The organism is Rhodospirillaceae bacterium (assembly GCA_040219235.1).
Lineage (GTDB): Bacteria > Pseudomonadota > Alphaproteobacteria > Rhodospirillales > Rhodospirillaceae > WLXB01.
This window is the reverse complement of the sequence record JAVJSV010000003.1, coordinates 1-44,975: the sequence shown is the minus strand read 5'-3', so window position 1 is coordinate 44,975 and position 44,975 is coordinate 1. Positions and strand designations below refer to the sequence as shown.

Sequence of the window (44,975 nt, the reverse complement as noted above, 5' to 3'; positions counted from 1 at the left end):
GATTTGACCGTCTCAATCGGGATTGCGCAGGCGATCTCGTTAAGCAGGGCATTATGTGCCCGGCGGAACAGGTCTGGGCGTTGGGTGACAAGAACAAGCTCCGGGCAGAGGTCTAAAGCTTCTGGGACGCGCATGACATTTGTGCAGCCGGCCGCTTTGGCTTCCTTCGAGCAGGCAATCACAGAGGTTGAATAGGCCGCCGACGTTTCAAACGGAATGATGCCGACAGGCCGCCCCCGCAGTTCAGGCATGGCTTGCTGCATGACGGAGGCAAAGAACCCGTCAAAGTCGAGATAAAGTTTTTCGATGGTCTCGGCGCGGCGCATGTGTGTTTACTTTCGTGTTTACTTTGAATGGCCAAGCAATGAGTCGAGATAAGAACAATACAAGAACATTTGTGTCAAGCAGGTTTCTATTTTTCCATGATTTCTGTAATAAAGTGAATAATATCAATGAATTATGAGAGAGTGCAGATTCAATCCGAGGGCGAGCCACTAGATAGTTTGTGACGTGGGGTGGACTCCTTTTGCGTTCGGCGCACCGCTTCATCGTTGCCGGAAAATTGTAGGGCTATTCACCCCTTTCCCGAGTGTGGTGTTAAACAGCCGGGTCTGATCCAGCGGCTTGGGCGGGGCGTAAGCAGTGCGTTACCCAACAGCGTTCTGTCACACCATTGAACAGATCGCCCCCTATCCCCTCAAGGTACCTTGGAGACCTTCATGACCTATAAGACCGTTCTTGCGTCCGTAGCTGTTGCTGCCAGCTTGGCCTTATCCGCTGGTGCAGCCAAAGCCGCTAACATTGTTGAAACCGCAGTTGCCGCGGGTTCGTTCAATACATTGGTTGCGGCTGTTCAAGCCGCTGGCTTGGTGGAAACTCTGTCCAGCCCAGGTCCGTTCACCGTATTCGCACCAACCGATGATGCGTTCGCGAAACTGCCTGCTGGCACCGTTGAAAACCTGTTGAAGCCAGAAAACAAAGATCAGCTTGTTGCTGTTCTGACTTACCACGTCCTCTCTGGCAAAGTGATGTCAGCAGATATCGCGGGCCAGACGCTCGAAGCCGAAACCGTGCAAGGCCAGTCCTTATCAATCGATGCCACCGATGGCGTCATGGTTGATAACGCCATGGTCATCACCGCTGACATTGAAGCCGATAACGGCGTCATTCACGTCATCGATACGGTCGTTCTCCCCGAGTAAGGCGAAACGATCCCATCTGGAAAACCCCGTCGTGCAAAATTGTGCGGCGGGGTTTTTTAGTGCGCTGAAATTGGCGTGATTACTACGCCGGTACCCGGCTTGTTGTTTATGCCGGGATCCGGCTTTTCGATTATGCCGGGATCCGGCTGCCATCCCAGGCAAACACATGGCCGGAGTCTTCGGCTGTTAAGCCGTTCAGAACATTCAACAGGTAGCCCGCTGACTGCGCGGGCGAAAACAGTTTGTCGTCGGCCACCCCTTTCTGAAACGGTTCAGACAGCGCCGTATCCACGGTGCCGGGGTGCAGCCCCACACACAGCGCCTGGGGCGAGCGAAACGCCAACTCAATCGACAGGGTTTTAATCATCATGTTCAGCGCGGCTTTCGATGCCCGGTAAGCGTGCCAGCCGCCCAGCCGGTTATCTTCAATGCTGCCGACCCGGGCAGACAACGCCGCAAACACAGATTTTCTGTCTTTGTCCAACAGGGGCAGAAAATGTTTGGCGGCCAGCGCTGGTCCGATGGTGTTGATCTTGAACAGCGTTTCCAAGGTGGGGGCCGACAACGCGCGCCAGGATTTTTCCGGCGAGATATCATCACCCTGATGTAAAATACCGGTGGCAACCATCACCAGGTGCACCGGGCCACCGTCCTCGATGATTGTCTTTGCCGCCTGAGCCAAGGTGTCTTCTTGCGTCAGGTCTGCTTCAATCCACGACAGTTTATCCGCAGAGCTTTCACCGCGGGTGCGCGACAGGCCATACACTTGCGCCACCGCTGCTTCTGCCTCAAGCGCAGTGGTTAGCGCCCGCCCAATGCCGCCCGAGGCGCCCATCACCACGGCGCGGAGGTTTGATCCGAAAGACGCCAAACTGGGTGCGTGTTTGCTGGGCGCGGTCACGCCTGTAACCGGTCTGCCAGGGCCTGACCCATCGCCTGACCGCTTTCAAAAGCGTATTCAACGGAGTTGCCCAAAGCCCAATCGCCGCCCAAGAACAGAGTCATGCCGGTATCGCACGCGAACGGCTTGCCCAGCGGCGTTCTGGTATGGGCGTAGCGCCAGCGGTGCGCGGTGGCAAATTCAACGTCTGGGATGGGGTGTCCAAGAATGTCAGCCAGCAGGGCCAGAATTTTCTTACTGACCTCATCCTCATCCAATTCAATATGGGTTTCGCTCCATGCCGAGTCCATCTGGATCACCCAACTGGTTCTGTCCCCACTTGCTTTATTCTGAGTGCGCCCTGGTTTACTCGTATTGCAGGCGACCCAGCCAATCTCTCCCTGGTCTGATCGCCAGGCGTCAAAACGGTCTGTCAGTGGGGAGGCGAGGCCCAGCATTAACGTCCAGCAAGGGGCCATGGTCACGTGCTTCAACTGTTGGGCCGTTTGCGAGTCCCGGTTCAGCATGACCCGCGCTTGCGGGGCCGGAACGGTGCAGACCGCGTAATCAAAAAGTTCGCCCTTGGGATCGAAAGATGTTTGTAAGCGCCAGCCGTTGGCACCCCGCTCCAGGGCCATAACCCGTGTTGAAAACTGCACGGCCAGCTTGCCCGCCAAAGCCTTAGCCAAGGCGTTCATGCCAGGGGTGCCGACATACCAGGGCCGTTCTGCACTGGGCGGGGGCGCTTTAACGCCCGACCGGTCATCCAGCACCGTTGGCACCCAAGGCACCAGAGTGCCGACCGCATGGGCTTTCTCTAGCACAGCTCTAAACGCAGCGGTGCGGGCCGTCACGAATTGGGCGCCGTGATCAAAGGTCAGATCATCGCTGATGCGACGGGTGGCCATGCGCCCGCCTGTGCCACGGCTTTTTTCAAACACGATGGGTCTATGGCCGTGCTGCGTTAAAACCTGCGCACAACTCAGTCCGGCGACACCCGCGCCGATGATCGCAATTTTTGGAGGAGCAGAAGAGGTCAAGAGAAAAGAGTATCCAGAACGAGTGTGTTTCAAGTCTTGTACGCGCGTTTGCTAAAGCCGGTTTACCTGCGCATGACGCAAAAACGTAGCCGCACCTTAACGTAAAACCGGGGCAGTCTTACATCTGCCCCGGCTCTATTTTGGGTCGCAGGTGAAAGCGCGGCGAAGCTGAACTTACGCAATCGTGCTTTTAAACAAGTCCATCAGTGTGCTCCAGGCCCGCTCGGCTTGCACTTCGTTGTAGCTGGAACTGTCCGGAACGCACCAGCCATGCAACGCGCCTTCATACACTTCGATGGTTGCCGGCACGCCAGCGTCATCGAAGGCTGCGCGCAGCACGTTCTTGGCGTCTGGTTCTTTGCTGTCATCATCGGCGGCAATAGCCACGTGATAGCTGACCTGCATTTTGGGAATCATCAAATGCGGGCTGCTGGGACGGTCGGTCACCAATCCGCCGCCATGGAACGAGCCTGCGGCCCCAATGCGGTTTGGCACATGCGCTGCCGTGCGCATGGTCAATGGTCCGCCCATGCAGTAGCCCGTCGTGCCCATCTTCTTGGCTGTGTCGACGGCGTCTTGCTTATCGATCCAGTTGACGAAGGCCGTGGCATCGCGCTCTGCGGCACCCTCGGCGACCAGATTGCCCATCAGCCCCATCACCATTTGCCGGTCTGTGGCGAAGTTGAAGTCCGGGCCGGGCAGGGGCGCAGGGCCATCGCGGTAAAATGGGTTGGGCACCAGCACGGCGTAGCCTTCACCGGCCAGTCGGCGGCCCATGTCGCGGAAGGCGTCCCGCAGGCCCCGAATGTCGGGCCACTTCAATACGCCAGGATGTTTGCCTTCGGTCGGATGAAAGAACACCGCATCACAAGTGCCGTCGGGCGTTTCAATCATCACATCGGTTTCGGTCACGGGCAGTGCGGCAGACGTCGTGCCGGCACCGCTGACCAATCCGGCGGCGGCGACGGTGCCGATGCCAAAGGTGCGCCGGGTGATAGGCTTCGTGCTGAAACACTGTTCATCGCAGTCTAGGTCAATAAGCTCGTCAGACATGTGGCGGTCTCCCTGTTTCGTGATGTTTGTTAAACTGTCGATGCCGAACTATAGCCTTCTTTGCCGCCCTCCCGTAAGACCCCACCGCACAGCAGGTGTCTGCGTCGCCCGAATCTTCGCCGCCCGAATCCAAGAAACACCACAAGAACAAGGGCCATGGCGGTAATTTTCTCTATTCCTCCTATATTCACGGCGTTTTGATCCCAATCTGACCACTCGGTGCACGCGCAACGCCTAAAAATGTTGCTTGTTTGGGCCGCGCCGACTACCGATATGCTCTATAGTAGATGCATATGACTTGGCCTGTATCACGGCCACGCTTTGAACGGGGAACTACCCATGAAACTCACACGTCGCAGCCTCATTGTTTCTGGTCTCGCAGCCGGTGGCGGTCTTGCCGTTGCCTATGGTCTCGACAGTCTCAAAGACGGCGATGCCAAGCCCAAGTTTGCCAAGTCCACGCCGGGCTCCTTCGTGCTGCACGCCTATGTGAAAATTGCCCCCAGCGGCAAAATCACTGTCGCTGTGCCACAAGCTGAATTGGGCCAGGGCGTCACCACCGCCATCCCCATGCTGGTCGCCGACGACCTGGATGCCAATTGGGACGATGTGGAATACGAACTCGCGCCGTTGGATAAAGACTACGGCTCCTACGTGGTCGGCGAAGCCATTCCCGTGATGTTTATGGAGCCCGGCACTGCTGCCGACATCACCCGCGACTTGATGTACAAAGTCACGCCGCTGATCGGCCTGACCATCACCGGGGGGTCCAGCAGCATTCTCGGCAACTATAATTATCTCCGCACCGTTGGCGCGGCCACCCGCGCCATGCTCGTGCAGGCCGCTGCCGCGCAGTTGGATGTGCCCGAAAGCGAATTGACCACGGCAAAGAGCAAAGTCATTCATGCCGCCTCCGGGCGTTCTCTCAGCTATGGCGAGTTGGCCGAAGCCGCTGCTGCCTTCACGCCACCGGGCGACGCAAAAGTCAAAGACCCGTCTCAGTTCACCCTGCTCAACACGCCGGTCAAGCGCCTCGATACACCAGAAAAAAGCGACGGCTCCGCCATCTTCGGTGTCGATGTTAAACTGCCCGGCATGCTGTATGCCGCCGTCCGTCACAGCCCGGTGTTTGGTGGCACGGTCGATACCTTTGATGCGGACTCCGTCATGGCCCGTCCGGGTGTGATTGCCGTCATGCCTGTGTTGGGCAACGCCGTCGCCGTGGTTGCCGAAAGCACTTGGGTCGCCCAAAAGGCCGTCACCGAAATGGATGTGTCGTGGACCCTGCCCGAAGGGGAACGGTTCAGCACCAAGGCGGCATTGAAAGAATATGCGTCACTGTTTGATGATGCCAACGCCAACGTGCTCAAAGAAGACGAAACCTTCACCGCCGATTGGGACCGCGCCACCAAAACCGTCGAAGCGGTTTACGAAACCCCGTATCTTGCCCACGTCTGCATGGAGCCCATGGGGGCCACCGCGTTGTACGAAGAGTCAGAAACCGACAATCCGGAAGACGCCCACATCACCGTGTGGTCGCCCAGCCAGTCCATGAGCCAGACCGCCACCCAGGCCGCGCGCATTACCGGTGTTAAAAAAGAAAACGTCGAAGTGCATGCCACCCTGATGGGCGGTGGCTTTGGTCGTCGCGCCGATATGGACTTTGTCCGTCAGGCTGCTGCCATCGCCAAGGAACTTCCTGGCACGCCCGTTAAAATGACGTGGAGCCGTGAAGAAGACGTCCAGCAGGATACCTACCGTCCGGCCACCGCCGCCCGCTTCCGCGCCGGTTTGGATGATGACGGCAACATGACCGCGCTGGACTTTGTCATCGTCGGCAAGCCGGTCAGTGCCGACTTCAACACCCGCAACGGCAGCTTCGTGATGTTCGAAGCCAAAGACGACATCAGCATGATCATGCCCATGAGCAGCTCGCCCTATCAGTTCCCCTCCGTGCGCCTGGCCCTCAACGCCCAGGAAAACCCTGTGCCCAACGGCAACTGGCGCAGTGTGACCATGTCGCACAACGGCTTCTATCAGGAAGCCTTCATTGATGAAGTGGCCGAAGCTGCGGGCAAAGATCCTATTGAATTCCGCCGGGGTCTGCTCAGTCATAAGCCAGACATGGTCGCCGTGCTCGATGCGGTCGCCGAAAAAGGCGATTGGGGCAAACCGCTCGCGCCCGGCCCCGCAGGCTCGCGGCGCGGGCGCGGCGTCGCCTTTGTCGAGGCATTCCGTTCGTCCGTTGGTCAGGTGGTTGAAGTCACCGTGTCCGCCGAAGGCGCGTTGACGGTTGATCGCGTGGTCACTGTGGTGGATCCACACACCGTGGTGAACCCCAACATTATTGAAGCGCAAGTTGAAAGCGCGGTCATTGAAGCCCTGTCAGCTGCGTTGTGGGGGCAGATCGATGTGGAAGACGGTAAGGTCGTGCAAAGCAACTTTGACGGCTACCGCCTCATGACCATGGCCGAAGTGCCGAAGAAAATCGAAACCCACATCATGGCCCAGGGTGGACATCCAGGCGGTATGGGCGAGGTCGGCGTGCCCGCCGTGGCCCCGGCACTCACCAGCGCCATCTATAACGCGACCGGCCAGCGCCTGCGCTCCCTGCCAGTTGCGGTGTCGGGGTTGGTCAGCGTTTAAGAGTTTAGGTCTAACGCTGACGGTCTAACGCACTCCGTCGTCCTCGCATTTATTGCGGGGACCCAGGGTTACATGCACTCCAGGGTGCCCTTAATCCTCACACGAAAATTTGGCACTCAACGTTTGCGCCAGCACCAGACTGGCGGGAAAATGCAACACGGCGGTTTGGGTCATGGCCGCGTCAATCAGGGCGGTGCGCACCGCATCCGGTTCCAGTACGCCTGCGTCGCACCAGTTATACCCCATGTGGCTCCAGCGTGGCAGCGGTTGCCCGTCGATCGACATCTGCGCCCCGGCGATGAAGCCATCAATAAACGCAGCGCAGCGCACGGCGGCCTCGCCTTCGGTCAGGCGGCACTCCCGCGCGAGGGCGATGCCCTGATAGGCGTGGGCGTCTTTTTCAAATACAGTAATGCTCAGACTTAAGGTTAGTATAAACTTTGTGAAGCGCAGAATTAGTGTGGGAATCTTTATGGCGGTCATAAGTATTTGCAAACAGTAGTAATGTATATATCAATATACATGCTAAAGTTGGGCGTGAAATTCCTATTTATCATGCGAGTTCCTTTAGGTGTTTCGTGACGCATACACCCATAAAGCGAGTTTGTGATGCTTGTAGATTCAATTCAACTTAGTGAAGCATACCTCAATACAAGGCGACTATTTTTAAAACCTGAGGACTCTGATGAAGTCTTCAACAAGTCTCTGCAGACGTGTAAGCAAAAAGCTAAAGAAGTGTATAAAAATAATTTTACGCTTCTTATTCGGGTCAGTTCTTACAGTCCTACAATATGGGCAAATATCAGTACGCCTAACTTGAATATCTCTGCAAGATCAACACAAACATACTATGGCGGTGTTTCTGACCTCTTACGCAAGGCCAAAGAGTTTTCTGGCGGTGTACTAAACGAGATTTCAGTTACACACTGGCTAAGTCCAGAAAATGTCTACAGACAAGAGCGCCGCCTCAAAGCGCCTGGTAAGATTTTTAGAATTATGGAACAAGCAGGTATCGGCGCGACAATAGCTCAGGCTATGACTCAGAGCTACCGTGCATCTGAGAAAGCTATATTGAACCGCGAAGTTGCTGCCTTAAGAAGGTATGTACATGATGACGACCAGTTCTGGAAAATTATAAGGCAACTTCGAAAGGCGGGGATGCAATTTTTACCGACCAAAAAAGCCGACATAGTTAGATATGAAAGAATGTTGGTTGCGATGCCAACACCGTTCTCGCGTCTAAAAAAAGTCGAGAGGCGACCATCTTTCTTGAATAACAATAAGTACGATAGGCCTTCCTGGGAGCTAGCTGCACTTTTGAAGTTTGATGAGAGAGGCCAACAGGACTCTTTAACTTATTATAAAGCGTAATCAATACCAGTGTATTGAAGAAGTCTATCTTAATTGGACGCTCCGAGAGCAAGCAATCTTTGTTTAAACCATCACTTCGGTCGCTGGGCGGCGCAGAGACTGCGGCATCGCCGGGCCGTAGCCGAAACGCACCACCAGATTCGGGCGGCGCTCGCCAAGACCCAGTAAATCTTGAAGCGGCCGGCGCATCTCGGGCACTTCTATGGTTTGATTGACGAAGGCATTTTGCAGCCCGTCCGCTGTGGCTTGCAACGCGAAGCGTTGATACGCCCGCCCTGCGTTAAACCAGCCTTCTTTGTCGTCGGTGGCTGCGACAAAAACCACGAGGCCGGAAGACGACCTGATTTGCTCGGCATACTTTTTATTCTCAGCCTCTGTGGTGAAAAACATATCGAAGGTGAAAGAGCCCAGCCAATCCGGCAGGGTGGGGTTGCCTGAACACGCGCTGTAGAGACCATCGTTGGTCCTCATGGCGGCGGTTGGGTTAAACCGTAGCCAGTCTTTTAGTTCAGACACAAAGGCTGGGTCTTCAACCTGGCGGCTGTTGCCATCCAGAATCAGCGCCAGAATATCTTCCGTCATCGCCGTTTCGGTTATGATCATCGCCTCAACGCCATAGCTGTTGGCGGCCAGGGCGAGGCGCGCCACTACATCCATCGGGGCCAGGCGTGCTTCATAGACGGCGCGGCTACACTGACGCGCTGGAATGGCCCCAAATAGGTCACTGTTCTTTGTTGCGCTTGACCGTAAGTCGATACGGGCAGCACCGTCTTCTGAAGAGTCGAACACAACCTCGCCAGCTTGACCACTCGCTTGCGCGGCAAGGTGAAGGTTCTCTGTGGCACAGCCGAGGCTCGCAAACAGATGATGATCATCCGGATCGACGACTGGTGTACGGCGTGTGAAATCGGGCAGAATATCAATACCCAAATCTGTTGGCTGAAATATCCAGGGCTGCGTGTTGTGGCTATTGGCTGCTATGGTGGCATATCGCACCAACTCTTGCAGGCTTGGGTCGCCTGAGAGCGGGCGTCTCAAATCAGCTGCAGCTTGGTCATAAACATCCGCGTCGCCGGAGCAGCCACTGAGTGCCACGCCCGCTAACCCGGCTGCGGACGTGCTTATCGCTGCCCGTCGGCTGAGTTGCAGAGTCATCACCGACCTCCTTCCAATTTTTATGAAGGTGAGGTGAACACAATATATCAACCTTGCACAGGTGAAGTTGATCAAGATCACGATATATCGTCAGCATTGACTAGGGTTCCACGGTCCATCGCATCCCGCTAAGCTCTGGTCATGATTCAAGACCTCTCCACCTGGGCGCCGCGTGCGCGGCCTGGCTCGGTCACCCTCACAGGTGAGACCGTGCGGCTGGAGCCCCTCGACTGGACGCAACATGAGGCCGGTCTGTATGCCGCAGTTGGTGGGGACGAGAATGCGGCGCTATGGGCGTACATGCCTATCGGGCCATTTCTCAACGCCGATACGTTTCCCCCAGAGTTCGAGCGTCAGCGCGTGAGCAGCGGGTGGGAAACGATGGTGATTATCGATGCCGCGACAGACACCATCGCTGGCATGTTCAGTTTTATGCGCCTGCGTGAAGCCCATGGCAGCGTCGAGATTGGCTGTGTGGTGTTTGGGCCACGCTTGCAACGCACGCGCCAAGCCACCGAGGCGTTGTACCTTATGGCGCGTCATGTGTTCGATGACCTCGGCTATCGCCGCTACGAATGGAAATGCGATGATCAAAACGCCGCTTCCGCCCGCGCCGCGCGTCGCTTTGGCTTTGTCTATGAAGGCACCTTCCGCAACGATATGGTTGTGAAAGGCCGCAGCCGTGACACCGCGTGGTTCTCCATCACCGATGGCGAGTGGGCGCAGGTGAAGGCCGGGCTTGAGGCGTGGCTGTCGCCGAATAATTTTGATGCCAACGGCACCCAGTTCAAAACTTTGGAAGAGTGCCAGGGCCACTAACCGGCAGAAACACTAGCCTTTTAGGGGGGTAGAAATTTTCGGACTCAACCGCGCAACACTGTTGTGCATGGGCTCGTTTCGCTCCACCCTAAGTCTTTGATTTTATTGAAAAGTGGTTGTCGTGCATGGGCTCGTTCCAAGGTTGGGGCCACCAGAAACAAGATTCTTCGCTCCGAAAGCCCTTATCAAAATTTTTCTAGGCTCTAAGACAGCCGGTGTTGTGCAGGCGTAGGTGCTCGCAGATGAGGGCTGGTTTACAGAAACCGCGCGATAGAACATTTCCCGTCACCCTCGGGCTTAGTCCCGAGGGTCCAGGGTAAATTACAAAATCGGCAGGTTGTTTCTCTGGGTCTTCGGATCAAGTCCGAAGACGACAAGAATTCTATTTTACAAGAGGCATTTTAAAGGCCCGGCTTTCTTAGGCGCTGGCGACTTGTTTTTCTTTCATCAGGTCTTCCAGTTCGCCGTTCATCGCCATTTCACGCACGATGTCGGCACCACCAACAAATTCACCCTTTACGTACAGCTGAGGCACAGTTGGCCACTGGGTGAAGTCTTTGATGCCCTGGCGCAGTTCGTCGCTTTCCAGCACGTTGACGCCCTTAAACTTGACTTCCAACTGGCTCAGAATCTGCACCACAGAGGCGGAAAATCCACATTGCGGAAACATCGGGGTGCCCTTCATGAACAGCACCACATCGTTGTTTTCGACGTCGTCTTTGATTTGGGCAATGGCCGGGTTGTCTGACATAGGAGAATACTCCGAAAAAAACTGAAGATGGGCTGGGTTCAGCAGCCTTCATAGGCCCAGGGATATAGGGCTTGCTGCCGGTTTGGCAAGGGAAACCGGAAAATAGCGTGTGGAACGACGCTTTTCAGTCTTAAGCGTCTGGAGTCGAGGTCTGAAGGGCCAGGGCGTGCAACTGCCCGCCCATCTTGCCCTGCAGCGCCGCATACACCATCTGATGCTGCTGCACCCGGCTTTTGCCTTCAAAGGCTTTTGACACCACCCGCGCGGCATAGTGATCGCCATCGCCGCGCAGGTCATCAATCACCACCTCTGCGTCTGGCAGGGCAGCTTTGATCATCTCTTGGATTTCGGCAGCGGTCATCGCCATGGTCGTGCTCCTCTGTGTGTGGTGTCTGCGGGCTTCGCCCTTAAGCAGCCATATAGGACGGGAACCAGCCCTCATGCAAATCGCGCAGGGTTTTGACTGGCACAGAGGCTCCACCTGCGACGCCCACAGCATCGCCGCCCGTGATGCCGATCTGCCGCGCCGTCAGGCCCGCGTCTGTGAGACCTGTGAGGAGTGTTGCAGCGTGGTCTGCGTTGCAGGTGATGAGGTATCGTCCTTGATCTTCGCCAAACAGCCAGGGGGCTGAGACATCAGATCCGGTATCGATTGTGACGCCGATATCGCCCGCCAAGGCCATTTCCGCCAGGGCAATACACACGCCACCATCAGACACATCGTGGCAGGCTGTGGCTTTGCCCGAGGTGATGAGATCGCGGACCGCATCGCCTGTGGCACGCTCTTGGGCCAAATCAACCGGCGGCGGCGCACCGTTTTCCAGGCCGTGCAGATCACGCAGGTAGATCGACTGCCCGAGCCAGCCGTCTGTCACCGAGTCCGGTCCACCAATCAGCAATACGGCCTCGCTTTCGGCCTTAAAGCCTGCGGTGGCGGCGTGGTCCAGGTTGTCAATAATGCCAATTGCGCCGATGGCCGGGGTCGGCAAAATCGGCTGGCCATCGGTCTCGTTGTACAGCGACACATTGCCCGAGACGACCGGGGCATCCAGCGCCGTACAGGCCGCGCCAATGCCCTGAATCGCACCCACCAGCTGCCCCATAATCGGGGGTTTCTCAGGGTTGCCGAAGTTCAAATTGTCAGTCACCGCCAGCGGTCTTGCGCCGGTCGCGGTCAGGTTGCGCCAGGCTTCCGCGACCGCCTGCTTGCCGCCCTCAAAGGGATTGGCTTTGACATACCGTGGAGTGCAATCGGTGGTGATCGCCAGACCGCGCTCGGAGTCATGAATGCGCACCACCGCCGCATCGCCGCCCGGACGTTGCACCGTGTCGCCCATGACCATGTGATCGTACTGCTCCCACACCCAGCGGCGGCTGGCGAGGTCAGGGGCCGCGATCAGCTTTTTCAGGCTGTCGGTCCAGTCGCCATGGTGCACAACGTCCGACGCCACAACTTCGGCATCCGGGGTCGGTACCCAGGGGCGGTCGTATTCCGGCGATGCTTCCGCCAGCGGATCAATCGGCAGATCGGCCACTTGCTGTCCGTCTTTCATCAGGATCATGCGCCCGGTGTCGGTCAGGTGCCCCACCACGGCGAAATCCAGTTCCCATTTCTCGAAGATTGCCTGGGCGATGTGTTCCTTGCCCGGCTCCAGCACCATCAGCATGCGCTCTTGGCTTTCCGACAGCATAATTTCGTAAGGTGTCATGTCGGCTTCACGGATGGGCACTGCGTTCAGGTTCATCTCAATGCCGGTGCCGCCCTTGGAGCACATTTCAAAGGTCGAGCAGGTCAAGCCCGCTGCACCCATATCCTGAATGGCCACAATCGTATCGGTGGCCATCAATTCCAGGCAGGCTTCGATCAGCAGTTTTTCCGTGAATGGGTCGCCAACCTGCACTGTGGGCCGTTTTTCTTCTGTGTCTTCGTCAAACTCGGCTGAGGCCATCGTCGCGCCGTGAATGCCGTCTTTGCCGGTTTTAGAACCGACATAGATCACCGGATTGCCTGGCCCAGAGGCGGCGGAATAGAAAATACGATCCTTTTCGGCCAGTCCCACGGTCATGGCGTTGACCAGGATATTGCCGTTGTAAGCCGGGTGGAAATTCACCTCGCCGCCCACTGTCGGCACGCCCACGCAGTTGCCGTAACCGCCGATGCCGCTGACCACGCCGGCCACCAGATGCTTGGTTTTGGGGTGGTTGATGTCGCCAAAGCGCAACGCGTTCATATTCGCGACCGGTCGTGCACCCATAGTGAAGACGTCGCGCAATATCCCGCCGACCCCGGTTGCCGCGCCCTGAAACGGCTCAATGAACGACGGATGATTGTGGCTTTCCATCTTGAAGATCGCCGCCAGGCCATCGCCGATATCAACCACGCCCGCGTTTTCACCCGGTCCACAGATCACCCAGGGGGCTTTTGTGGGCAGGGTTTTGAGCCACTTCTTCGAGGATTTGTAGGAGCAATGTTCGGACCACATGACCGAGAAAATACCCAATTCAATCAGGTTGGGTTCCCGGCCATCCAGAATGTCCAGAACACGAAGGTATTCTTCTTCGGTCAGGCCGTGGGCGGTGATGTCTTCTTTAGAGATTTTTGTATTCGGCAGCGTCATGACAGGCGCTCCAACAGGCTTTCAAACATCGGTTTCCCGTCAACACCACCTAACCGCGCGTCCGAAAGACGTTCTGGATGGGGCATCAAGCCGAGGACGGTTCGCTTTTCATTGAATACACCGGCGATATTTCGCGCCGACCCATTTGGGTTGGCGGCTTCAGAGGCGTGCCCCTGTTCATCGCTGTAGCGAAAGGCCACGCGGCCATCGTCTTCGAGGTGTTGCAGGGTGTCTTCATCAGCGACGTAGTTGCCATCGTGATGCGCCACCGGGATGCGAATGATCTGGCCTTTTTTGTAGCGCGATGTGAAGGGACTGTCTGGCTGCTCAACCGATAACAGAACGTCACGGCAGACGAATTTGAGGTTCCGGTTGCGGATCAAGGCCCCGGGGAGCAGTCCGCATTCCGTCAGCACCTGAAAGCCGTTGCAGATGCCCAGCGTGAGCACGCCAGCGTCTGCTTTCTTTTTAACATCCGCAATAATCGGGGAGTTGGCGGCCATAGCGCCACAGCGCAAATAATCGCCGTAGGAAAAGCCACCCGGCACAGCGATGAGATCAAGGCCGTCAGGCAACGCGGTGTCGCGATGCCAAACCATCTCGGGTTTTTGACCCGTGACCTTGGTGAGGGTCACAGCAATGTCTCTGTCGCAGTTAGAGCCGGGGAAAACGATGACAGCGGATCTCATGTCTTAATCGCTCACCTCAACCCGATAGGATTCAATGACCGTGTTGGCCAGCAGCTTCTGGCACATACTTTCAACATCGGTTTTGGCTTTTGCCGTATTTGTTTCTGTCAGGTCCAGTTCAATGAACTTTCCCTGCCGGACGCCTTCAATGCCAGAAAACCCAAGGTTTTCGAGGGCGTGTTGAATAGCTTTTCCTTGAGGGTCGAGAACCCCGGATTTCAGGGTTACATGCACGGTCGCTTTGGCCATAGAGCTAACAGGTTCTCTCAGTTAGGGGGAGTGATTACGTCAATCATAACATCGCTACTGCAGGGTGTCGGTTCCTTGAATATCGCCTGGGCCGCTCTCTGGCAAAATACCAAGGCGTCGTGCAACTTCTTGATAGGCTTGCTCGATTTTACCCATGTCGCGGCGGAAACGGTCTTTATCCATCTTCTCGTCCGTGTGCACGTCCCACAGACGGCAGTTGTCCGGTGACAGTTCATCCGCCAAAACCAACTGAATATCTCCACCATCATGATACAGGCGGCCATATTCCAGCTTGAAGTCGACTAGCTTGATGCCAATGCCGAGGAACAGGCCCATCAGGAAGTCATTGATCCTGAGGGACATGTTCAGCATCTCATCAATTTCCTGGATGGTCGCCCAGCCAAAACCGGTGATGTGTTCTTCAGAGATCGGCGGGTCGTTCAGTTCGTCGTTTTTGTAATAGTACTCAACGATTGACCGCGGCAGGCGTGTGCCTTCCGGGATCGCGAATTTCTCTGAAATTGAACCTGCCGCAACGTTGCGCACGACAACTTCGATGGGAATGATCTCAACTTCTTTGACCAATTGTTCCCGCATGTTCAGGCGGCGCACGAAATGGGTCGCGATGCCAATGTCTTCTAGGCGCTGCATCAGATATTCTGAAATGCGGTTGTTCAGCACGCCCTTACCGGTGATCGTGCCTTTTTTCTTATTATTAAAGGCGGTCGCATCGTCCTTAAAATATTGAACAATCGTGCCTGGCTCTGGTCCTTGATAGAGGATCTTAGCCTTGCCTTCGAAAATCTGTTTGCGCTTGGGCATGGTGTGAGGTGCACCGGAATTTGCCTTCGCAAACCCAATGCAGCGAAGGAACCTGAGGAGAGGGGGATATAGCAGGACCGGCGGTCCCTCTCAAACACTCATATCTAGGCCCGGAAACGGCGGGTTTTCTGATCAATGAGACAGATCGACTGGCGCAAAAGCAGCCGAATCGGGCGGCCCGGGGGCAAAAAGCCACTTCATCTGTTGCGGGACCGGGGCATGTGCGGCCTCAACCGAGGGCAAAGCCACCAAGCTGCTTGAGGATGTGCCGAATCCAGAGCTTGTGCGAAAACACATGGCGACGTCAGGCTCATCTGCGTCTGGCCCGGCGGCCAAGAGATGTTGCCAGTCCGCCCAGATTCCTTCCTCTGGCTCTGGAACGGTAGCCTCTCCAAATTGCGGCAGAAAGCGTGCAATCCGTGGCGTATTCTGATCGTTCAATTCGCCCGCTGTGAGCATCGACAGTCCAAGCGGAATTTCCTGAACAGAGACATGATCAGAGCCGGAGGAATCGAGTTTTAGCCAAAAAGCGTCTCTATTATCAGCGATCAGCAAGTTGAAATCCCGAAATGCCCGGCCATCCAGTTGGACCAAGGCTTCTGCGGCTGGCACTGCGTCAGGATGATCCAGCGCATCCAGGACGATTTCGCCCCGGCTGCGTTTGCCGTCTTGCGGTCCGAGCGTGCCGCGTCGGTTGAGAATACAGGCCACAACACCTGTATCATTCAGTCCCATCCACGTACCGCCGCCCAGTTCATCGAGTCCGGCCACAACATCGGGCCGGTCTTGCCAGTGGCGCGCCGGGGCTTTCCAGGGGCGGTTGACCTGCTCATCGCGGTTGGCCCCGATAAGCACAGGCCAGGGATGATCGGGCCTGCGAAGAATAACCACTGTGCACATGATGGATGTGTCGCAGAATCGTATTGTTTTGGCAATTGCGCCGCGCGGCTTGGCCCATTATATCACTCTCAGGAATGAAACGAGGCGTGAGCCCCGGCCATCAAGTCAGCGAAGGTACGAAATATCATGAATGATTCGTTTAAAGATCGCGAAAAGGGTTTCGAGCGGAAGTTTGAAATGGACCAAGATCAGCAGTTTCGGGTCCAGGCGCGCCGCGATAAGCTTTTAGGGCATTGGTTGGCCGCGAAATTTGGCATGACCGGCGCTGAAGAAGCGGCCTACGTGATTGAAGTGGTTGATTCTAACTTCGAAAAGCCCGGCGACGACGACATGCTCGATAAAGTCAAAGCCGACATCGCAGCGAAAGGTCTCTCTATCGACGACGCCGAGTTGAATGCCAAGTTGTCAGAATGCATGGCTGAAGCCCATAAGCAGATCGTCGAAGGCGCCTAACCAAACACTCACCTAGCCAAACACGCGTGCGAAAATCGTATCCACGTGTTTGGTGTGATACTCCATGGCGAACAACTCACTTAGGGAATCAGCTGATATCTTGTCCGTGACGTTGCTGTCTGCTTTCAGGCGTGACAGCAGGTCGCCTTTGCCGTCCCACACTTCCATCGCATTGCGCTGAACCAAACGGTACGAGTCTTCGCGGCTGACTCCCGCCTGCGTGAGCGCCAGCAACACCCGCTGAGAGAAGACTAAGCCGCCCATGCCATTGAGGTTTTTGTCGATGGCGTCAGGGTAAAGCACCAGTTTGTCGATGACGCCTGTCAGGCGGGCGAGGGCGAAGTCGAGAGTGATCGTTGCATCCGGCCCGATGTATCTTTCCACAGACGAGTGCGAGATATCGCGCTCATGCCACAACGCCACATTTTCCATGGCCGGGATGGCAAAGCCGCGCACAATTCTGGCCAGTCCGGTGAGGTTTTCTGTCAGCACCGGATTGCGTTTGTGCGGCATGGCCGATGAGCCTTTTTGTCCAGGCGAGAAGTACTCTTCCACTTCCCGGACTTCCGTGCGCTGGAGGTGCCGAATTTCTGTGGCGATCCGCTCAACCGAGCTGGCAATGACGGCCAATGTAGCAAAATAGGCGGCATGCCGATCCCGTGGAATCACTTGCGTGGAAATAGGCTCAACCTCAAGCCCAAGCGCTTTGGCGACATGGACTTCGACGCTAGGGTCGATGTTGGCGAAGGTGCCGACCGCCCCCGAAATCGCGCAGGTGGCGATCCCGGCGCGGGCTGCCTGAAGACGGGTGCGGTTGCGATCAAACTCCGCATACATGCCCGCAAATTTTAGGCCCATCGTGGTTGGCTCGGCGTGGATGCCATGGCTACGGCCCATACATACGGTCATTTTATGCTCGTAAGCGCGGCGCTTGATGGCTTCCAGCAGCAACTCAATATCAGCCAGTAGAATATCAGTGGCTTGGACCAACTGGACGGACAAGCATGTGTCCAAGACGTCAGAAGAGGTCATGCCCTGGTGCACAAAGCGGGCCTCATCCCCAACATGCTCGGCCAGATTGGTTAGAAACGCGATGACGTCATGCTTTACTTCGCGCTCAATCTCATCAATCCGGTCGACTTCGAATTTGCCGTGTTTCCACACCGCTTCCGCAGCGCTTTTGGGAATAACACCAAGTTCAGCTTGGGCGTCACAGGCATGCGCTTCAATCTCGAACCAGATGCGGAACTTGTTTTCGGGTTCCCAGATTTTGACCATCTCTGGTCGCGCATACCGCGGAATCATTGGCGTAATCCTGATCAGATGAGTGTCTGAGGTGGGTATAAAGAGTTCTGCGCCAGACTTCCAGATGGTGGGTCCTATTTCTACCTGGAAAGAGCCCAGATTTAGGCGGAAACCCTAGAGCAGACGTTCTTGCTTGAAGGAGATATGGCGGCCCCGGCCCAGCACAAGATGGTCGTGCAGAATGAGTCCGACAGCCTCAAGCGCCTCAACGATCTTCTTCGTCATGGCGATGTCAGCTTGAGACGGGGTTGGATCCCCTGACGGGTGGTTGTGGACCATAATGATCGCGCTGGCATTCAATTCCAGCGCCCGTTTGACCACTTCCCGTGGGTACACCGGCGTATGATCCACCGTGCCGCGCTGCTGCGCTTCGTCGCCAATCAGCTTGTTCTTCTTGTCGAGAAACAGAATGCGGAACTGCTCGACATCTTCAAACGTCATCTGAGCGGTGCAGTAGTCGATCAATGCCTGCCAGGACGAGATGACTGGACGGTCCATGACATGTGCGCGCAGCATACGGGTCGCACCAGCTTGCACGGCCTTTAGCGAGACAACTGCACTTTCGCCCAGTCCGTCTACTGCTAGCAGTTTATCTGAGTCAGCGGTGATGACATCTGCGAAGGAGCCGAACGTTTCAATGAGGGCCTTGGCGATTGGCTTGGTGTCTTTCCGGGGAAGGGCAGAAAACAGAAGCAGTTCAAGCAGTTCATAATCGGCTAGGGCCTGAGGGCCAGCATCCAAGAAACGAGCCCGGAGTCGAGCCCGGTGCCCGTGATAGCCGGCCTTAGATGGGGGAGTTGCTTTCTCGAGGAATAAGTCCTGATGTGCTTCGCCAAGCGCGCGATCTTCTTTCGAAGTTGGGCGCTTTTTGGCCATCGGCGGTTAGCCGACGAAAGGCGGGCAGGTGTACCCTTTGGGAGACAGGGTGAAAATCTCAAAACCATCAGCCGTCACACCGATGGTGTGCTCGAACTGTGCTGAGAGTGATTTGTCGCGGGTGACCGCCGTCCATCCATCGTCCAAAATCTTCGTATCATAGCGCCCTGCATTGATCATCGGCTCAATGGTGAAGAACATGCCTTCTTCAAGCGTGACCCCTGTTCCGGGTCGGCCAACGTGCATCACGTTGGGGGCTGAGTGAAACACCTGACCGATGCCGTGCCCACAGAAATCGCGGACAACTGAGAATCTCTCACCTTCTGCGTAGGTTTGAATCGCGTGCCCGATGTCGCCGAGTTTTGCTCCCGGTTTGACGACTTCAATTCCTTTCATCATCGCCGTGTAAGTGACTTCAACAAGTCGCTTGGCTTTAATTTTCACATCGCCAACGAAGAACATTCTGCTGGTGTCGCCGAACCAAGTGTCGATAATCGGAGACACATCAATGTTAACGATATCTCCGTCCTTTAAAGGCCGGTCGCCCGGTATGCCATGACACACCACATGATTGATGGAGGTGCAGATGGATTTTGGAAAACCGCGATAGCCGAGTGGGCCCGGAACGGCGTCATGCTCTACGTGAAAATCGTAGCAAAGTTTATCAAGCTCGCCGGTCGTCACACCCGGTACGACGTGGGGTGTGATGAAATCAAGTATCTCAGCTGCGAAACGCCCTGATTTGCGCATAGCCTCAAACGCTTCTGGCCCGTGCAGTGGGATTTCGTTCGGGCGCGGTCTTGGTTCTGTTTCCAGAGCTAGGTTCATCAGGCAGCCAATTCTATCAAATCAGGGTAGAGAGTAGCTTCACATATAGGGGTTTCAGCTTGGTAAATCCATGGGCAAGGGCGCGGAAATGCTGATTTCCTTAGGTGTCACATGGCACTGATAGCAGATAACCTCCACGCCAGCTTTCATTGCGGCGATTAATCCGGCCTCATAATCTGGGTCGATATCACCGGCTACTGAAAAGGCAAAACAGTCTCCGCGCTGGACCAGATAGAACATCACGGCGCGATGACCTTCAGCCACCATATCAGCGAGTTCAACCAAATGTTTGGCACCTCGCGAGGTTACGGAATCAGGAAATTCTGCTTTGCCTGAGGGCGTCAAATCCCGCTTCATGGTGACGTTTTTGACTTCTACATAGCAGGATGGCTTGCCTTCAGCTTCGAGCAACGCATCAATGCGGGAGTTTTGGCCGTATTTGACTTCACGCCGCAGAGAGTCATAGCCCGCCAGTTCAGGAATCTCTCCTGCCTCAATGGCTTCTGATACAATGAGATTAGGATGAGCTGTATTGATTCCGACTTTGTGGCCTTCAATCTCAACAATTTCCCAAGTGTATTGAAGTTTCCGCTTCGGGTTGTTTGCGGGTGATATCCAAACTGGCGCGCCCTCGGGCTTAACAGAAAGCATTGAGCCGGAATTGGCGCAGTGTGCGGTCACGGTTTCGCCAGACTCCAGCGCGACGTCGGCAAAGAAACGCTTGTAGCGTTTGACCAGAGTGCCTTTGAGCAGAGGTGATTTAAATTTCATAGGTCTGTGATCCTTTTTGATCGGCGTCGCTTATAGTTTGCTTTCTTCTGTGCCTAATGCATCTGCGAGACGCCCTTTTGCGCTTCCAGGTGTTAGCGCTTTCTGTTGCGTTTCGGAGGGGGCCCAGCCGGTTAGCGTCACGATCTCGAAGCTCGCTTTTAGATGACCATTCTTGGTGGTGTGCCGTTGGCGATAGACCTGCTCGACAGCGGCGAACAGTCGAGCCGTTGAGAGACCTGTGTAGCGGTCTTTAACGGCGTTTGTTTCTCCCATAAGCCGGAGATCGGACATCAGAGCATTTAAATTTTCGTATTCCATTTCTATGATGTCTGTGTCGGCGACAGGGAGCGCGAGACCAGCGCGCATTAATAAATCACCGGCGTCTCGCACATCTACAAAAGGGGAGACCCGCGGTGTCACACCGCCCAGTAAATCGCTTTCTGCGGAGATAAAAGCGTCGCGCAATTCATGCAACGTGCTGCCACCAAAAAGGCTAGCAAGGAACAAGCCATCAGGCCGAAGGCAGCGCCGCAACTGAATCAGCGCGCCGGGCAGATCATTGGTCCAATGCAACGTGTGTTCGGCGATGATCAAGTCAAAAGCATCGGTCCAAAAGGGAATCCATTCTTCATCGCAGGCAACAGACAAAAGTCCCGCGTTGCCGGCCTGGCGAGCGAAGGACTCTGCATAATCAGCTGCAATAACGGTTGCGATGCCTCGTTCTGTTTTTAAATGTTCTGCGGTTAACCCCGATCGGCAGCCAAGCGATAAAGCGCTGGTAAATGTCCTTTTAACGTCCATCAAGCGATCGAGGAGTTGATCTCTGTTCCGGGCGAGGAGCACATTGGTCGCGTCTGCAATTCCTCCGGCTCTGGAGCGGTGCCGGGAGACTGCTTTGCGATCAAAAATGAGGGGTGGAGCGACCATAGGTCTGCTTATGGCATACCGTCTCCAAATGGAAAAGGATCGGGCAGGCAAGGTGATTTGGAGATCGATACCCTGTGTTTAGAGTTAAGAGGGGCCAAAACTGATGCGACATGCGTTTACTGCTCTCGGACGCCGGATGTTGGATGCGCTCATGCCGCCAAAGTGCTTGGGATGTGGCGCAGTGGTAGCCGACCCTGGCGCTTTATGCGCGACGTGCTTTGAGGACATCACCTTTATCACAGCGCCATATTGCGCGCGCTGCGGCATTCCCTTCGACGACCCTTATACCTTTGGTGGCGAAAAGCTCGTGTGCGGCGCCTGTTCAAAGCACAGCCCTGCGTTTGATCGGGCGCGGGCGGTTTTTGTATACACCGAAAAGAGTCGCGGCCTTGTCACACGGCTCAAGTATGCGGACCGCACAGACTTTGCGCCGGCCTTAGCCCGGTGGATGGTGCGTACTGGAAAAGACGTGTTAGAGCGAGCAGATCTGCTTGTTCCGGTTCCGCTGCACCGCTGGCGACTGCTTGTGCGGACGTACAATCAGTCTGCTTTATTAACGCGTTGGGTTGCTTCCGAGACTGACGTTCCTGCGCGATACGATCTGCTGCGGCGCGTTAAAGCAACGCCTTCACAAGGCGGTCTTTCAGCAGCGTCACGACGGCGCAACGTGGCGAATGCTTTTAAGGTCATCGATCTAGCGGCCGTCGCAGGGAAGAGAATAGTGATCATCGACGATGTGCTGACCACAGGGGCAACTCTGAACGCCTGTGCAATAGCATTAACCAATGCTGGCGCTACCCACGTTGACGCGCTTGTGGTTGGGCGGGTGCCGGCCCCCAGCGGTTAGCTGTCGCCTGTCAGATGTGGCCCACAGATCCGACGGCGTTTTGCTCTTTCAGAGTCAGACAGGTTTGGACCTAATCTACACAGGCTGTCACAGTCTGCTTTAGACCTCTTGATGCCTGACCATCCAATCGGCTTTGTTCGCAACCTGGGAAGGTCTGTCTTCAGGCGGCGCGCCATTTTGCGGAAGGTGTCGATCAACTCCTGAAACGCCAGCGTATCCAAAGTTTCTAAATCGCAGTCGGGTGGGATGGGGAACCAGCGCGCTTCGATTATGGCTCCTTCATCCACCCGTTCGACCATTTCATGGACCGTAATTCCAAAGGTTTCTACTTCATCATAGAGCGCAAACACACTCGGGTAACGGCCAGGATAGGATGGTGGGCCGGGATGAAAATTATAACTTCCGCAGTCTATCTTCTTCAGATAGTTGGCCGGGACGATGACAGGTGAGCAGAACGAGATCAGACGGGTTCCAGGGCCAATGTTTTCGCAGATTCTATCCAGGTGCGCTCTTGTCGGCGCCGATATGATATTCAGCGCCTGATTCTCAGCTTTAAGGAAACGGCTCAGGGCCTTGGCTTCCGCCTCTCCTGTGAGAAGAATGATAGTCTTAAGGGCAATATCTGACATGGACCGTGATCAATTCCGTGCGGGAGTCCTTGAAGCCTTAAGGGCAAGGTCTAATATGTTGGATAAGTTCAACCGTATATGAAGCCGAGTCCCTCAACCATGGCCGTTATCGAAATTTATTCTTCACCCCTTTGCGGTTTTTGTTATAGCGCAAAGAAACTGCTGTCCAAAAAAGGAGTAGATTTCACAGAAATTAATGTGCTGACGGATTCTGCGCGGAAAAAAGAAATGATGAACCGTGCTGGAGGACGCCATACGGTTCCGCAGATATTCATTGATGGAAAACACATTGGCGGGTGCGATGATCTCTATGCCTTAGACAAGCAAGGCGGGTTAGATCAATTACTCGCTGCGGGTACAGGACCTGCGGCCAGTTCATGAGTGATGACTCTCAACCCTTCAAAGCTGCGTGCTTGCAAGTCAATGCTGGTAATGATCTTCACCACAATATTAAGATCGCCCGAGCGCTCATTGAAAACGCAGTTGAATCTGGCGCGCAGTTGGTATTGATGCCTGAAAACGTCACGATGATGGAGTGGGGACGTCAGGCGATTACAGACAAGGCACGCGAGGAGTCCCAACACGAAGGGCTAACTGCCTTCCGCGTGTTGGCTCAAAAGCACGGTATATGGCTGCACTGCGGCAGCCTCTCCATAAAGCTTAATGACGGACGCGTGGCCAATAGAACTTATGTCTTAAATCCTGACGGTGAGATTGCTGCACAGTACGACAAAATTCATATGTTCGATGTCGATCTTGGGAATGGCGAGCGTTATGCGGAAAGCTCAACTTTCGCACCAGGCGATCAGGCTGCTGTGGTTGAGTTGCCTTGGGGCCGGTTGGGCCTGACGATTTGTTATGATTTACGTTTCCCAAGCCTGTTCCGGAACCTAGCCCAGGCGGGTGCGAACATCATCACAGTGCCAGCCGCCTTTACTAAGCCAACTGGAGAGGCGCATTGGCATGTATTACTTCGGGCCAGGGCAATTGAGACGGGTGCGTACGTTTTGGCCCCGGCCCAGACCGGCATCCACCCGAATGACCGTAAAACCTATGGGCATGCGCTTATCGTAGACCCCTGGGGGCAAATTCTAGCGGATGCGGGAACAGAACCAGGGGTGATTCTGGCGGAGATTGACCCTTCGGTCTCTGCCAAAACGCGACGGAAAATGCCGTCTCTGGACCATGACCGTGCATTTATCCCTGCAAAATCCAGGGTCTAAGGGCTTTAACAAACTTGAAACATGACTGTGTCACCCTTAAAGGGAGACACAATTTGCCAAAGGCTGATCTATGATCGTTTACGATTTGGTATGTGAGAAAGACCATGAGTTTGAATCATGGTTCAGGAACGGTGCGGCTTTCGATACGCTGTCCAAAGCCAAAGACATTTCTTGCCCAATTTGTGGCTCAGTCAAGGTTCGCAAAGCGCCGATGGCACCGCGAATTTCTAAGTCTGGAGTCAAAGACATCGTACCTCCTGCCGTGCCGGAACAGTCCCAGGTTAAGGGATCTAAAGGGTTAGGCCCCGAGGATATGACCACTGCGATGACGAAGGCGGTTGAAGCCATAAAAGAATTGCAAGCGTCTATCGAAAAAAACTTCGACAATGTGGGCGTCAAGTTTCCAGAGGAAGCGCGTAAAATCCATTATGGAGAAGCTGAAGCGCGCGGAATTTACGGCGAGGCAACCGTGGAAGAAGCGCAAGAACTCATTGAAGAAGGTGTCGAGATCGCTGCGGTACCCTGGCAAAAAAGACGGACTTCCTAGGCTGCTGCTTTGCCTTCTAATATCTTTTCTCTCCACATGTCTTTCAAAGATTGACCTAAGTCGCGGCCGAATTGCTCTGCGTCACAGAGCGGAGAGGATAACAGGCGCGTGCGCAAGCCGTCTCGGAGTGTTGAGAGGGTCTTGAGATCGTTGCACCGTTCCTTAACGAGAGTAACGAAAGACTGTTCCGAGTCAGCAATCCAATCCGCTAAGCCGACAGTCGTTAAAAAGCTTGCTGAGTGACGGCCGGCGAAAGTTGGCCCAGGAAGGGTGGCGACGGGAACACCCATCCAAAGTGATTCGCAGGTTGTGAGGCACCCTGAATAGGGGTGCGGATCAAGTGCGATATCAATATCGTTGTAGGTTGAGAACAGGGCTGGATGGGGTGCGAAACCTCGGCACTCAATACGCTGTGGCGAGATGCCGTGGGCGGCAAACATCGACGTAACCCGGTCTATGACATTTTGGTCAGCGTAGACCTCTCCTTGTAAGATGAGTCGGCTATCTGCTGCTAATGCCAAGCATTTGCTCCACAATGAAACGGACGCATCGCCAATTTTGTTGCTCTTGTTCAGGCAGCCAAAGGTGATGTAACCGTTCTTAAGAGCTGGCAGGCGCGATACGTTTGGTACGTCCGGTGGAGGCTCATAGCAGGCGTAGACCTTCGGCAGGCGATGGATTTTTTCTGTATATAATGTGTCGTGTTCCGGCGGGGACTCGATATCATCGGACAAAAAGTAGTCGATCGATTCAATGCCCATCGTGTTGTACTGGCCACCAACCCATTTAATTTGTAGTGGGGCAACGCGCCGTCCGACGATGGGCAATCTATGACCAGAGGCATGTCCGGACATCTCGATTAAGATGTCTATTTGATCTTCACAGATCAGCGCATGGAGTTGGTCATCGTCCAGGTGCGTGACGGAACGCCATCGCTTACTGAGTTTCCGGAACCGTTCCGTATAGTGATCACCGCCGACTTGGTTCGCGTAACAATAAATTGTAAATTCATCTCGGCTCAGTCTTTCAAGTCCGGGCAGGCCAATAAACCCGACGGGATGTCTACGAAAACTTCCAGAGAGCAGGCCAATTCTGAGGGGGCCACGGTTTTTAATCTGGGGTTGCTTAAGCGCATTATGCGACTTTTGTGTAAACTTCTTTCCCCACATTTCAGCAACAGCTTTGAACGCATTGGCATTGAATTCTGAAGAATAATGCTGCGTAAAAAACAGATCGCTCAAAAAATAAGGATTGTTGGGGGCAAGTGCGACTGTCTTTTTATATTCTTCTATGGCTTCCTTGAGACGAAACGTCTTAACAAGAAGGTCTCCTAAGTTGCGGTGCGGGGTGGCCCCGCTCGGGTTAAGGACTATGGCTTGGCGATAAAGGTCCTCAGCAACTCCATATTCATTTTGCTGTTTTTTGAGATTTGCCAGGTTGTTCAGGGCTTCCGAATGCTGCGGCACATTCGCTATCAGAGTTTCATATGTTTTGATGGCCATATGCTGGCCACCAAAGATTTCTTGTATACGCGCAAAAGAGATGGCGGATTCCAGCGTTGGTGCAGAGCCAGCCATACGTCTTGTTACTAGGCTTCTAGCATGCCCATAGGTGCCGCACTCGGACAACAGACGAGCATGTCGTCCTTCAATGTCATCTGACACAGGACCAAAGCTCTTGTGTCGTCTCAGCGCTGCCTCAGCTTCCTTGGCACGTCCCAAAAACTGGCAGCAGACGCTCAAAAGCAACCAGTACTCTGCATGTTTATGAAGATGATGCGACTGCTGCTTTAAGAGTTGCAGGGCGAGCGAGAATCGATTTTCTTCAATATATGCCCGTGACTTTTTTAGTGTGGATGTTGGCGGTTCACCGGGTGTGCGCGGTTTCTTTTGTTCTGAGGGGGAGTATGCAAAGTCCTCAAGCTTTGCTCTGCTGAACCATTTCTGCCAGAGGATGCGGATGTTCAATGTTAATCTCTAACGGCAGCTAAAACGTAGTTCACTGAAACGTCGTCACAGACATTCCATTCCCCAGTTGCTAGGTCGTAGTCCATCCCACGTATTGCGGTGACTTTGAACCCTGCTGCGCGGAGATGTTTAGACAACTCGCTGGGTTTGACGAACTTAGACCACGTGTGCGTGCCGGCGGGCACCCAGCGCAGTATGTATTCTGCTGCATATTTTGCGAGCGCTAAGCTTTTGAGCGTCCTATTCAACGTCGACAACACAAGAATACCATTTGGTGCGAGATGCTGCGTTAGGCCGGTAATAAATGTCGGGATATCCCTCACATGTTCCACGACTTCTAACGCGAGGACGGCATCAAAACACCCATTTAAAACGTCTGCATCTTCCGGTAGGCCGACACGATAATCAATTGTTAGTCCAGATTTCGAGGCGTGCTCTTCAGCAGTTCGGATATTTTCCGGGGAAGCATCTAAACCCGTCACGTGGAAACCCAGTCTAGAAAAGGGCTCAGTGATCAGGCCGCCGCCGCATCCAACGTCGCAAAGACTGAGGCTTTTGAAAGGTATGTCTTGGTTTAAGGGCCGGGAGAAGTGACTGGAAAGCAAATCGGCGAGAATACGCATCCGCGCTGGATTGAGATGGTGGAGCGGTGCAAAAGGCCCTTCAGGGTCCCACCAACTGTTAGCCTGGGCTGAAAATCCGTCGATTTCGGCTTGATCGCGCGATGTTTTTACTGTTTCTGCCAGATCAATCACATTTGTCTGTGCCATATTATGTCGTTCCAAAGATAACGCCTTTCTTGCTTGGGCAAGGGGCTTTCAGTATGTATACGCCGCTCACAGTGGTGAGAACGAACTTTACTTCAATAGCAAATTGTAGGGCGGTTGGTCACGGTCGCAATGCCCTCACACAATGAGGTGGTAAGTTCGGAGGTGCGATCGGTAGTAAAGCTGCGGTTGAAGTAGGGTGAACATGCGGATTGTTCAAAAATTTGGCGGAACCTCTGTTGCGGATTTAGACCGCATTCGAGCTGTGGCCGCACGTGTTAAGGCTGAGGTTGATGCGGGGCACGAAGTGGCTGTGGTCGTTTCGGCGATGGCAGGAGTGACCAATCAACTGGTTGAATACTGTCGCGATGCCTCAGTCATGCATGACGCGCGCGAGTACGACGTTGTGGTTTCTACTGGAGAGCAGGTGACCAGCGGGTTGCTCGCTATTGTGCTGCAAGGCATGGGGGTTCAGGCTCGCTCATGGCTGGGTTGGCAGATTCCGATTAAAACCGACAGCGCACATGGTAAGGCTCGGATATCAGGAATCGAGACTAAGGAATTGGTGGCACGGCTGGAAAGTGGTCAGGTTGCTGTTGTGCCGGGCTTTCAGGGTGTCGGAGATGATGGCCGCGTCACTACATTAGGACGGGGAGGATCTGACACGACGGCGGTCGCGTTGGCTGCCGCTCTTAATGCTGATCGTTGCGACATTTATACTGATGTGGATGGTGTCTATACGACTGACCCGCGCGTTGTGCCTTCGGCGCGGAAGCTAAACAAAATCACCTATGAAGAGATGCTAGAAATGGCGTCTCTTGGTGCGAAAGTATTGCAGACGCGATCTGTTGAATTGGCGATGAACCATCATGTGCGTTTACAGGTGTTGTCATCATTTTCAACAGCCCCTGGAACCCTTGTATGTGACGAGGACGAAATCGTGGAAAAAGAAGTTGTCAGCGGCATAGCGTATAGCCGTGATGAAGCGAAAATAACACTTGTTGGTGTCGAAGATCGGCCTGGGATTGCCGCTTCAATCTTTGGCTCCTTGGCAGATGCAGGTGTCAATGTGGACATGATTGTTCAAAACGTGTCGGAAGACGGTTCGACAGACGTCACTTTCACCGTTGGCAGGGCTGATGTTGATCGGGCGAAGAGCGTTGTTCAGAAAAATGATGCCATAACTTGCCGTGAGGTGCTCACAGACGCACAGGTGGTCAAAGTCTCTGTAATTGGCGTAGGCATGCGGTCTCATGTTGGGGTTGCGAAAACCATGTTTGAAACGCTTGCCGCCAAAGGCATTAACATCGCTGTGATTTCTACTTCTGAGATCAAGATCAGTGTATTGATCGCTGAGGAATATGCAGAGTTGGCTTTGCGTGCACTTCATGCGGCATTTGGCCTGGATTCAGAATGAGATCGGACTTCGATCATGGATAAAAGCATCGTGCCAGGGCATTTAAATGATCTCTGGTCGAGGGGAACAGCGTTCCTTGGTTGCGAGCACGCGATCATGTGCGGTGCCATGACTTGGGTCTCAGAACGTAATTTGGTGGCGGCCATTTCCAATGCGGGTGGTTTTGGCGTGATTGCGTGCGGGGCGATGACCCCTGACCTGCTGGATGCAGAGATAAAGGCGACGTTCGAGCTAACCTCTAAGCCTTTTGGGGTCAATCTCATAACCATGCATCCTGACTTGCCCAAGCTCATTGATGTGTGCCTCAAAAACAAAGTTTCTCATGTGGTTTTAGCAGGGGGACTGCCTTCTTCTTCGTCTATTAAAGCGCTGAAAGAAGGCGGGGCGAAAGTTATTTGTTTTGCGCCAGCGTTGGTCATTGCAAAACGATTAATAAAATTGGGAACTGACGCGCTGGTGATTGAGGGTTCTGAAGCGGGGGGGCACATCGGACCCGTCTCTACCAGTGTATTGGCACAGGAAATCCTGCCCAACGTGACGGACGTTCCGGTCTTTGTTGCCGGTGGTATCGGGCGGGGCGAAGTCATCGTGAATTACCTTGAGATGGGTGCTGCAGGTGTTCAAATGGGGACGCGGTTTGTGTGCGCACACGAAAGCATTGCACATCCGAATTTCAAGAAGGCTTTCCTGCGGGGAAATGCTCGAGACGCGATGCCGACGGTACAAATCGATAAGCGCTTTCCGGTCATTCCTGTACGCGCGCTTACAAATGCAGGTACGGACGAATTTATGGCCACGCAAAGGGCTATGATTGAGAAGTTTGTCGCTGGTGATATTGAGCAAGCGGCGGCCCAGCTTGAAATTGAGCATTTCTGGGCGGGGTCTTTGCGTCGAGCTGTTATCGATGGTGATGTTGAACGCGGTTCCCTTATGGCCGGTCAGAGTGTTGGCATGGTAACGCGCGAACAATCGACACAAGACATCATTGACGAGCTCATCGACCAAGCAAATTTAGCACTCAGAAAAAGAAATTCCTAATGCCTGGTTTTGCAGCCGACGACTCACGACGTCTCTTGGCGCGTTTGAGATCGGTTATGTCCGGCAAGGGTTCTGCTCAATTAAAACTAGATAAGACCGCCCGTATCATCGCGGAAGGCATGAAGGTGGATGTTTGCTCCTGTTATGTTTTGCGGGCAGGAGAAGTGCTAGAATTATTTACGACACATGGTCTGGACCCAAATGCTGTTCACGTTACCCGGCTGCGTGTGGGTGAGGGTTTGGTTGGGGAGATTGTATCGCAAAAGCGACCTTTGGCACTTGCTGATGCCTGGTCGCATCCTCAATTTGTCTATCGCCCAGAAACGGGGGAAGACTTTTTTCGCTCTTTCATGGGTGTGCCGTTGGTCCAAGCAAGTCGCATAGTTGGCGTTCTTGCGGTTCAAAATAAAGAGGAACGAGATTTTGATGATTGGCAGGTCGACACTTTAGAGACTGTCGCCATGGTGATCTCAGAATTGCTTGCCGCAACTGAGTTGGTAAAGCGTAGCGAAGTCGTTCCGGTACAAGGGAATGCAGTGTTGGCGCAGCGCATGGCTGGCTTGGCGCTTCACGGCGGCATTGGGATTGGCATTGCGGTTATGCATGCTGCTGAAGTTCGTATTGGCCGACTCTTCAGTGATAATGCTGATGCCGAGAAAGCGCGTCTTCATGCAGCGCTTGCTGATCTGAAATCAGATATCGATCATTTAATTAAAGCGTCAGAGGTTAGAGACTCAGGCGCGGCCACAGACCTGGCCGATGTTATCGAAGCCTACAGTATGATTGCTGCGGATGGCGGCCTTATTCGTAAAATCGAGACAGGCATTGATGGTGGTTTAACTGCGGAAGCAGCAACCCAGAAAATGCATGAAGATATGCGTCGACGGATGCAGCAAATCGGTAATCCTTTGATCCGCGAACGTGTCCTAGACCTCGATGATATGGTGCGGCGTCTGTTGCGTGTTTTGACGGGGAGCGAGCAAGAGACTGATATCCCTGACGATGCAATTTTAGTGGCGCGATCACTAGGGCCCGCCGAGTTGTTGAGCTATGACGCGACCAAACTCAAGGGCCTGATATTGGAGGAGGGCTCGCCGACAATGCATGCGGTGGTGATTGCCAGAGCCTTAGATATTCCTGTTGTCGGTCAGGTCAAAGACGTCATCAACCGTGTAGATGCCTTGGACTCCCTCATCGTTGATGGCGAGAGCGGCCAAGTAATTCTGCGGCCTGTATCTGAACTACAAGAACTTTATGCTGAAAATGCGAGCGCGTTAGCACAGCAAAAACGGCAGTACGCTAATGAAATAGATTTACCAGCCCGAACGCTTGATGGCGTTGACGTCGCGCTGTTGTTAAATGCCGGATTAGAAGTTGATGTGCCCGTCCTGAATTCTACGGGTGCTGAGGGAGTGGGCCTTTTCCGGACTGAATTGTCCTTTCTTTCAGCAACAACCTTGCCGACCGTCGTAGAGCAAGAGGCATTTTATCGACGCATCTTAGATGGGGCTGGAGATAAGCCGGTAACGTTTCGTACGTTAGATGTTGGTGGAGATAAAGTCTTGCCGTATTGGCAATCCTTAGGAGCTGAGGAAAACCCTGCCATGGGCTGGCGCGCCATTCGTATCGGCCTGGATCATCCCAGTTTGCTGCGGGGCCAACTTCGTGCGCTGTTTGGCGCGGGTGAGGGGCGAGAACTACGTATTCTCTTCCCCATGGTGACTTCAATTGCAGAACTTGTTGCGGTGAAGGACATTCTGAGTAAGGAGTTTTCGCGCTGCCGTGGAAAGGGACTGCGTGGACCATCAGATCTGAAGGTGGGGGTTATGATTGAAGTGCCTGCGTTGCTCTGGCAGCTAGAAGACTTGATTAAAGCAGTGGATTTCTTATGCGTTGGGACAAATGATTTGTTACAGTTTGTTTTTGCTGCTGACCGAAGCAACTCCCGTCTTCAAGATCGTTACGACGTTTTATCACAGCCATCTCTGAAACTTCTCAAATCCATCGCGGATGCGGCGAATAACGCAGATATCGAAGTTACAGTTTGTGGTGAAATGGCGGGGCGTCCACTTGAGGCCCTCGCTTTATTAGGTTTGGGCTTTCGCAGGCTGTCTATGGCGGCGGCTTCAATTGGCCGAGTCAAACGAATGGTGCGTTCTATCGATGTCGGTCAAGTGGCACCCCTCATTCATGAGGTGTACAATGACCCAAGCCGCAGTTTAAGACCTAAACTGCGGTCTTTTGCTATAGATAACAGAATTATGCTGGCCTAAGCCGCAGTTAAAACAGACAAATATCAAAGCGGCCTAGCTAATTGTTCTAATAACTTCAATATGTTAAAATTTTCTAGCGAAAAATTAACCTATGGTCGTTACATTCTACACTTCTCATGGTGTTGCTGCGGTGGGGAGAGAATTGCGTGGCGACTTGGCTGTCAGAAGACCTTAAGTTTTGAACAAAGCAGACCCCTTTGGCGAGATGTCGTCTCGTGAAGAATCGGCAACTGGTGATGAACCTGTCGTGGCTGAACCCTCGAAGCGTGAGGAAGAGCCAGTTGAGGCAGATCATGTTGGGGCGCTGTTGTGTGCGACACGCATGCGCGCCGGCGGAGATCTGCAAGAAATCGCAAAGGTTTTACGTATTCGCTATGGCTATCTTGTCGCCATTGAAGACGGTCGGCATGAAGACCTTCCCGGTTCAGCTTACTCTATAGGATTCATTCGCGCATACGCAGACTATCTGGGTTTGGATGGGAACGAAGTTGTTCGCCGTTTACGTGAAGAGACAAACGGAACAGTTACAACAGCGCGCTTCAAATTTCCCGCGCCTAGTGGTGAAAGCGGTCTGCCGAATGGTGGGGTGTTAGCTATCGCGGTCGTCATGGGCATGGTTGTGTATGGAGCGTGGTACACAATAACCAATGCGGATCGAGATGCTGTGGACCTTATTCAGGAAGTGCCTGACAGGTTGGCGGGCTTAATCGATGCTCAAGATCAAGATGTGGTCGATGGGCGGGGCTTTACGAAAGAGGATACAGCCTCTCTATCACGCACAGATGACACTGCTGCAGCCCCCAATGAGCCGGACAATGAGACGAAATCAAGTGATGTCGCTCTTACAACTTCCCAAGGCGAAGGTGAGATTGAAGCGCTTGATGAGGCCGAAATTGTAAATGAACCTAATGTTGATGTTGATGCAACGGGGATGTCGGCAACAGCCCGAGCCAGCATAGAATCAGCTGAAAGTGCTGAAGTGTCGGCAGAGGTGGCTTCTGCTGACGTAAAAGCCGAGGTTAGCGTGCAGTCCCAAGAAGCAGCAGACTCTGGAGGGCAACAGACACTCAATCCAACTGAATCGACAGAGTCAACAAACCCTGTATCAGAGGGTGAATTTTCTGAAGTTTTGGATGTGCCTGTTGAATCTGAAGCAACACCCATTGCAGTTGAAGAGACTTCGCAACTTGCAGCCGTCGAGCCAATTGAAACTGAAACTGTTGAGCCTTCATCAGCGACCGCCCCAACCGTTACCGAAACGAATGAGTCCTCGTCTCGCGGAACGGCTAATGATTCAGCGGTTATTGAAGATACTGCAGTAGCGACCACATCAGCCGAGACGACATTTGTTGAGCCAGATGTGTCACCAGTTGAAGCGACCGTGGTGTCAGATGACGCTAAAGTAGAGGTCGCAAGCGAAGGGGGGGATCAGACACCCTTGCCTGGTCCAGTTGATTCCATAGATAAGGCTGAGATTGCCGAGGTTGAAACTGCTGCATCAACAGAATCCACTCTCATTGAGCTTCGGGCGAAATCAGATAGCTGGATTCAAGTTAGGGATGGTGACGAATTGTTGCTGACCCGGTTGCTTCGGGAAGGCGAGGTGTATCGTGTTCCAGATCGTGATGGGCTCACTTTAATGACTGGAAATGCAGGCGGGTTAGAGGTGTTCGTTGGCGGAGAACAAGTACCGCCCTTGGGCGATAAAGGGGTCGTGCGGCGAGGGGTTCCATTGAATGCTGAGCGTCTCAGGACGGGCGTTGCTCCCGGCTAACCCCACATTCATGCAGATGATTTCTATTTCTTAGCTTCTCTGTTACCGCCTCTGGTTTTGGGCTATAAACACGCTTACAACGTTCAAACCGGTTGAATCCAAATGGCGAGTCATGAGCCTTAGGCCCTATAGAGATATTCATCGTCGGAAATCCCGGCAAATTCGCGTCGGGTCCGTTCTGGTTGGCGGTGATGCGCCAATCTCAGTTCAATCCATGACAAATACCCTTACGTCTGACCCACAGGCCACGATAGCTCAAATCCGGGCTCTTGAGGACGCCGGCGCAGATATTGTTAGGGTGTCCTGCCCAGATGAGGACTCGACAGCGGCCTTATCGCAGATCGTCAAGGCAGTGTCTGTACCTATTGTTGCAGACATTCATTTCCATCATAAACGGGCCATTGAAGCCGCAGAGGCCGGTGCTGCATGCTTGCGCATTAACCCGGGTAATATTGGCTCTGAAGAACGTGTGCGTGATGTCGTACAGGCAGCAAAGGACAATGGCTGTAGTATTCGCATTGGAGTGAATGCGGGAAGCTTAGAACGTCATCTTCTGGAAAAGTATGGAGAACCAAATCCTGAAGCTTTGGTTGAAAGTGCGCTATTTCACGCCCGTATTTTAGAAGACCACGATTTCACTGAGTTTAAAATCAGTGTCAAAGCTTCTGATGTCTTTCTTGCCGTTGCCGCCTATCAGGGTTTGGCAGATCAATGTGACTACCCGCTGCATGTTGGGATTACAGAAGCAGGTGGATTGCGATCAGGGACGGTAAAATCTGCCATCGGTATGGGCAGTCTTCTCTGGGCTGGTATTGGGGATACGATCAGAGTTTCTCTGTCCGCTGATCCTGTGGAAGAGATCAAAGTCGGTTTTGATATTCTTAAGTCGCTCGATTTGCGGCATCGCGGTGTTAGAATTGTCTCCTGCCCATCCTGTGCGCGGCAAGGCTTTGACGTTATCAAAACAGTTGAGACCCTAGAGCAACGCTTGGCGCATATTTCGACGCCGCTGTCCGTTTCTATTATCGGGTGCGTGGTCAACGGCCCAGGAGAAGCCAAGATGACCGATTTTGGCATTACGGGAGGTGGCAATGGGTCACACAAGGTCTATATTTCCGGGGTGGCTGACCACAACATTACCGAAAATGAAAAAATGGATCATTTGGTAAGGTTGATTGAGCAAAAGGCTGCGGAAATTCAGTCCGCTCAAATTGACACACGTGTTGTCTCCGCTTCTGCAGCGGAATAGCAATCGAATCTCACATTTAAGCTTATCAAATCTTGAGGACTATATTCTGTGACTAATCTCCAACCGGTTCGTGGTACGCACGATTTGCTTCCCGAAGAGCGACGACGACATCGGTATGTGGAAGACTTGTCGAGAAACATTGCGGTTCTCTATGGGTTTGAGGAGATTGCGACACCTGTTTTTGAATTCACCGAGGTTTTTGCGCGCACGCTTGGTGACACGTCAGATATTGTTACTAAAGAAATGTACACGTTTGAAACTAAGGGCGGTGAGAGCATTACTTTGCGTCCTGAAGGCACCGCAGGTGTGGCGCGTGCCTTCATTTCAAACGGTTTGGCACAACATAGTCCGCTGAAGTTTTTTTATAACGGCCCCATGTTTCGGCATGAGCGCCCACAAAAAGGCCGCCAAAGGCAGTTTCATCAGATTGGTGTGGAATTGATCGGGGTCGAAAGCCCTCAGGCGGATATCGAAGTCATCGCGTTGGCGCAGCAAATTCTAGATGGTCTAGGGCTGTCAGAATACACGACACTTGAGTTAAATTCTTTGGGTGATGTTGAAAGCCGCACTGCTTTTCGCGACGTGCTTACCGCATACTTTCAGTCCCATGAATCGCATTTGTCATCAGATAGCAAGGCACGTCTGGCTAAAAACCCTCTTCGCATTTTTGACTCAAAGGATGATGAGGATCGGAAAATCGTCGCCGGGGCTCCGAATTTTGCAGATTATCTGAATGACAGCTCAAAAGAGTTTATCGATACCGTGCAGCAAGGTCTGAGTGATCTTGGGATTGATTTTGTTCGTAATACAAATTTGGTACGCGGTCTAGATTACTATTGCCATACCGCTTTTGAATTTACGACAACGGCACTTGGGGCACAGGGGACGGTTCTTGCCGGTGGCCGCTACGATGGCTTGATTAAACAGATGGGTGGTCCGGCAACACCCGGCGTGGGTTGGGCGGCAGGCATTGAGCGGTTGGCAATGTTGTCAGATCGACAAGCAGCCGTTATCCGTCCCGTTGCTGTTGTTCCTGTCTCCGCTGAACTGCTGAGTCAGGCGCAGTCTATGACTCAAGCGTTGCGGAACACTGGTCTGTCTATTGACTTGGCCTTCTCAGGAAATATGAAGAAACGCCTCAAGCGCGCTGACAAAGTCAATGCATGCGCTGCTGTGATCATTGGTGAGGATGAACTTAAAGATGGTAAAGTTGTTCTGAGAGACCTAGACAGCGGTGAGCAGGAGGTTGTCGCCGTTGATGCGATTGCAGATATCTTGCGCAGTAAGACCTACGGTGTGTAAGAGAATCAAATGAGTTTTGAAGAGAATTTGACGCAAATTGTTCGGCGCCATGATGAGATACAGTCGCGCTTGGCGAATGACCGGACTCTTGATTCCAAGTTACTTTCTGAACTTGGCAAAGAGCTCTCAGATATTACGCCAATTGTCGAAAAAATACGCTCTGTAGAGCAGCTCCGCGATGAGATCATCGAGGCGCAGGTGATCGTTCAGGAATCTTCTGGGGACAAAGAAATGAAAGCCCTCGCTGAAGAAGAGTTGAATCAGCTTGTGGTGCGTATGCCGAGGGAAGAAGCTGAGCTCCAGTTCATGCTGATTCCAAAGGATGCTGATGACGCCAGAAATGCCTTGCTTGAAGTCCGGGCTGGCACGGGGGGCGAAGAGGCCGCACTTTTTGCAGCTGATCTATTTCGTATGTACGAAAGATATGCAGCAGCAAAGGGTTGGAAATTCGAGGTTATGGACCTCAATGAAACGGGTATCGGTGGTTTCAAAGAAGCTATCGCTACCATCACCGGAAAAGAAGTTTTTGGGCGGTTGAAATATGAATCCGGCGTGCACCGAGTCCAGCGTGTGCCATCGACAGAGTCTGGAGGGCGTATTCACACATCTGCGGCAACAGTGGCGATCCTCCCTGAAGCAGAAGATGTAGATATTGAGATCGACGCTAAAGACTTGCGGGTTGATACCTATCGCGCGCAGGGTGCTGGTGGTCAGCACGTCAATAAAACGGATAGTGCAGTACGTATTACACACTTACCAACAAATACCGTGGTGCAATGCCAAGATCAGAGCTCTCAACACAAAAACCGCGCCAAAGCTATGAAAGTCTTGCGCGCCAGACTCTACGATAAAGCGAAGCTGGAAAAAGATAATGCCCGAGCAGCTGATCGCAAAGGCCAAGTCGGCAGCGGCGATCGATCAGAGCGCATCAGAACATATAATTTTCCGCAAGGCCGCGTGACTGAGCATCGAATCAATCTAACGCTGTATAAGTTAGATGATATGATGCAGGGTGGGGCACTTGATGAAGTGGTTGATGCTTTGACCGCAGAGGATCAATCGTCGAAGCTTGCAGCAATGACAAAGTAACAGCGGGGTATGTGAATGCCACGGTCTGTTACTCAAGTCTTACAACAAAGTGTAATGATGCTAGAGGCAGCGGGAATCGAGGATTCGCGTCTGGATACGCGTCTGCTTGCCGCTGCCGTGATGAAGATTCCCCAGGCTCAGCTATTCTTCCGTACAGAAGCAATGATGCAGGACCACGAGTATGATCTCTTTCAATCCTATCTATTGAGACGCATAGATTTTGAACCGGTAAGTCGTATTCTAGGACAAAAGGAGTTTTGGAGCTTACCGTTTGTGGTTACGCCGGACACGCTCGACCCCAGACCTGACTCAGAAACTGTTGTTGACGGAGTATTGCTAAGGCTGTCAAAGCAAAACCGAACAGCTTCATACATACTTGATGTTGGGACTGGAACAGGTTGTTTGTTGCTGGCGCTGTTGAGCGAGTTTGAGTACGCGAGGGGGGTAGGTTTAGACCTCAGCCCAGGCGCTGCGAAAACGGCTTCGGAGAACGCAGAAAAACTAGGCTTTGGGTCTCGTTCAGCGTTTGTTGTCGGTGATTGGTTGGCAAGTTTAGACGGCAGATTTGACGTTATTGTGAGTAACCCTCCTTACATAGCCGAAGAAGATATTGAACGCCTATGTCCTGATGTTCGAAACTATGACCCGAGCCTTGCGCTTAGCGGTGGGGTTGACGGCCTCAAGGCGTATAAAAAACTAATTCCAGATTGTTGGCGTCTGTTGTCAGATCGTGGCATTTTGATGCTGGAGATTGGTCAGGGACAAGAAAAAGCTGTGACAGCGATTCTAATGCAAGCAGGACTGTGCGAGATTGAACTGCACACTGATCTTGCTGGAATAATCCGTTGTGTTTCTGCCACAAAACACTAACGAAAAAAAAAGGTTGGAAAATTCAACCAAGCTGTCTACCATCAAATTAACAACGACGATTTAGATTACATTGACTGTAAGTCATTAAGTCAGATTGTTGTTTTAGAACGGCAGGGGCCGTTCACAGTCAACTCCCTAAAGACGAGACCCGGGAGCCGCTGGTGGGATTATTTCCGCAGCGGTTATGGCTGAATTAAGAGGAAATCGCTCCAACAACTTGGCTTAAGAGTCTATGTCAAAAATGACCGGTTCTAAGGGACGCGGACGCAACCGCAATAACGGTGGAAAGCGTCCTCAGGGAAGAGGTGGAAACTTCGACTCAGGCGGCCGTAATCGCGGCAACGCCCAACAATTAATGGATAAATATACAGCGCTGGCACGTGACGCCACTCAGCAGGGCGATCGCATTGCGGCGGAGAATTATTATCAACATGCGGACCATTACTACCGGGTTGTCAACGCGCGCAATGAACAGCAAGAAGCCCGCCGTCGGACTCAGAACGGTAATGAGAACGGAAACACTTCTGACTCCGCGCCCGTTCAGAATCCCGGTCAAAACTCGGATCAAAATTCCGGTCAAAACCGAGGACAAGAGCACGGTTCGACTCAACGTCCTGTCGATTTAGGTGCAAACCAGACAAATACAAATAGAGCCACCGCTGATTTAGATGATGCGACTCCTAAAGACGATAGATCCGAAAATATAGAGAGTCAGTCAGAACCCGCAGTTGCTAAGGCGGAGACTGTTCAAGAGGCGTCTCCTGTAAAGAAACCTCGCAGAGGGCGTCCTCCTAAGAAAGTTGCAGAAGAGTCTAACGAATCTCCAGCACCAGAGGCTGCTGAGTAACGTCCACTTCCCGGCTTTCAGTGTTTTAAGCTGATCCCTGCCCAGAATATTTTTCACTTAATCTTGCAGGGATGCGATGTGTCCCCAATATTAGTGTCTAAGCCTTATAATGAGGGTCAATAATCTTGCCTGATTAGGGAGATTTTGGCTCGTCGCCAAGATTGGACTTAGACCTATGAATATTGATTCTTTAACCGAGCGTTCTAAAGGGTTTCTCCAAGCCGCTCAGACCATCGCACTTCGGGATAACCATCAGCAGGTTGTACCCTTTCACCTATTGAAGGCCCTGTTAGACGACAATGAAGGGCAAGCTTCCCGTCTTATTGAGGCGGCTGGCGGACAAGCCAAACGCGCTCTTGACCTTGTTGATCGGGCACTCGGTAAACTGCCGAAAGTAGAGGGTTCTAACACCCAGATGTACCTGTCGCAGGACCTGGCTAAGGTCGTAGACCAAGCAGGCCAATTGTCGAGTAAGGCAGGAGACTCTTTCGTAACAGCAGAATATCTTCTTCTCGCTCTTGTGTTTGACGCGGCTTCGGATGTTGGAAAGGTTTTGGCCGAGTGTGGTGTCACTGTCAAAGGTATGAATTCAGCTATAAATGATCTGCGAAAGGGAAGAACAGCAGACACTGCTGGCGCTGAAGACCAGTATGAAGCGCTCAAAAAGTACACACGCGATTTAACGGAAGCGGCTCGCAAAGGAAGTCTTGATCCGGTTATAGGGCGTGATGAGGAAATTCGCCGCACCATTCAAGTTTTATCGCGACGGACCAAAAATAATCCTGTTCTTATTGGCGAACCAGGCGTAGGTAAAACGGCCATAGTTGAAGGCCTAGCGTTGCGCATCATAAATGGTGATGTGCCAGAAAGTTTGAAACAGAAGTCCCTTCTCACGCTCGATCTTGGATCGCTAATTGCTGGCGCAAAGTTTAGAGGAGAATTTGAGGAACGATTAAAGGCTGTTTTAAACGAAGTGACTGCTGCGGCAGGACAAATTGTTCTCTTTATTGATGAGATGCACACTTTAGTTGGTGCGGGCGCCGCTGAGGGTTCAATGGATGCGTCTAACCTTTTAAAGCCAGCGCTAGCACGCGGTGAGCTACATTGCGTTGGGGCGACAACGCTTGATGAATACCGTAAGCATGTCGAAAAAGATGCAGCGCTTGCGCGCAGGTTCCAGCCGGTTTTTGTGTCTGAGCCTACAGTCGAAGATAGCATTTCAATTTTGCGTGGCATCAAAGAGAAATACGAAATGCATCACGGTGTACGCATCTCTGATGGTGCCTTGGTAGCTGCGGCAACTCTATCCAACCGTTACATTTCTGATCGATTTTTGCCGGACAAAGCGATTGATCTGATGGATGAGTCGGCGAGCCGCCTCCGTATGGAAGTTGATTCTAAACCGGAAGAACTGGATGAGCTTGACCGGAAGGTTGTTCAGTTAAAGATTGAGCGTGAAGCTCTTAAAAAAGAGAAAGACAGTGCATCGCAAGACCGGTTAGAGAAGCTTTCTGCAGAATTGGAAGAATTGGAGGCCAGTTCTGCGTCGTTAACTGAGCGGTGGCAAAATGAAAAAAACAAGCTAGCGGATGCGACGAAAGTCAAAGAAGAGTTGGAGCAGGCAAGGCTTGAATTGGATACGGCCTTACGTGGCAGCCAATATGAGCGTGCTGGCCAGCTTCAGCACCAAGTCATTCCAGATTTGGAACAAAAGTTAGTCGAAGCGGAGCGTCATGATGGCTCGGCTGTCGTGACTGAAGAAGTTACAGCAGAGCATATCGCTAATGTTGTCTCGCGGTGGACTGGGATTCCCGTTGATAAGATGCTTGAAGGTGAACGGGATAAGTTGCTTCACATGGAGCAAGCCATCGGGAAACGTGTGATTGGTCAAGAAGAGGCCGTGAGAGCAGTCTCGAACTCCGTTCGTCGTTCTCGCGCTGGCTTGCAGGATCCCAATCGCCCCATTGGATCATTCTTGTTTCTTGGTCCTACGGGTGTTGGAAAGACGGAATTAACCAAAGCTCTGGCAGAATTCTTGTTTGACGACGAGGCGGCTATGGTCCGTATCGATATGTCCGAGTATATGGAGAAACACTCCGTTGCTAGGTTGATTGGTGCTCCGCCGGGATACGTTGGCTATGAGCAAGGTGGCTCTATCACAGAGGCCGTCCGTCGGCGTCCCTATCAAGTTATTCTGTTTGACGAAGTAGAGAAAGCGCACCCGGATGTTTTCAACGTATTGCTGCAGGTGTTGGATGACGGTCGTTTAACCGATGGGCAAGGGCGCACGGTTGATTTTCGCAACACCCTGATCGTTATGACGTCAAACCTTGGGTCTGACATTCTAGCGGCTCAAAGTGATGGTGCGCCGCCAAACGAAGTGCGTGACGATGTTATGAATGTGGTCCGTGCAGCGTTCAGACCTGAGTTTCTTAATCGACTCGATGAGATTCTGATGTTCCATCGCTTAAGTCTGAGTCAGATGGGTGGGATTGTTGACGTCCAAATCGCGCGCCTGGCCTCAAGATTAAGTGATCGTGAGATTATCCTCAATATTGACGATGCCGCAGCCGAGTGGCTTGGCCGCCATGGCTATGACCCCGTATACGGGGCGCGACCTCTCAAGCGTGTGATCCAGAGATATCTTGAAAACGTTTTAGCGACACAGGTGCTCAACGGCGACATTCATGATGGAGCGACTGTGAATGTATCCGTTGAAGGCGATGGTCTGGCTATCAACGGAAAAGTTATTTCAACTGATTCCGCGTGATATATTCCGACGACGTGGTTCTTATTTTAGGGTTAGAATCACGTCGGTTGCTTCAAGAGATGCGATGTCACGGTTTGAACTCAGTCTCAACCATTTCTGGTCAGCTGACGCGCGTGCGCGTTGAAAGTTTTTTAGCTCGTCGCCAGATAATATTTTAGAGGCTGGGAAGCGAACTTGCATGGGATTAACCTGAGCACCGTTTCGCAGAACTTCGTAATGAAGGTGAGGGCCTGTGGAGCGTCCGGTCGTGCCGACATAACCAATCACTGCGCCCTGACGCACACGGCTGCCAACAGTGTAGCCTTTAGCAAAATTATTCATATGTGCGTATGCCGTTGAGAATCCGTCACCGTGACGGATGCGAATGTAGTTTCCAAAACTACTCCAGCGCTGGCGCTTCTCAATAACACCGTCACCGGCCGCATAAATTGGTGTGCCTCTTGGTGCTGCGAAATCAACACCACGGTGCATCTTGGTGTAGCCCAAAACTGGATGTTTCCGGCGACCAAAGGATGAGGATAGTCTTGCGCCATTGATAGGTGTGCGCATCAAAGCTTTGCGAATACCTTTGCCTTCTTCGTTGTAATAGTGCGTTTCGCCATCGCTGTGTTCGAACGCGTAAATTTTGATGATTTCTCCACGCAGTATCATGGCGGCGTATTCAATGTTGCCATTAGCAACAACCAGACCCTCGTTAGTCACATCTTGTCCAAACATGATTTCGAAGTGGTCGTTGCTTCTAATGTCACGTTGAAAATCAACATCGTATGAAAACAGACGAATCATATCTGCAAGCACAGGTGCGGGAACACCTTGATCAATGGCGGCCTGATAAAGGCTAGAAGAAATAGTTCCAGCGTAGGCTTGTGGTACGACTTGCGTTTCAGCTTTCAGAGATAAGCCTTCAAAAGCGTCTTCAGCGGTGCGCAGCGCAATCACATCTAAACCGGGCGATACGGAAATTCTCATGGCGTCGAGAGCCGCGTTCTTTTTAGAAACGTAAACGCGTTGTCCAACGCGAATGTCACGCGGGTCGTATACCTCGGTTAAAGCAGAGACGGCTTTATGTGCTTCTGGTCCCGTCACACCACTCTTCTGCAACAACCCAAGCAACGTATCACCACGCCCGACCAAGAGTTCTGAAGAAACAAGTGGCAGTGCAGGTGTGGTTGTGACCGACAGCGGAGCAAGCCTTAACGACTCTGATAGCTCTGTTGAGTTTAATTTTTTTTCTAGGCTTCGTGTTTCAGAAGATAATCCTAAGGCCGAAGCTATATCCGACTCCGTCGAGTGATTACTTTGGCTACTGAAAGCAACAAGTGCCCCAATGAACGCTCCGGCACAGGTGTACCACATCGCGTTCGGATGCAAACCGATCCCCATATTGCCCCTTAACGTTATGCGGTTCTCTGTCAATCTCGGTCGTTAGTCTTTATGAAGGCTCAAGTCCTGCATGGTAGCAGTTGCTTAACCAAATCAGCTACAAGCCCTTGATTCTTAATGGAAATATGATTCAAGACATTCATGATGTCAATGTTTCTCAACTTGTTTTTCTACTGTGCGGCATTAGTTGATCATTGGTTTGGTAATGTACTGTTACTGCTGATGAGCTTCTGCATACCAGCTAAAGGCAACATCAACGCATCGTTTTTATAGTAGAGTCCATTGACAGACATAAAACTGACGCTTATGTACTGTCGCTCGCGCTGAATATATCTTGATATGTTCCTTAAGCGAGTCCAGTGCCTTGATTTTACTGGATAAATTAAACTTCAAATCTGGGCTTGACGCAGGGAAAGTCACCCTGTAGAACCCCGTCTCTCTCGCAGGGACGGGCCCTTACGGACCCCGGTTTGCGAGACCTTTTTTGAGGGGCTTATGGTTCGCCAAAAGCTTTTTAACAAAGCGCTATTTGACATCGTGAAGAGATCTCGAAAGGGATGCGTAGGCGGCGGTTCGCTAGTTCGGACGTTGTCAACGCATCTACGCAACACCAAATAATTTTGTGTGAAGTGTTTGTGCAGGAAACAACTCCAATTCAACTTAAGAGTTTGATCCTGGCTCAGAACGAACGCTGGCGGCAGGCCTAACACATGCAAGTCGAACGATCCGTGGTCTTCGGACCACAATGGATAGTGGCGCACGGGTGAGTAACGCGTGGGAACATACCTTGGAGTACGGAATAACCAATGGAAACGTTGGCTAATACCGTATACGCCCTACGGGGGAAAGATTTATCGCTCCAAGATTGGCCCGCGTCTGATTAGTTTGTTGGTAGGGTAATGGCCTACCAAGACTACGATCAGTAGCTGGTTTGAGAGGATGATCAGCCACACTGGGACTGAGACACGGCCCAGACTCCTACGGGAGGCAGCAGTGGGGAATATTGGACAATGGGGGAAACCCTGATCCAGCAATGCCGCGTGAGTGAAGAAGGCCCTAGGGTTGTAAAACTCTTTCACTGATGAAGATGATGACGGTAATCAGAGAAGAAGCCCCGGCTAACTCCGTGCCAGCAGCCGCGGTAATACGGAGGGGGCTAGCGTTGTTCGGAATTACTGGGCGTAAAGCGCACGTAGGCGGCGTATTTAGTTAGAGGTGAAAGGCCTGGGCTCAACCCGGGAACTGCCTTTAATACTGATATGCTTGAGTACGGGAGAGGGTAGTGGAATTCCCAGTGTAGAGGTGAAATTCGTAGATATTGGGAAGAACACCGGTGGCGAAGGCGGCTACCTGGCCCGGAACTGACGCTGAGGTGCGAAAGCGTGGGGAGCAAACAGGATTAGATACCCTGGTAGTCCACGCCGTAAACGATGAGTGCTAGATGTCGGGGGGTTGCCCTTCGGTGTCGCAGCTAACGCGTTAAGCACTCCGCCTGGGGAGTACGGCCGCAAGGCTAAAACTCAAAGAAATTGACGGGGGCCCGCACAAGCGGTGGAGCATGTGGTTTAATTCGAAGCAACGCGCAGAACCTTACCGGCCCTTGACATGGGAAGTTTGATTACCAGAGA

41 protein-coding genes and 1 rRNA gene are annotated in these 44,975 nt (G+C 52.9%); 20 read left to right on the top strand and 22 right to left on the bottom strand.

Features of this window, described 5'->3' with window-relative positions; genetic code table 11:
* Positions 1 to 326: hypothetical protein (locus tag RIC29_00885; GenBank protein ID MEQ8733450.1), on the bottom strand; the 326-nt coding region annotated here is incomplete at its 3' end.
* 393 nt (positions 327 to 719) lie between these two features.
* Between RIC29_00885 and RIC29_00880 the strand changes: the two genes are divergently transcribed.
* Complete coding sequence (locus RIC29_00880) at positions 720 to 1,202, top strand: fasciclin domain-containing protein (GenBank protein MEQ8733449.1); 483 nt, start codon at positions 720 to 722, stop codon at positions 1,200 to 1,202.
* 130 nt (positions 1,203 to 1,332) lie between these two features.
* On the opposite strand, the gene RIC29_00875 is transcribed toward RIC29_00880, so the two are convergent.
* From RIC29_00875 to RIC29_00865, 3 genes are all read right to left on the bottom strand, one after another.
* Positions 1,333 to 2,103, bottom strand: a complete 771-nt coding sequence (locus tag RIC29_00875; protein ID MEQ8733448.1) for an SDR family NAD(P)-dependent oxidoreductase — start codon at positions 2,101 to 2,103, stop codon at positions 1,333 to 1,335.
* Positions 2,100 to 3,122, bottom strand: a complete 1,023-nt coding sequence (locus RIC29_00870; protein ID MEQ8733447.1) for an FAD-dependent oxidoreductase — start codon at positions 3,120 to 3,122, stop codon at positions 2,100 to 2,102. The genes RIC29_00875 and RIC29_00870 overlap by 4 nt, the downstream gene beginning before the upstream one ends.
* Before the next feature lie 174 nt (positions 3,123 to 3,296).
* Positions 3,297 to 4,175, bottom strand: a complete 879-nt coding sequence (locus tag RIC29_00865) for a dienelactone hydrolase family protein (GenBank protein MEQ8733446.1) — start codon at positions 4,173 to 4,175, stop codon at positions 3,297 to 3,299.
* Between the two features lie 339 nt (positions 4,176 to 4,514).
* Between RIC29_00865 and RIC29_00860 the strand changes: the two genes are divergently transcribed.
* Entirely contained in the window at positions 4,515 to 6,821 is a 2,307-nt protein-coding gene (locus RIC29_00860; protein MEQ8733445.1) for a molybdopterin-dependent oxidoreductase, read from the top strand.
* Between the two features lie 90 nt (positions 6,822 to 6,911).
* On the opposite strand, the gene RIC29_00855 is transcribed toward RIC29_00860, so the two are convergent.
* Positions 6,912 to 7,304: a Rap1a/Tai family immunity protein gene (locus RIC29_00855; GenBank protein MEQ8733444.1), complete on the bottom strand. Its 393-nt coding sequence runs from the start codon at positions 7,302 to 7,304 to the stop codon at positions 6,912 to 6,914.
* Positions 7,305 to 7,430: 126 nt separating this feature from the next.
* Here RIC29_00855 and RIC29_00850 point away from each other — a divergent pair, with 126 nt between their 5' ends.
* Positions 7,431 to 8,192 (top strand): hypothetical protein, encoded by a 762-nt coding sequence (locus tag RIC29_00850; GenBank protein MEQ8733443.1) that lies wholly within the window; start codon positions 7,431 to 7,433, stop codon positions 8,190 to 8,192.
* Positions 8,193 to 8,255: 63 nt separating this feature from the next.
* Here the strand turns inward: RIC29_00850 and RIC29_00845 are convergent, their stop codons facing one another.
* Complete coding sequence (locus RIC29_00845) at positions 8,256 to 9,347, bottom strand: Tat pathway signal protein (GenBank protein ID MEQ8733442.1); 1,092 nt, start codon at positions 9,345 to 9,347, stop codon at positions 8,256 to 8,258.
* Between the two features lie 141 nt (positions 9,348 to 9,488).
* Between RIC29_00845 and RIC29_00840 the strand changes: the two genes are divergently transcribed.
* Complete coding sequence (locus tag RIC29_00840) at positions 9,489 to 10,166, top strand: GNAT family protein (GenBank protein ID MEQ8733441.1); 678 nt, start codon at positions 9,489 to 9,491, stop codon at positions 10,164 to 10,166.
* Between the two features lie 418 nt (positions 10,167 to 10,584).
* Here the strand turns inward: RIC29_00840 and grxD are convergent, their stop codons facing one another.
* The 7 genes from grxD to RIC29_00805 form a co-directional block, all read right to left on the bottom strand.
* Positions 10,585 to 10,917, bottom strand: a complete 333-nt coding sequence (gene grxD, locus RIC29_00835; protein ID MEQ8733440.1) for a Grx4 family monothiol glutaredoxin — start codon at positions 10,915 to 10,917, stop codon at positions 10,585 to 10,587.
* A gap of 130 nt (positions 10,918 to 11,047) precedes the next feature.
* Entirely contained in the window at positions 11,048 to 11,284 is a 237-nt protein-coding gene (locus tag RIC29_00830) for a BolA family transcriptional regulator (protein MEQ8733439.1), read from the bottom strand.
* Between the two features lie 40 nt (positions 11,285 to 11,324).
* Positions 11,325 to 13,535 (bottom strand): phosphoribosylformylglycinamidine synthase subunit PurL, encoded by a 2,211-nt coding sequence (gene purL, locus RIC29_00825; GenBank protein ID MEQ8733438.1) that lies wholly within the window; start codon positions 13,533 to 13,535, stop codon positions 11,325 to 11,327.
* Positions 13,532 to 14,224, bottom strand: coding sequence for a phosphoribosylformylglycinamidine synthase subunit PurQ (gene purQ / locus RIC29_00820; GenBank protein ID MEQ8733437.1), 693 nt, complete (start codon positions 14,222 to 14,224; stop codon positions 13,532 to 13,534). The genes purL and purQ overlap by 4 nt, the downstream gene beginning before the upstream one ends.
* 3 nt (positions 14,225 to 14,227) lie before the next feature.
* Positions 14,228 to 14,473 (bottom strand): phosphoribosylformylglycinamidine synthase subunit PurS, encoded by a 246-nt coding sequence (purS, locus tag RIC29_00815; protein MEQ8733436.1) that lies wholly within the window; start codon positions 14,471 to 14,473, stop codon positions 14,228 to 14,230.
* A 54-nt stretch (positions 14,474 to 14,527) separates the two neighbouring features.
* The gene (locus tag RIC29_00810) at positions 14,528 to 15,295 is read right to left on the bottom strand and encodes a phosphoribosylaminoimidazolesuccinocarboxamide synthase (protein MEQ8733435.1); all 768 of its coding nucleotides are present in this window, start codon (positions 15,293 to 15,295) and stop codon (positions 14,528 to 14,530) included.
* Between the two features lie 132 nt (positions 15,296 to 15,427).
* Entirely contained in the window at positions 15,428 to 16,195 is a 768-nt protein-coding gene (locus RIC29_00805) for an NRDE family protein (GenBank protein MEQ8733434.1), read from the bottom strand.
* A 126-nt stretch (positions 16,196 to 16,321) separates the two neighbouring features.
* Here RIC29_00805 and RIC29_00800 point away from each other — a divergent pair, with 126 nt between their 5' ends.
* Entirely contained in the window at positions 16,322 to 16,648 is a 327-nt protein-coding gene (locus tag RIC29_00800) for a DUF1476 domain-containing protein (protein ID MEQ8733433.1), read from the top strand.
* Between the two features lie 12 nt (positions 16,649 to 16,660).
* On the opposite strand, the gene purB is transcribed toward RIC29_00800, so the two are convergent.
* The 5 genes from purB to RIC29_00775 all read right to left on the bottom strand — a co-directional run bounded on the left by purB (position 16,661) and on the right by RIC29_00775 (position 21,355).
* Positions 16,661 to 17,953 carry an adenylosuccinate lyase gene (purB, locus tag RIC29_00795; GenBank protein MEQ8733432.1) on the bottom strand — a complete coding sequence of 431 codons (1,293 nt, stop codon included), beginning with the start codon at positions 17,951 to 17,953 and terminating at the stop codon, positions 16,661 to 16,663.
* 114 nt (positions 17,954 to 18,067) lie between these two features.
* Positions 18,068 to 18,829, bottom strand: coding sequence for a DNA repair protein RadC (gene radC / locus RIC29_00790; GenBank protein MEQ8733431.1), 762 nt, complete (start codon positions 18,827 to 18,829; stop codon positions 18,068 to 18,070).
* Between the two features lie 6 nt (positions 18,830 to 18,835).
* Entirely contained in the window at positions 18,836 to 19,657 is an 822-nt protein-coding gene (gene map / locus RIC29_00785; protein ID MEQ8733430.1) for a type I methionyl aminopeptidase, read from the bottom strand.
* Positions 19,658 to 19,711: 54 nt separating this feature from the next.
* Positions 19,712 to 20,428: a DNA/RNA nuclease SfsA gene (gene sfsA, locus RIC29_00780; GenBank protein MEQ8733429.1), complete on the bottom strand. Its 717-nt coding sequence runs from the start codon at positions 20,426 to 20,428 to the stop codon at positions 19,712 to 19,714.
* 30 nt (positions 20,429 to 20,458) lie between these two features.
* The gene (locus RIC29_00775) at positions 20,459 to 21,355 is read right to left on the bottom strand and encodes a methyltransferase domain-containing protein (GenBank protein MEQ8733428.1); all 897 of its coding nucleotides are present in this window, start codon (positions 21,353 to 21,355) and stop codon (positions 20,459 to 20,461) included.
* Positions 21,356 to 21,458: 103 nt separating this feature from the next.
* On the opposite strand from RIC29_00775, the gene RIC29_00770 reads away from it, so the two are divergent.
* The gene (locus RIC29_00770; GenBank protein ID MEQ8733427.1) at positions 21,459 to 22,202 is read left to right on the top strand and encodes a ComF family protein; all 744 of its coding nucleotides are present in this window, start codon (positions 21,459 to 21,461) and stop codon (positions 22,200 to 22,202) included.
* On the opposite strand, the gene RIC29_00765 is transcribed toward RIC29_00770, so the two are convergent.
* Positions 22,199 to 22,831 carry a formyltransferase family protein gene (locus RIC29_00765; protein MEQ8733426.1) on the bottom strand — a complete coding sequence of 211 codons (633 nt, stop codon included), beginning with the start codon at positions 22,829 to 22,831 and terminating at the stop codon, positions 22,199 to 22,201. The genes RIC29_00770 and RIC29_00765 overlap by 4 nt on opposite strands.
* A 99-nt stretch (positions 22,832 to 22,930) precedes the next feature.
* Between RIC29_00765 and grxC the strand changes: the two genes are divergently transcribed.
* From grxC to RIC29_00750, 3 genes are all read left to right on the top strand, one after another.
* The gene (gene grxC, locus RIC29_00760) at positions 22,931 to 23,212 is read left to right on the top strand and encodes a glutaredoxin 3 (GenBank protein MEQ8733425.1); all 282 of its coding nucleotides are present in this window, start codon (positions 22,931 to 22,933) and stop codon (positions 23,210 to 23,212) included.
* Positions 23,209 to 24,054 (top strand): carbon-nitrogen hydrolase family protein, encoded by an 846-nt coding sequence (locus RIC29_00755; protein ID MEQ8733424.1) that lies wholly within the window; start codon positions 23,209 to 23,211, stop codon positions 24,052 to 24,054. The genes grxC and RIC29_00755 overlap by 4 nt, the downstream gene beginning before the upstream one ends.
* Before the next feature lie 70 nt (positions 24,055 to 24,124).
* Positions 24,125 to 24,601 carry a DUF1178 family protein gene (locus RIC29_00750; GenBank protein ID MEQ8733423.1) on the top strand — a complete coding sequence of 159 codons (477 nt, stop codon included), beginning with the start codon at positions 24,125 to 24,127 and terminating at the stop codon, positions 24,599 to 24,601.
* Here the strand turns inward: RIC29_00750 and RIC29_00745 are convergent.
* Both RIC29_00745 and ubiG read right to left on the bottom strand, forming a co-directional pair.
* Positions 24,598 to 26,265, bottom strand: coding sequence for a hypothetical protein (locus tag RIC29_00745; GenBank protein MEQ8733422.1), 1,668 nt, complete (start codon positions 26,263 to 26,265; stop codon positions 24,598 to 24,600). The genes RIC29_00750 and RIC29_00745 overlap by 4 nt on opposite strands.
* Before the next feature lie 305 nt (positions 26,266 to 26,570).
* Entirely contained in the window at positions 26,571 to 27,338 is a 768-nt protein-coding gene (ubiG, locus tag RIC29_00740; protein MEQ8733421.1) for a bifunctional 2-polyprenyl-6-hydroxyphenol methylase/3-demethylubiquinol 3-O-methyltransferase UbiG, read from the bottom strand.
* A gap of 202 nt (positions 27,339 to 27,540) precedes the next feature.
* Between ubiG and RIC29_00735 the strand changes: the two genes are divergently transcribed.
* The 10 genes from RIC29_00735 (at position 27,541) to clpB (ending at position 41,964) form a co-directional block, all read left to right on the top strand.
* Complete coding sequence (locus tag RIC29_00735; GenBank protein ID MEQ8733420.1) at positions 27,541 to 28,752, top strand: aspartate kinase; 1,212 nt, start codon at positions 27,541 to 27,543, stop codon at positions 28,750 to 28,752.
* 15 nt (positions 28,753 to 28,767) lie between these two features.
* Complete coding sequence (locus RIC29_00730; protein MEQ8733419.1) at positions 28,768 to 29,790, top strand: nitronate monooxygenase; 1,023 nt, start codon at positions 28,768 to 28,770, stop codon at positions 29,788 to 29,790.
* Positions 29,790 to 32,063, top strand: a complete 2,274-nt coding sequence (ptsP, locus tag RIC29_00725) for a phosphoenolpyruvate--protein phosphotransferase (GenBank protein ID MEQ8733418.1) — start codon at positions 29,790 to 29,792, stop codon at positions 32,061 to 32,063. Before RIC29_00730 ends, ptsP begins: the two co-directional genes overlap by 1 nt.
* A 178-nt stretch (positions 32,064 to 32,241) precedes the next feature.
* A complete protein-coding gene (locus RIC29_00720; GenBank protein ID MEQ8733417.1) occupies positions 32,242 to 33,837 on the top strand; it encodes a DUF4115 domain-containing protein in 1,596 nt (531 codons plus the stop codon).
* 112 nt (positions 33,838 to 33,949) lie between these two features.
* Positions 33,950 to 35,086: a flavodoxin-dependent (E)-4-hydroxy-3-methylbut-2-enyl-diphosphate synthase gene (ispG, locus tag RIC29_00715; protein ID MEQ8733416.1), complete on the top strand. Its 1,137-nt coding sequence runs from the start codon at positions 33,950 to 33,952 to the stop codon at positions 35,084 to 35,086.
* A 48-nt stretch (positions 35,087 to 35,134) separates the two neighbouring features.
* Entirely contained in the window at positions 35,135 to 36,388 is a 1,254-nt protein-coding gene (gene hisS, locus RIC29_00710; GenBank protein MEQ8733415.1) for a histidine--tRNA ligase, read from the top strand.
* 9 nt (positions 36,389 to 36,397) lie between these two features.
* Positions 36,398 to 37,477, top strand: coding sequence for a peptide chain release factor 1 (gene prfA / locus RIC29_00705; protein MEQ8733414.1), 1,080 nt, complete (start codon positions 36,398 to 36,400; stop codon positions 37,475 to 37,477).
* 15 nt (positions 37,478 to 37,492) lie between these two features.
* Positions 37,493 to 38,347, top strand: coding sequence for a peptide chain release factor N(5)-glutamine methyltransferase (gene prmC, locus RIC29_00700; protein ID MEQ8733413.1), 855 nt, complete (start codon positions 37,493 to 37,495; stop codon positions 38,345 to 38,347).
* A 241-nt stretch (positions 38,348 to 38,588) separates the two neighbouring features.
* Positions 38,589 to 39,194: a DUF4167 domain-containing protein gene (locus tag RIC29_00695; GenBank protein ID MEQ8733412.1), complete on the top strand. Its 606-nt coding sequence runs from the start codon at positions 38,589 to 38,591 to the stop codon at positions 39,192 to 39,194.
* A gap of 175 nt (positions 39,195 to 39,369) precedes the next feature.
* Positions 39,370 to 41,964 carry an ATP-dependent chaperone ClpB gene (clpB, locus tag RIC29_00690; protein ID MEQ8733411.1) on the top strand — a complete coding sequence of 865 codons (2,595 nt, stop codon included), beginning with the start codon at positions 39,370 to 39,372 and terminating at the stop codon, positions 41,962 to 41,964.
* Between the two features lie 21 nt (positions 41,965 to 41,985).
* Here the strand turns inward: clpB and RIC29_00685 are convergent, their stop codons facing one another.
* Positions 41,986 to 43,347: a peptidoglycan DD-metalloendopeptidase family protein gene (locus RIC29_00685; protein ID MEQ8733410.1), complete on the bottom strand. Its 1,362-nt coding sequence runs from the start codon at positions 43,345 to 43,347 to the stop codon at positions 41,986 to 41,988.
* 656 nt (positions 43,348 to 44,003) lie between these two features.
* Here RIC29_00685 and RIC29_00680 point away from each other — a divergent pair.
* Positions 44,004 to 44,975 (top strand): 16S ribosomal RNA (locus tag RIC29_00680); the annotation flags it as partial.

Excerpts from the sequence above, each read along its gene's own strand:
- map (MEQ8733430.1), bottom strand. The coding sequence starts at position 19,657 with ATGAACCTAGCTCTGGAAACAGAACCAAGACCGCGCCCGAACGAAATC.
- RIC29_00730 (MEQ8733419.1), top strand. The coding sequence starts at position 28,768 with ATGGATAAAAGCATCGTGCCAGGGCATTTAAATGATCTCTGGTCGAGG.
- RIC29_00850 (MEQ8733443.1), top strand. The coding sequence starts at position 7,431 with ATGCTTGTAGATTCAATTCAACTTAGTGAAGCATACCTCAATACAAGG.
- RIC29_00685 (MEQ8733410.1), bottom strand. The coding sequence starts at position 43,347 with ATGGGGATCGGTTTGCATCCGAACGCGATGTGGTACACCTGTGCCGGA.
- RIC29_00800 (MEQ8733433.1), top strand. The coding sequence starts at position 16,322 with ATGAATGATTCGTTTAAAGATCGCGAAAAGGGTTTCGAGCGGAAGTTT.
- RIC29_00750 (MEQ8733423.1), top strand. The coding sequence starts at position 24,125 with ATGATCGTTTACGATTTGGTATGTGAGAAAGACCATGAGTTTGAATCA.
- ubiG (MEQ8733421.1), bottom strand. The coding sequence starts at position 27,338 with ATGGCACAGACAAATGTGATTGATCTGGCAGAAACAGTAAAAACATCG.
- RIC29_00860 (MEQ8733445.1), top strand. The coding sequence starts at position 4,515 with ATGAAACTCACACGTCGCAGCCTCATTGTTTCTGGTCTCGCAGCCGGT.
- purS (MEQ8733436.1), bottom strand. The coding sequence starts at position 14,473 with ATGGCCAAAGCGACCGTGCATGTAACCCTGAAATCCGGGGTTCTCGAC.
- prmC (MEQ8733413.1), top strand. The coding sequence starts at position 37,493 with ATGCCACGGTCTGTTACTCAAGTCTTACAACAAAGTGTAATGATGCTA.
- RIC29_00830 (MEQ8733439.1), bottom strand. The coding sequence starts at position 11,284 with ATGGCGATGACCGCTGCCGAAATCCAAGAGATGATCAAAGCTGCCCTG.
- grxD (MEQ8733440.1), bottom strand. The coding sequence starts at position 10,917 with ATGTCAGACAACCCGGCCATTGCCCAAATCAAAGACGACGTCGAAAAC.
- ptsP (MEQ8733418.1), top strand. The coding sequence starts at position 29,790 with ATGCCTGGTTTTGCAGCCGACGACTCACGACGTCTCTTGGCGCGTTTG.
- radC (MEQ8733431.1), bottom strand. The coding sequence starts at position 18,829 with ATGGCCAAAAAGCGCCCAACTTCGAAAGAAGATCGCGCGCTTGGCGAA.
- RIC29_00770 (MEQ8733427.1), top strand. The coding sequence starts at position 21,459 with ATGCGACATGCGTTTACTGCTCTCGGACGCCGGATGTTGGATGCGCTC.
- RIC29_00840 (MEQ8733441.1), top strand. The coding sequence starts at position 9,489 with ATGATTCAAGACCTCTCCACCTGGGCGCCGCGTGCGCGGCCTGGCTCG.
- ispG (MEQ8733416.1), top strand. The coding sequence starts at position 33,950 with ATGAGCCTTAGGCCCTATAGAGATATTCATCGTCGGAAATCCCGGCAA.
- RIC29_00880 (MEQ8733449.1), top strand. The coding sequence starts at position 720 with ATGACCTATAAGACCGTTCTTGCGTCCGTAGCTGTTGCTGCCAGCTTG.
- RIC29_00810 (MEQ8733435.1), bottom strand. The coding sequence starts at position 15,295 with ATGCCCAAGCGCAAACAGATTTTCGAAGGCAAGGCTAAGATCCTCTAT.
- prfA (MEQ8733414.1), top strand. The coding sequence starts at position 36,398 with ATGAGTTTTGAAGAGAATTTGACGCAAATTGTTCGGCGCCATGATGAG.
- clpB (MEQ8733411.1), top strand. The coding sequence starts at position 39,370 with ATGAATATTGATTCTTTAACCGAGCGTTCTAAAGGGTTTCTCCAAGCC.
- RIC29_00735 (MEQ8733420.1), top strand. The coding sequence starts at position 27,541 with ATGCGGATTGTTCAAAAATTTGGCGGAACCTCTGTTGCGGATTTAGAC.
- RIC29_00845 (MEQ8733442.1), bottom strand. The coding sequence starts at position 9,347 with ATGACTCTGCAACTCAGCCGACGGGCAGCGATAAGCACGTCCGCAGCC.
- grxC (MEQ8733425.1), top strand. The coding sequence starts at position 22,931 with ATGGCCGTTATCGAAATTTATTCTTCACCCCTTTGCGGTTTTTGTTAT.
- RIC29_00765 (MEQ8733426.1), bottom strand. The coding sequence starts at position 22,831 with ATGTCAGATATTGCCCTTAAGACTATCATTCTTCTCACAGGAGAGGCG.
- purB (MEQ8733432.1), bottom strand. The coding sequence starts at position 17,953 with ATGATTCCGCGGTATGCGCGACCAGAGATGGTCAAAATCTGGGAACCC.
- sfsA (MEQ8733429.1), bottom strand. The coding sequence starts at position 20,428 with ATGAAATTTAAATCACCTCTGCTCAAAGGCACTCTGGTCAAACGCTAC.
- RIC29_00805 (MEQ8733434.1), bottom strand. The coding sequence starts at position 16,195 with ATGTGCACAGTGGTTATTCTTCGCAGGCCCGATCATCCCTGGCCTGTG.
- purL (MEQ8733438.1), bottom strand. The coding sequence starts at position 13,535 with ATGACGCTGCCGAATACAAAAATCTCTAAAGAAGACATCACCGCCCAC.
- RIC29_00855 (MEQ8733444.1), bottom strand. The coding sequence starts at position 7,304 with ATGACCGCCATAAAGATTCCCACACTAATTCTGCGCTTCACAAAGTTT.
- RIC29_00775 (MEQ8733428.1), bottom strand. The coding sequence starts at position 21,355 with ATGGTCGCTCCACCCCTCATTTTTGATCGCAAAGCAGTCTCCCGGCAC.
- RIC29_00695 (MEQ8733412.1), top strand. The coding sequence starts at position 38,589 with ATGACCGGTTCTAAGGGACGCGGACGCAACCGCAATAACGGTGGAAAG.
- RIC29_00865 (MEQ8733446.1), bottom strand. The coding sequence starts at position 4,175 with ATGTCTGACGAGCTTATTGACCTAGACTGCGATGAACAGTGTTTCAGC.
- purQ (MEQ8733437.1), bottom strand. The coding sequence starts at position 14,224 with ATGAGATCCGCTGTCATCGTTTTCCCCGGCTCTAACTGCGACAGAGAC.
- RIC29_00755 (MEQ8733424.1), top strand. The coding sequence starts at position 23,209 with ATGAGTGATGACTCTCAACCCTTCAAAGCTGCGTGCTTGCAAGTCAAT.